Source organism: Deinococcus rubellus (genome assembly GCF_025244745.1).
In the GTDB taxonomy this organism is placed as follows: Bacteria; Deinococcota; Deinococci; order Deinococcales; family Deinococcaceae; genus Deinococcus; species Deinococcus rubellus.
In genome coordinates this window covers 1,091,123-1,147,795 of sequence record NZ_CP104213.1, presented here as the reverse complement: position 1 = coordinate 1,147,795, position 56,673 = coordinate 1,091,123, and the positions used below count along the sequence as shown (strand labels likewise).

The window sequence follows — 56,673 nt, the reverse complement described above, 5'->3', positions numbered from 1 at the left end:
CGGGGATTTCCTCGCGCGCGCCGCCGATTTCACGCAGCGCCTCACAGTAGTTGGTCAAATCGGTCAGGATCACCAGCACGTGGTAGCCGTGCTCAAAGGCCAGGTACTCGGCGGTGGTCAGCGCCATGCGCGGCGTCAGAATGCGCTCGACGGTGGGATCGTCGGCCTTGTTGAGGAACAGCACGGCGCGGGCCAGAGCGCCGGTGCGCTCGAATTCCTGAGTGAAGAACGACACCTCGCGCTGGGTCAGTCCCATCGCCGCGAAGACCACCGCGAACGGTTCGTCCGAGCCGGGTACCTTGGCCTGACGGGCAATCTGGGCAGCCAGCTCGTTATGGGGCAGACCGCTTCCACTGAAGATCGGCAGCTTCTGGCCGCGAATGAGCGAGGTGTTGATGTCGATGGTGCTGATGCCAGTCTGAATGAACTCTTCCGGCTTGGCACGGCTGGCCGGGTTCATGGCCTGGCCGTTGATGCTGCGGCGCTCGTCGGCGATCACGTTGGGCAGCCCGTCGATGGGGCGGCCCAGGCCGTCGAAGCGCCGTCCGATCATGTCCTTGGAGACGCCCAAACGGGCCACATCTTCCACCAGACTTACCGAGGCGGTGGCGAGGTCTAGGCCGCGCGTGTCCTCGAAAATCTGGATGACGGCGTGCTCGTCGCTGACCTCAATGACCTGCCCGCCGCGAATGCGCCCGTTGCCGTCCTTGATGTTGACGATGGCGTTGTAGGCCAGGTCCGAGGCCGCGTTGACGAACAGGAGCGGCCCGGAAATATAGGCGACGTCGTTGTATTCCTTCTGGAGCAGGGTCACGCTTTCACTCCTTGGGCGGATTTGGTCTTGAAGGTGGTGTCCAGCTCGTCCATCACTCCCTCGGCGTAGGCCATGAAGTCGGCCTCGGCGACGTAGCGGGCGCGGCTGAGCTTCTCGATCACCGGGTTCTGAATGATCTCGTCAATGGTGGCCCCGTTCTTGAGGCTGGCGTCGGCCTCGTCGTAGAACTTGAGCATCATCTTCATCAGGCCGTAGTTCTTGGGCATGGAGGCCGAGGCGTCCACCGGGTCGAAGCCGTTTTGCTGAAGGAAGTCCTGTCTCAACATCCGGCCCGCCTCGATGACCAGCCGCTCGCTGTCTTGCAGAGCATCGGGACCGACGAGCTGCACGACTTCCTGAAGGCTGGCTTCCTGCTGGAGCAGGTTCTGGATACGCTGGCGCAGTTCGGGGAAGTCCTCGCCGACGTTCGCGCGGTACCAGCTATCGAGAATCGGCGTGAACAGCGAGTACGAGCCGTTCCAGTTGATGGCCGGGAAGTGGCGGCGGCGGGCCAGGCCCGCGTCCAAGCGCCAGAACGCGCCGGTGATACGGAGAGTCGCCTGGGTCACGGGCTCGGACATGTCGCCGCCCGCAGGTGAAACTGCGCCGATCACGCTGACCGCGCCGTCCTCGCCCGCCAGGGTTTTGACCGCTCCGGCACGCTCGTAGAAAGCAGCCAAACGCGCCGAGAGGTAAGGCGGGTAGCCTTCTTCGGCGGGCATTTCTTCCAGGCGGGAGCTGATCTCGCGCAGCGCTTCAGCCCAGCGGGAGGTGCTGTCGGCCATCAGCGACACCGAATAGCCCTGGTCGCGGAAGTACTCGGCCAGCGTGATGCCGGTGTAGACCGAGGCTTCACGCGCCGCCACCGGCATGTTGGAGGTGTTTGCGATCAGGATGGTGCGGTGCATCAAGGGCCCGCCAGTCTTGGGATCTTCCAGTTCGGGGAATTCCACCAGCACGTCGGTCATCTCGTTGCCGCGCTCGCCGCAGCCCACGTACACCACGATGTCGGCGTTGCCGTACTTGGCCACCGACTGCTGGGTCACGGTCTTGCCCGAGCCGAAGGGGCCGGGAATCGCCGCCGCGCCGCCCATCACCAGCGGAAACAGCACGTCCAGAATCCGCATGCCGGTCAAAAACGGCAAACTGGGGTCTTTCTTGAGGGCCACCGGACGCGCCGCCCGCACCGGCCAGTAGTGGGCCAGCCGAAGCTTGGTGCCGTCTTCGAGTTCGGCGATGGTGTCGTCGATGGTGTAGTCGCCCGCCGCCACGATGCTCTTGATGCGGCCCTTCTTGTCAGGCGGCGTCAGGATTTTGTGGGTAAAGGAGAACTCCGGCACGGTGCCGAGAATGGCGCTGCCCGTGACCTCGTCACCGACCTGCACGCTGGGCGTGAAGGGCCACTTCCTGTCGCGGTCGAGCGAACTGACTTCGATGCCGCGTGCGATGAAGTCGCCGGACTGCTCACGGATCTTGTCGAGCGGGCGCTGGATGCCGTCGTAGATGCCGTTGAGCATCCCCGGCCCGAGCTCGACCGAGAGCGGCAGGCCGGTGCTGACAATCGGCTCGCCGACGGTCAGGCCCGAGGTGTCCTCGTAGACCTGCACGAAGGCGGTGTCGCCGTCCAGCCGGATGATCTCGCCCACCAAGCGCTCGTCGCCGACGCGAACGATGTCAAACATCTTCGCGCCGTACATGTTCCGGCCAATCACGGCCGGTCCGGCGATGCGCTCGATGACGCCTTGCTTGTGTTGCGTCATGGTTACTCCTTAAAAGAACGTTGAGAGGTCTGAAAGTCTAGGGGAAAAGCGCCGTGCCTTCAGTAACCGGGCACTGCCGCCGCCCCCTGGACCTCAGAACCCTCAGACTCGCTTACAGTTTGATGTCGAAGCCGATCGTCTCGCGCACCAGTTTGCCCATGTAGGCTTTGGCGTCCACCTGTTCGGTGGAAAAAGCGTCGCTGAGACTGGGAATCGGCAAGATGATCGGCAGATCGCGCCCACGCATGATCCGGGCGGTGCTGGTCGCCGGGTCGGCAATCAGGCCGGTGTCCACCGCCACCAGACCGTAGCCGCCCCCAACGATCAGCTCTTCGAGCTTGGCCTGGGCGTCGGCAGGGGTGGCCTCCACGACATGCGCCCCGGCCAGACGGTAGCCGGTGGCGGTCTCGTTGTCGGCCAGCACGACCACCCTCTGCGCCGTTGCCGCGTTCTTGCTCGGCTGGCTCATGCTTGGGTCACCTCCTGACGGATCTGCTCGCTGGGCACGTTGTAGAACTTACCGCGCCCGATTAAGCGGAGTTTGGCGATCTCCTGTTCCTTACGGCGCAGGTAATCGATCGCCACGCCCACGCCCAGCGGATCGCCAGCGGCGGCGTTGCGGGCCGCATTATCGAGAATGTCGCGGGCGGCCCGCTCGGCCTCGGCAGGACCCACCGCTTCCAGAATCGGGGCCATCTCGCCCGCACCGCTGGGGTCACCCTCGGTGAGGCGAGCAAACGTTCCGGCGTCGATATTGCGCCCACCTTCCACGAACAGCGCCGGGTTGGTGCCGCCCTGGGCTGCGCGCAGGGAGCGCGAGGTCAGCGCATTGGTCACGTCCACTTCCTGCGAGAGGTAGCGGCGCAGAGAGGTGTTGCGCGAGACCCGCAAAGCGTAGCGGTAATACGCCTGGTCGAGCGCGATTTCCAGGTCGAGCAGCTTACTGCTGGCGCTGTAGGCGGAGACGCCCTCACGGAAGGCTGGGGCCAGCGGATGACCGGTGAGGGTCAGCGCGGTGGCCGCCGCCGAGAGATCGCCGCCCTGCAAGGCCGTCTGCAAGGTGGTCATCGGAATGGTGCCGCCAGGAATCAGACTCGCGGAGAGTTGCTCACCGCTGCGCCCGCTGGTCAGGCCACGGGCAATCGACTTGAGGTTGACCAGGTCCCACTTTTGCAGCAGCACGCCGATTTCGGTCTTGGCGTCGCCGTCCGCGAGGCGGTAGACCTTATCCACGTTTTCGAAGAAATTCTTGGAGAGGCCCTGGTCGAGTTCCGGCAGGCCCGCGCCCTGGGCCGTGGCCCCGGCGAGGTCGCCCGACAGCTCGGACTCGCTCAGCAGCCGCAGAAATTCAGGATAGCTCTGCGCGCCGAGCGCGGCCTCGAGCGCGCGCTCACCGAAGAGCTGGGTCCGCATCATTTTAATGCGGGCATTGATGTAGCCGTAATCGTCGGCCATAGCGTCCTCCCTTACCCTTCCGAGAGGATACGGCTCACCTGCGGAGCAAGCGAGTCGCGTAGCCGCTCTAGACGGCCCTGCAAGGTGTTGGTGACGCCGCTCTTGCCGCCGTTGGCGACCACCCGCACGCCGCCCTGAACCGCGTAGTTCTCGCGGATTTCCAGATCGGTGACGATCTCGCGGGCCACGTGTGCCTCATTGGGATGCACTTCGATCACCTCGGCATTGGGCACCACAGCGCGGGCCTCATAAATTAGGCGCGAGAGGATGTCCTTGTATTCGGGCGCGCGGGTCACGGCCAGCAGTTCGTGCTGGGCCGTCTGAAAAGCCCGGCTCATGCCGTTCTCGCCTGCGTTGAGCCGCGAAGCGCTGCGCTCCAGATCAGCAGAGGAGCGGGCGCGGGTCAAAGACGCCTGCATCTGGGTTTCCAGCAACCGCGTACGGCTCTCGATTAGGCTCTGGGCTTTTTCCTGCGCGTCACGGACGATGGCTCCAGCGCGGTCACGCGCCTCAGCGCGGATGCGCTCGATCTCCGACTGCGCCTCGTTTTCGAGCAGTTTATCGAGCGCCATCGCTTAGATCTTGCCTGAGAGAATGAAAAATCCCACCAGACCGAAGATCACCAGGGTTTCGGGGATGGCGAACCACAGCAGCATCAGGCCCAGTCGGCCCGGATTCTCGGCGGTGACGCCAGCGGCAGCCGCACCGATGCGGCCCTGGGCCAGACCGGTGCCGATAGCGCCGAGGCCCAGCGCCAGGCCTGCACCGACGGCAATCAGGCCGCCGTTGGAGTTGACGGCGGTGGTGGCCGGGACCACAGCGGTCTGGGCAAAGCCGGTGCTGATCAGGGCGAGGGCGAGGGCGGCGAGGGCGATCTTGTTGGTCTTGGTCATGCGGTTACTCCTTTGAATGGGGGTCGTCGGGGACTGAAGAGGAAGGTGAGAAATCATTTCTTGAGACTGACCGGACTGAGGCGGCGCAGCGGGCTGTACGGCACGCCGGACTCGTTGTGGTAGCCGGTGGGCGTCAGGAATTCGACAAAATGCAAACGGATCGGCTGCAAGACGTGACCGATGATGGTGATGGCCAGCATGAAGGCGTGCACCACCAGCGCCAGAATCACCCCGACGATGATGCCGAGAACGCCGATGCGCTCATACAGGCCCCAACCCAGATCAGTGGCGAGGTTGGCGAGAATGGCTCCGGCCACCCCGACGGCGAACAGACGGGCGAAGCTGATGATGTTGCCGCCCTGCGCGAGAATCTCAATGATCATCAGGAAGACGCGCGACATGATCATGCCGAGAATAAAGACGGCGAAGCCGATGTACATGACGATCAGCAGCGGGCTGCTGAAATCCTTGTAGATGGCGGCGTTAACGAGCTGGTTGCCGCCCTGCGACAGAAAGCCCAGGCTGATCAGCCCAGTCAGACCGCCGAGCATGCCGACAGCTTCCCAGAGGTGGGTTTTGTCGCCGTGGCGGGTGGCCAGTTGCACACGGATCAGCCAGGCCCACAGCACCATCCCAATACCGACCACCAGCGTGGTGATCAGGGCAGTGTTGGTAAATCCGGCGTCCAGGCGCGGGAAGACAATCGGGAGCAGGCCACCCTCATCAGGACTGACCAGCTTCACACCCCAGATGCTCTGAACAAGCGCGTGGTTGAAGTGAAAGACGTGCAGGTGCTCGCCAAGGTTGCCGAAAAATTCACCCGCGAGAAATCCCCAGAAAATTGCCCAGGTGCTCATGGTGCGGATGATCACGCCGAGCTTGCCCATCACCTCGGGCGAGAGATAGGATCCCATCGCCGATAAATCAAAACCCTCACCGCGCCTGGCTTTGGTGGCAAACCAGGTGCCGACAATAAAGAACAGCAGCCCGTAGCCGATATCGGAAATGATGAAGCCGAAAAACAGCGGGAAGAAAAACGAGATGATGCCCGTGGAATCGAAATTGCCGTAGCGGGGCAGCGGCAACATTCCCATGACCAGCTCGAAGTTCTTGCTGTAGGGGGTGTTCTTGAGTTCGACGGGAACGTGGGCGGCGTGGTGCGAGTCGAGCGGGTGCAGCTCATAGCTCACAGCGTCGCCAAAGCGGTCCAGCGCCGACTTGAGGCCAGAAACCCGGTCGTCGGGCACGAAGCCCTGCATCACCAGGCTGTACTTGCCGCGAGCGCTCATGCCCTGCACGTCGTGAATGGCAACCTGATCGCTCAGGGCGTCACGCACGGCGAAGAGTGCCGGGCCGAAGCGCTCGGCCAGACTGACCCGCTCACGTTCCAGGGCGTCACGCTGTGACGCGCCCTCACGCTGAATACGGCTCAGTTCGAGGTCAACTTCGCTGATCGGCTGGCCGTCGAACCGGCCCGGCAACCTCAGCTCGCCCAGTCGGGCCTTCCCGAGGGCGGCGCGGGCCGCGTCACGGTCAATGCTGAGGGTCGCCACCGCGCCCACCAGACCGCTGGCGGAAAGTGGGCGGGTCGCCACCTCGAAACGTCCGTCGAGACTGCCCTGCAAGGCGGCCTGCAACACCCCGAGGTCTTCAGGCTTCTGGTAGAGAAACGGCACCAGTGAAACCCGGCGGCTGCGGTCCAGACCGCCCGACAGTTCGCTGAGCGCCTTGACGGCGGGGCCGTAAGTGCGCGCCACGTCCAGGTCGCCGTCAAGAACCTGCCGCCGCCGGGCCAGTTCGGCAGCCGGGCCAGCCACCTCTTCGAGGAGAGCAGGCCACTCCTCCTCGGCGGGAAGCACGCCTGCCGCGCGGCGCACCGCGCCGAGTTCAGTCAGGGTGGTCTCGGCACGGGCCAGCATGCGCTCGCTCTCACGCCGGAACTCGGCGTCCTCGCCGGTCAGGGGGCCAGCGCTCAAGACGCCGCCCCCCTGCACCGGCACCAGATGCAGCACGCCCACATCCTGAAGCGCCTCGATCACGTCGCGGCTGCCGCGCTTGCGCGTGGCAATGACGATCTGCTGCATGGGGTTGATCACGGCAGCACCGCCCGCAGGATAGTTTCCACCGCCTGCCCCATCTTGGCGTCTGCACGGGTATGGGCCGTCAGCACCTCCTCCTTGGCCTGCGCCTGGGCCTCAGCGTGAATGCGCTGCGACTCGGCGTCCATCTCCTGCTCGCGCTGGGCGGTGAGCATTTTGATCTGCTCCCCAGCTTCCCTGAGAATGCGCGCAGCTTGGGCCTCGGCGGCCTCAATCTCACGCGCAGCGTCCTGGCGGGCCGACTCGATTTGTGCATCGAGCGCCTGCTCACGACTGGCAAGTTCACTTAAAACCCGACTTGAGGCGTCCAAATCTTCCCTCCTTCTTCGTTGCAGTTCGTGGCACATGACCTCCCGCCCCCGAAGGTGGCTGCGGTGAGGTCAGACATGCATTGATCTGGCCCGACTCTTAGACTGTCAAGCTCAGCGAAAATCTTATCACAGCGTCCCCAGGCACTTTTAAGGACATCAATCCCGATTCGGCCCCCCGGCCAGACTTGGCCTCAGTCCAAAAAGATAACAGCAACATGAAGGCCCCGGCAAGCCGCGCCGGGGTCCAGAGGTCGAGAAGTTCATTTCGGCAGGGTCAATTCAGAGAACGTCAGTCGCCGCCGATCATCACCGGAGCGCTCAGGCCCGACTCGGACTCGGCGTAGCCCTGCTCGCTGTGCGAGGAAATGTCGATGCCGCTGATTTCCTGGCCCGGTGTCACGCGCAGCGGCATGACCAGCCCCACCAGCTTGAGCAGGATGAAGCTGCCCAGGCCGCAGAAAACCAGGGTAAACAGCACCGCCTCAGTCTGAATCAGCATCTGCTCGCCCAGCGGCTTGCCCTGCCCGGTGGTCCAGGCCAGTGCGCCGGTCAGTAAGGCCCCCACGATACCCGCGATGCCGTGACAGGCAAACACGTCGAGGGCGTCGTCGGCACGGAAGGACTGCTTGAACTGCACGGCCCAGAAGCTGGCGGTGGCTCCCGCGATACCGACGACCAGCGAAGCCCAGGGCGAGACGAAGCCGCAAGCGGGGGTGATGGCGACCAGGCCGACGACCAGCCCGGTGGCCGCGCCGACGGCGGTGGGCTTGCCGCCGCGCACACTTTCCCAGGCCAGCCAGGTCAGCATGGCGGCGGCGGTGGCGACGCAGGTGGTCATGAAAGCCAGGGCTGCAGACTGGTTGGCCCCCAGGGCGCTGCCCGCGTTGAAGCCAATCCAGCCGAACCACAGAATCGCCGCACCCAGCAGCACGAACGGCACGTTGTGCGGCACGTGGGCGGTGCGGCCATGCCCGATGCGCGGCCCCAGCACGAAGGCGGCGACCAGGGCACTAACACCCGCCGCAATGTGAATGACGGTGCCGCCCGCGAAGTCCAGCGCGCCGCGCACGCCCAGCCAGCCGCCGCCCCAGACCATGTGGGCCAGCGGCGAATAAATGAGCAGGCTCCACAGCCCGCCGAACAGCAAAAAGGCCCCGAAGCGCATCCGCTCGACCACCGCGCCGGAGATCAGCGCCAGGGCGATGACCGCGAACATCGCCTGGAAGGCCGCGAAGACGTAGGAGGGGATGGTGCCGTTGACCGCGTTGTCGAGGCCGTTGAAGCCTGCCGCGCTGAGATTGCCGAAGAAGGCGTTGCCCGGCGCGAAGGCGATGCTGTAGCCGCCCAGCATCCACAGCACCAGCACGATGGCGATGGAGACGAAGCTCATCATCATGGTGTTGAGGACACTCTGCGAGCGGGTCAGGCCACCGTAGAAGAAGGCCAGGCCCGGCGTCATGAACAGCACCAGGGCGGCGGCCACTATCATCCAGGCGGTGTCACCGGTGTTGAAGGCGGGGGCCTTGGCGGCCTGGGCCAGCGCCGCGCCCGCAGAGAGCAGGGTCAGCATCGGCAGCGAGCGCTTGAGCAAATGGGGGGAAATCAGCAGCATGACTCTCCTTACTTGAACGGTGAATTTGCAATGAGGGGCCGGGCCGTGAGGCTGGAACCGTTCAGACGACCGGCGCGAGCTTCTTCTCATTGACCGGCGTCAGGGCACTGTTGTCTTCCTCGCCGGTACGGATGCGGACCACCCGTTCGAGCGGCTGAACGAAAATCTTGCCGTCGCCGACCTCACCGGTGCGCGCGCTCTTGCAGATGGCCTCGATGGCGACGTCCACGAACGGCTCACTGACGGCCATCTTGAATTCCACCTTGTCCCGGAATTCCACCATCACGCGGGTGCCCCGGTAGTGCTCGATGATCTCCTGCTCGCCGCCGTGCCCGCTGACCCGGCTGAGGGTCAGGCCGCTGATGCCTGCCTGAAACAGCGCTTCCTTGACCTGCTGCACCCGTTCGGGCCGTATCACTGCGGTGATCAGTTTCATGCCGCTCCTTTTTTCCACTGCTCTGCGGGATTGGTGAGGAGGCCCGGAAGCGCTCTTGACCACCCAACTTAAAAGCAGGTTAAGGCCAGATATGCAGACTGTCAACGCCAAACTTGCCAGATGTCCAGACTGATGTCAACAAAGTGTATTATTTAGTCTGCTAAATAGCGGTTTGATAGAACAGAATTGCAATTCGTCAGAATTTCTTGGCACGGTCCGAAAATCGGTGGCTCCAGATGGCCGCCCAGCTTCTTCCCACGGCACGACAAAGCCGGAAGGTGTTCAGCACCCACCGGCTCAGAGGTTTTTGCAAGAAATGTCAGCCCAATGGGTCAGGCTCTGGCCCGGCCTCGGCACTATTTGGCTCGGTACTGGTCGGCTCGGGAGCGGGCGGCCTGGGCCGCAGATCAGTACTGTTGTAGGCGGCCTGGGCTTCCTTGGAGCCAGCCGTGACCCACTTGAGGACCGCCAGCACGCCGAGGCGCACCAGTTCGTCAAGGGTGGGCCGCTCGGCCTCAGCCCACTTGCTCAGAACCCAGTCGGCGGGATCGCGGCCAGCGGGCGGGCGGGAAATACCCAGCTTGAGACGGGTGAACTGCTCGGTGCCCAGCACCCGGATGATGTCGCGCACCCCGTTCTGGCCGCCGTGCCGCCCGCCGACCCGCAGCCGCAGCAGTCCGAAGGGACTGTCGAGGTCGTCCTGAATGACCAGCAGGGCCTCAGGGCCGAGCTTGTAGAACTGTATCGGCGGCAGCACGGCCTTGCCCGAGGCGTTCATGAAGGTCTGCGGCTTGATGATGACGACCTTCTCCCCCACCACCCGGAACTCGGCCCGCTCGGCGTGGTCGCCAGAGAGCCAGCCCACGCCCTGCTGGCGCACCAGCTCGTCGGCCACCCGCCAGCCGATGTTGTGGCGGGTCTGGGCGTACTGGAGACCGGGATTGCCCAGGGCGACGATCAGTTTCATCTCCGGCTGACCCACATTTGACTGACCCCAATTTGACTGGCCCAGATAGGTAAGCCCGGCTCAGGCGGCATGCGCGTCCAGCACCTGGCGTACCTGCGCCTCGGCAGCCTGCACCTGGGGGTCGTGCCTGGACCGCTGGTAGCCGCTGCGAAACTCCGCAAACCGGGTGTCGGTACTGCCGAACAGCAGGCCGTAAGCCTGGCGCACATCACCAAGGTGGCGCTCGGTCAGCACGGTATTCTTCTGGTCTACGACCTCGTCCAGGGTGGACATCAGGCCCGAGAGCGGGCGCAGCCACTGAAAAGCCGGGTCGCCGGTCACGAGATTGAAGAAGGTGTACGGCGAATTGATCGGGCCGTGCATGAATTCGTACTCACTCTTGGCGACATCGAGCAGGGCCGAGTGAAAGTGGCGCAGGGCAGCGGCCAGGTCATCCAAGCGGGCACGGATAGGGTCAGCAGTCATGTCAGGCAGTTTGCCATAAGCCACCAATGCGCGGCCAGTCAGGCGCTAGCCTGGGCGCATGTTGCGCTACCGGATCTTTTCAGCCGACGACTTCGCGGCCCTTGAGGCGCTCGACCTGGACGTGCAGCGCCGACGCGACCCCACCTTCGATACGCTGGAGGAACGCGAGCGCGAGGGGCGGCTGCGAACGTCGCTGCCCGCGCTGAAATTCTTCGAGCGCAGTGAGCACAGCTTTCTGGCCGAGGAGGAGGGCCGGGTGCTGGGGCTGCTGCTGGCCCAGCCGGTGTGGCAGGGTGACCGGCCGGTGGTGCTGGTGGTGGAAGTGCTGCTGGCCGGGGGTGCTCCGCCCGAGACGGCCAGCGGGCTGCTGCACGCCTGTGTCAAGAGTGCTTACGACACCGCCGTCTACGAGGTGCATTTTCCGCTGACGCCAGAACTCGAAGCCGCCGCCCACGCCGAGGAAGCGCATCTGCTGGGCCGCTACGCGGTGCGCCACCTCGGCAGCCGCCACGCCAGCGCGCCCGGCGAGCGCCTCGCCTCCCCCCCGACGTCTCCCCTCTCCGCAGACCCTGGAAAGGCGAAAAACGGATAGGCAGCCGCGCCCGTCAGCCTTCACAATGAAGAGATGTCCACGGAGAAGAGCAAATGACACAGACGACAAACAAGGCCCGCGTGCTGATCGGCGTGCGCGGCATGGACAAGGAAGCGGGCGAGCGCATCTCCAAGGTGCTGCTCGGCATGCCCGGCGTGACCCAGGCCCAGCCGGACCAGGGACAGATCGCGGTGCAGTACGACCCCACCGCCCTCACCGTGATGGATTTGCTGCGCACCATTCGCAAGCAGGGCTTCCTGGCCGGGATGCTCTGACACCCCGAGCCTTCACGCCCATGCACTCGCCCCCGCAAGGCCCCGCCCGATGAGTCTCGGCTACATCGGCAGCCTGACGCTGCGCCTGGAAATGCCCTGGGTCACCAATCTCAAAGAAAAGAGGGCACTGGTGCGGCCCGTCGTCGAGCGGCTCAAGGCCCGCTTTCCGGTGACGGTGGCCCGCCTCGATGGCCTCGACGCCCACGACTGGGAAATCGTCGGGGTGGTGACGGTCAGTAACGATTACCAGTGGGTCGAGGAAACCCTGCAACTCGCCGCCGACTTCGTGGCTGCCCAGGGCGAGTACCGGGTCACACAGGAAGAGCGCGGCATCGTGCCGATTGAAGACGTGATGGACTGAAAGGCAGCATGTGGGCACTGCGCCGGGGAAAGGGGTCGGAAAGTCCAGGCCCCTGAGGCTTCGGCAAACAGCAGTGCGCTGAACTCCGCCCACACCTCGACATTGCCCAGGCGACGCCTTCTGCCCTCCTGCACCCACGCGGCGCGGGAGGGCATTTTTTTGGAGCACTGTTTCCTTAAGGCCCGTTGTCCTGAGCCGTGTCTTTGCGCTCGCCGCCGCCTTGCTACAATCCCGGCTATCAATGGAAAGGGTTCCAATGCCGCCGCGACACGCGCTCTCCAGGCAGCCAGGAGCGGCAGCACCCCTTCCGGTCAAGGAGACAGCATGAGTATTTCCCGTTCCAGTGGCGTTCTTCTTCACCCCACCAGCTTGCCCGGTCCCTACGGCATCGGCGAACTCGGCGAGGACGCTCGGCACTTCGTCGACTGGCTTGCGGCAGGCGGGCAGCGCTACTGGCAGGTCATGCCGCTCGGCCCCACCGGCTACGGCGACAGCCCCTATCAGGCGTTCTCGGCCTTTGCAGGCAACCCGTACCTGGTGTGTCTGGAGACCCTGCGTGAACAGAAACTGCTGCTGGACGTGGACTTCGACGCCGTGCCAGACTTCAGCCCCGACCGGGTGGACTTCGGCTTGCAGTACATCTGGCGCAACCAGATGCTCAGCCGCGCCTTCTCGCACTTCGACGCGGCGCGCGCCGAGGGCCAGATGGGCAAGCTCGACACCGAGTTTCAGGCGTTCAGAACCACCGAGCATCACTGGCTGGAAGACTACGCCCTGTTCATGGCGCTGAAAAACGAGCAGGGCGGCCTGCCCTGGAACACCTGGCCGCTGCCGATTCGCAGGCGTGAGGCCGACGTCATGACCGAGGCCCGAACCCGGCTGATTCGTGAGATCGAGCGCTACTCCTTCCAGCAGTTCCTGTTTTTCCAGCAGTGGACGGCCATTCGCACCTACGCCGCCGGACAGGGCGTGCAGGTGATCGGCGACATTCCCATCTTCGTGGCGATGGATTCCTCGGACGCCTGGGCCAACCCCGAGCAATTTTTCTTCGACGACGAGGGCCAGCCGACGGTGGTGGCGGGCGTGCCGCCGGACTATTTCAGCGACACCGGCCAGCTCTGGGGCAATCCTCTCTACGACTGGGACGCTATGAAGCAAAACGGCTTTCAATGGTGGATTCGCCGCTTTCAGGCCAGCCTGAAGCTCTACGACCTGATCCGGGTCGATCACTTCAGGGGCTTTGCCGGGTACTGGGAAATCCCCTACCCTGCCGAGACGGCCATGATCGGCGAGTGGAAACCCGCGCTGGGCCACCAGATGTTCGAAGCGGTCAGAAAAGCGCTGGGCGATTTGCCGATCATCGCCGAGGACCTGGGCGTCATCACGCCGGATGTGGAAGCGCTGCGCGACGACTATGGCCTGCCGGGCATGGCGGTGCTGCAATTCGCCTTCGGCGGCGGCGACTTTGCCGTGAACGCCTTTCTGCCGCACAACCTCAAGGAAAACCAGGTGGTGTATACCGGCACCCATGACAATGACACCACGAGGGGCTGGTGGCGCAATGCCGACGAACACGAACACCACACCTTCCGGATCTACACCCACAGCGACCCCAGCGAGGAGAGTTTCGCCTGGATGCTGACCGAGATCGCCTTCGAGTCAAAAGCCAACCTGGCCGTGGTACCGCTGCAAGACCTGCTCAATCTGAGCACCGAGGACCGCATGAACCTGCCGGGCAGCACCGGCCCGGAGAACTGGACCTGGCGCTACCGGGACGGCACGGTGACCTACGAGCTGGCCGGGCGGCTGCGTGACCTGACCGAGCGGACCGGGCGCAAGGTCTAGAAAAAGAAAGCCGTGGGCGTTCATTCAGAGTCAGCTGCGCCGTTTGCTCTACCTTGAGGTCATGAAACTCTACACCCGCACCGGCGACGGCGGTCAGACCGGACTCTACGGTGCAGACCGCGTGAGTAAGGCCCACCCCCGAGTCGAGGCTTACGGCACGGTGGACGAACTCAACAGCGTGCTGGGCCTTGCCCGCGCCCACAACGCCCGCTCGCACACGCCGCAGGATGATGTGGAAACGGACCTGGAGTATCTGCAAAACGCCCTGTTTGATTTGGGCGCAGATCTCGCCACCCGCCAAGACAGCCCCTACGCCAAAAATATCGCCCGTATGGACGAGGAAGACGCGGCGTTCCTGGAGGCGATGATTGACCGCTACCAGGACGGCGTGGCCCCGCTGACCCACTTCATTCATCCCAGTGGCACACCTGTTGGAGCCAGCCTGCATGTGGCCCGCAGTGTGGCGAGGCGGGCCGAGCGCGACATGCTGCGGCTGATGGACGTGGAGGACGCCAATCTCCAGGCGCAGATCTACCTCAACCGCGTCTCGGATTTGCTGTTCGTGATGGCCCGCGCCGTGAATGCCCGCGCCGGGCTGAGCGAGGAAGCCTGGCAGGTCAAGCCGAGGCGCAAGGCAGCGAAACCGGACAGCTAAAGCGGTGGGGCCTCGTCCACGACCACAATCGTCAGTCGCCTCGGCCCATGAACGCCCTCCACCCGGCTGAGTTCGATGTCGCTGGTGGCGCTCGGCCCGCTGATCCAGGTCAGGGGACGGCCCGCCGCGACTGCCGCTTGTAAGGCTGCCACCGCCTGCGGCACGCTCTCCACCACCTGAGCGGCCCGCACCACGCAGACGTGCCAGTCGGGAATCAGCGTCAGCGCCCGCCGTCCCTGACCGGGACCGTGATCGAGTACGACGGTTCCGGTTTCGGCGATGGCGACGGCGCAGCCTGTCAGTACAGCATCGAAGTGGCTGAGTTCGGCGTGTGACTGCTGGGTGTCGGGAGTGCCGCCGATCTGGACGGCGAATGGGAACCCGGCTGGCTGTAAGGTGGCGGCTCCGGCCAGCAGTTCGGAAAGCAGAGCGGACAACTCGGCTTCCAGAACGCGGTGGACCTCGGCGCGGTACTCGGCGGCGTACTCGGCAAACTGGGCCACGATCCCGGCCTGCGGGCGGCTGGACGCGGGGATAGCGGGGCGCTCCAGCTCCGGCTTCTGCCCAGCGGTGGCCCGGTTGATGCGGGTCAGGATGTCCAGGCGGGCCTCACTCGTCATTTCGTCCCTCCTCACGCCACAGCTCACGAAACGATCTGGCCGGAAAGGCAGGCAGATTGCGCGAACTCGTCCAGCCACCCAGCAGACCGGGCAGGGCGTGAATCGCGCCGTGCTGCACCAATGGTCCCTGACCGACGCGGGCGAGTTTGAGTGCGCCCTCGAAGCGGAACGGCTCGTTGAAAATCCAGGCCGCCGTTTTCATGGCGATACTTTCAACGCTCGGCGCTTTGTGCGTCGTGATCTGCCCGCGCAAATAAATCAGAATCTCGGGAATGTTGATCTTGACCGGGCAGGCGTCGTAACAGGCCCCGCACAAACTGCTGGCCCAGGGCAAAGAATTGGCGTTCTCGTCTTCCAGATGCAGCAGTTGCGGCGTCAGGATCGCGCCGATGGGGCCGGGATACACGCTGCCGTAAGCATGTCCACCCGCCCGCTCGTACACTGGACAGACATTGAGGCACGCCGAGCAGCGGATGCAGCGCAGGGTTTCGCGGCCCACCTGATCGGCCAGCACGTCGGTGCGCCCGTTGTCCAGCAGCACCAGATGGAATTCCTGCGGGCCGTCACCGGGCGTGACCCCGCTCCAGAAACTCGTGTACGGGTTCATCCGCTCGGCGGTAGAGCTGCGCGGCAGCAGCTGCATGAACGGCGCGATGTCGGCCCAGCGGGGCAGCACCTTCTCGATGCCCATCACAGTGATCAGCACGTCCGGCAGGGTCAGGCACATCCGCCCGTTGCCTTCCGATTCCACGATGCACACCGTTCCCGTATCGGCCAGCGCGAAGTTGCCGCCCGACACCGCCACTTTGGTGCTCAGGAATTTCTCGCGCAGGTACAGGCGGGCAGCCTCGGCCAGCTCTTTCGGCTCGTCGGTTTGCAAGTCCGCGCCCAGCTCGCGCCGGAACAGATCACGAATCTCGGCGCGGTTCTTGTGAATGGCGGGCACCAGAATATGGCTCGGCGTGTCGCCCGCCAGTTGCACGATCAGCTCGGCCAAATCGGTCTCGATGGCCCGGATGCCGCGCGCTTCCAGGGCCGCGTTCAGCTCGATCTCGTCGGTGCTGATACTTTTAACTTTGATGATTTCCTGCGCCCCGTGCGCGGCGGCGAGGTCGGCCACGATACGGCGGGCCTCTTCAGCATCCCGCGCCCAGTGAACCTGACCACCCCGGCGCTTGACTGCTGCCTCCAGCGTCAGCAGATGCTCGGCCAGGTCGGCGAGCGCGGCGTCCTTGAGGGCTGCGCCGTGCGTGCGGATGGCTTCCCAGTCAGGCAACTCCGCGACCGCCCGCAGCCGCTTCTCACGGATGGTGGTGGTTGCGTGCCGGAGGTTGCGCCGCATCTGGGCGTCTTGCAGGGTGTCCCTGGCCGCGTCGGGGAAAGGCCGGGACGGGCGAATGCCTCCGGCGCTCACAGCAATGCCTCGGCACTGACCTGCACCGCGCCAATTGTTTCCGAGTTGCCAGCCCTATTGGACCCAGTGCTGCTCGACTCGGTACTCGCCAGAATCTCCGCCAGATGCACCACCCCCACTCCGCTTTGCAGACGGCTGAGGCCGCCGCCGATGTGCATCAGGCAACTGTTGTCGCCCGCCGTGCAGGATTCGGCTCCGGTCCCCATCACACTCTGCACTTTGTCGGCCAGCATCGCCGTACTGGTTTCGGGATTCTTGACGCTAAAAGTGCCGCCGAAGCCGCAGCACTGATCACTGGCGGGCAGCTCCACCAGGGTCAGGCCGCGCACCTTTCGCAGCAGTTGCAGCGGAGCGTCGCCCACCCGCAGCAGCCGGGCGGCGTGGCAGGTCGGATGATAGGTGACGCGGTGCGGATAGTACGCGCCGACGTCCTCTACGCCCAGCACCTTGACCAGAAACTCGCTGAGTTCGTAGGTACGCTTGCCCAACTCGGTGACTTCTTGTAAAAGCTCGTCGTCCCCAGCCCACTCTGCCGCTCTCGGATACAGATCGCGCACGAAGGCCACGCAGGAACCGCTGGGGGCCACGATCACTTCGGCATCTTTGAAGTCGCGGACGAATTTGCGGATCAGTGGCAGCGCCTCAGCCTGATAGCCAGTGTTGAAGTGCATCTGACCGCAGCAGGTCTGGGCCTCGTTAAAGCGGACGGTATGGCCCAGCCGCCGCAGCAGCCGCGCTGTCGCCAGCCCGGTCTGGGGAAACAGGGCGTCGTTGAGGCAGGTGATAAACAGGTCTATCTGCATGACTGAACGGTAGCTGTCTTTGGCGAGAAGGTCTGCAATTCGCACGAGTCTCGCACGGTGCGGCGCAGTTCGGTGAGAGGCAACCCCGCCTGAATCAGCAGGTTGCCCATCAGGGTGGCCTCCACCGGACCCGCGACCACGGTTTTGCCGCTGGCGTCGGCGATCAGTTGGTTGAGCAGGGCAATCTGCGAGCCGCCGCCGACCACATGCATGGTGTCGATGCGCTGGCCACCCACCTCTTCCAGCGTGTTCAGAATCTGCGCCGTCCTGAGCGCCAGGCTGTCCAGCACGCAGCGGGTGATCTCGGCAGGGGTCTGGGGCGATCTCTGTCCGCTCTGGACGCAGGAAGTCTGGACACGCAGGGGCATGTCCGCACCGGGGGGAAGAAAGCGGACGTCATCAGGGTCAATGGTGGGACCGCTCGCCACCCCGGCAGCCTGGGCGTAGAGGTCGGCGTAGTCCAGCTTCCAGACCTCGTTGCACTGCTGGATAATCCACAGGCCCATGACGTTCTTGAGCAGGCGGGTGGTGCCGCCCACGCCCGCCTCGTTGGTCAGGTTCTCGGCCAAACTGCGGGCGCTGATGATCGGCTGCGACGTTTCGATGCCGACCAGGCTCCAGGTGCCGCTGGAGACATACGCCCAGCCCTGGCCCTCGGCGGGCACGGCGGCCACCGCCGAGGCGGTGTCGTGGGTGGCGGGCAGAACGACGCGGGTTCCGGTGAGCTGCGTCTCGCGCACGACTTCGGGGCTGAGTGCGCCCAGATCGGCACCGGCTTCGGCGATAGGCGGCAGAAGCGAAAGCGGAATGTCGAGCGCGTCCAGCAGGTCGGCAGCCCACCCTCCAGTTTGCGGATTGTAAAACTGGGTGGTGCTGGCGTTGGTGCGCTCGGTGACGGCCACGCCGCACAGCCAGAAGTGCAGCAGATCGGGAATCATCAGCAATTTGTCGGCCCGCTTCAGTGTTTCCGGCGATTCGGCGGCGAGCTGATAGAGCGTGTTGAACGGCAGAAACTGGATACCAGTGGCGCTGTAGATGGCCTCATCGGTGAGCTGCGCCCGGACCTGCTCCATGACGCCGCCGAGGCACGGGCTGCGGTAATGGTGGACCTGACCGAGCAGGTCGCCACTTTTACCGACCAGCCCGTAGTCCACTGCCCAGGAATTGACGCCGATGCTGGCAATCTGGCCGTAACTTGAGGCCAGCTTGAGCCCGTGAAGTACCTCGCGCCACAGGCCCAGGATGTCCCAGTAGAGTTGCCCGCGCACGGGGACGCCGCCATTGGGAAAGCGGTGAAGGATCTCCACCTTGAGTTTGCCGCCTTCCACCGTGCCGAGGGCGACCCGGCCACTGGAGGCTCCGAGGTCAATAGCAATATGGCGAGACGTCACCATGACTGCTCACCGCACATATGCCGTCGGCACCCCGCCGTCCACCGTGATCACGCCGCCGGTCGTCTTGGCGGAAGCGGGCGAGGTCAGCCAGTAGGTCGCCTCGGCAATGTCTTCGGGCAGCACGTTTACTTTCAAGGTCGTGCGGTTGCGGTAGAACTCCTCCAGTTTGTCGGGTTCGATGCCGTAGGTCGCCGCCCGCTCGGCCCGCCACTTGCCGTCCCAGATGCTGCTTCCGGCCAGGATGCCGTCGGGCAGCACCGAGTTGACCCGGATACCCGCCGCGCCGCCCTCCTCGGCCAGACAGCGGGCCAGGTGCAACTCCGCCGCCTTGGCCGCACTGTAGGCTGCCGCGTTCTTGCCCGCCGCCACGCTGTTCTTACTGCCGATGAAGACCAGATTGCCACCGGTGCCCTGCGCCTTCATCAGCCGGAACGCCTGGCGGGCCACCAGAAAGTACCCGGTGGAGAGGATGCTCTGGTTGCGGTTCCACATCTCCAGCGAGGTGTCCTCAATCGGGGCGCTGGAGGCGATACCCGCATTGTTGACGGCGATGTCCACGCCGCCGTAGGTCAGGACAGCATGCTGATACGCGCCGATGACCTGGCTCTCCTCGGTCACGTTCATGCTGACGCTGGTGGCCCGGCGGTGGCCGCGCTGCCTGGTCACTTCCCCGGCCACCACTGCTCCGCCGTCCGCGTTCAGGTCAGCGACGACGATGTGCGCGCCGTCCGCCGCCAGCCTATGGGCAATCGCCCGCCCGATGCCGCTGGCCGCACCCGTGATGAGCGCCACGTGGCCTTCCAGCGCTTTGGGCGCGGGCTTGAGACTGAGTTTGTAGAGTTCCATCGGCCAGTATTCGATGGCGTAGCTCTCGGCCGCCGACAGGCTCACGAAGCCGCTCAGACTGCTGGCGCTTTTCATCACCTGAATGGCGCGGGTATACAGCTGGCGCGACACGTCGGCTCCCTGCGCGTCGGGGCCACTCGTCACCATCCCCAGGCCCGGAATCAGCACCACGCGCGGCGAGGGGGTGAACATCACGTCGCCCTCGGCTTTGTTGGCGTCAAAATATTCGGCGTATTCGGCTTTGAAGCGCTTTACCCCGTCCTGCGCGGCGGCTATGAGGGCATCCTGACCCTGCTCCGGCGTCCAGTCGAGGTACAGCGGCACCCGCTTGGTATGCACGAGGTGATCGGGGCAGGCCGCACCCACCTGTGAGAGTTCGGCGGCGGCGTTGGAGTTGACGAATTCTAAGACGCTCGGCGAGGTGTCCACTTCCAGAATCACCGGACGCGCTCCCTTCATCGCGCCGCGCAAGATCGGTAGCACCGCCGCCAGCAGGGCGTCACGCTCCCCCTCCGGCACGCTCTGCACTTTCGCGCCGCCGAACGGCTGGGCCTCAGCGTGGGCATCGAGGTAGGCCTGCGCCTCACCGATGATCTGCAAGGTCTTCTCGTAACTCTCTTTGGAGGTGTCGCCCCAGGTGACCAGGCCGTGCTTGCCCATCACCACCGCTTCCAGCTTGGGATTGCCTCGCACCGCTGCGCCGATCTGCTGCGACAGGGTAAAGCCGGGCCGAATGTAGTCCACCCAGGCTGCCCGGTCCCCGTAGATCTCGCGCATCACGTCCGGGCCGCCCAGCGTACAGGCAATGCCGATGATGGCGTCGGGGTGGGTGTGGTCCACGTGCTTGGCGGGAACGAAGGCGTGCAGCAACGTCTCGATGCTCTGGCGCGGGCGGCCCACCTCGAAGGCAGTGCGGTCCAGGTAGGCCGTCATCTCCTCGTCGGTCATCTCGGCGCGGTCAAACAGCGGCAGCACCTCGTCGAGCTTCAGCCCCGCGAAGCCTTTCTCGGTAATGGTGGCGATGTCCGACCCCGACCCCTTGACCCACAGCACCGTCACGTCGCGGCCCAGATGATCTTTCTCCACACTCTTGGTGCTGGTGTTGCCGCCGTAGATATTCACAAGGGTGCGGTCTGAGCCGAGCAGGTTGGAGCGGTAGGAAAGAGAAGCGAGGCCGTCAGATTTGGGCGCGTCGGCATCGTTCCAGCGGTCTTTGGGGACGGTGGTGCGGGGCTGGGTCTCGGTCATAAGGCTCCTTGCAGATTGGGGGGCGGGACGTGTGTTATGGCAAAAACAAGCGGGTTAGCTTCTGACTTTTTCCTTGACCGGGTAGCCACCGCCGCCCGTCTGGGTGCCGCGATCGCGGGTGACTTTGGCCTGGTAGCCGCCCGCCCGGTAGGCCTGAATCGGCTCGGGGTTGAGGTCCATTTCAACGCGGAGTTCCATCAGCAACGGGCGCACGTCAGTTTTGAAGGCGTCCATCATCACGCGGTGGGCAGCCAGCACGTCGCCCTGACCCTGGGCTTCTTTCAGCAGGTCGCGGTCGATCAGCAGCGCCTTGGCGTAGGCTTCCTGGCAATTGAGCACGCTTTGCAGCATGGCCTCCACCTTCGGCTCGATGTTGTGGCTCTGGTCGATCATGTAAGCAACGTTCTGGGCCGTCCGGCGGGTCAAGTCGTCCACCGAGTTCGCGCCGAAGACCAGTTCAGCATAAATACAGAACAGTTCGAACGGGTTGGACGTGCCCACGATCAGGTCGTCGTCGCCGTAGCGGCGGGCATTGAAGTGAAAGCCGCCCAGCCGACCTTCATCCAAGAGGAAGGCCACGATCTGCTCGATGTTGACACCCTGCGCGTGGTGGCCGAGATCGACCAGCACCTGAGCCTTCTCGCCGATGGCAAGGCAGTGCGAATACGCCGCGCCCCAGTCGAACAGGTCGGTGGCGTAGAAGGCCGGTTCAAACAGCTTGTACTCCACCAGCATCCGCGTGCCGTCGGGCATGGCGTCGTGAACTCGCTTCAGGCCCGCCCGCATCCGGTGCTTGCGTGAGCGCAAGTCGTCCTGTCCGGCGTAATTGGTGCCGTCGGCAAACCACAGCGAGAGGTCACGGCTCCCCGTCTTCTTCATAACCTCCACGCAGTCCAGCAGGTGCGCGATGGCCCGCTCGCGCACCGCCTCATCCGGATTGGTGACGCTGCCGAGCTTGTACTCCTCATCCTGAAAGACGTTGGGATTGATCGCGCCGATGGTGAGTCCGCGCTGGGCCGCGTACTTGCCCAGTTCGCCGTAGTCTTCGACCTCGTCCCAGGGAATGTGCAGGGCCACGCCGGGCGCGATGCCGGTCAGGCGCTGAACCTCGGCGGCGTCGTCCAGCTTCTCCCAGATGTCGCGGGCCGCGCCGGGAGCAGCAAAGGTCTTGAAGCGGGTGCCGGAGTTGCCGTAGCCCCAGGAGGGGGTCTCTATTCGTTGTGCGCTGAGGGCTTGCAGCAGATCGGCGTTCATAGGATTCCTCCGGACTTGGGGTTGCGCTGGATTTGGGGTTGCGCTGGATTTGGGGTTGCCCTGAACTCAAGGTTGCTCTGGAAGCTGAATTCAGGGGGCCACAATCACCTGAATGTCGGCCTCGTCGAGCTGGCTGAGCAGTTCGGCAGGCAGGTCGGCGTCGGTGATCAGGGTGTTGATATCGGCGTGGCCAGCAATCGTCGCCAGCGCCCGGCGGCCCACCTTGCTGCTGTCGAGCAAGGCCACCACGCTGCTGCCGCTGGCGATCAGCGCCCGCTTGGCCCCCACTTCCGGCAGGTGCGGGTCGGTGAAGCCGGTCTCGAAGGTGTAGGCCTTGGCTGAAAAGAACACCAGGTCCGGATGCAGCCGCGAGATGGTATCGGTGAAAAACGCCCCGACGAACGAGCGGGCGGGCGCGTGAAAGTTGCCGCCCACCATCAGAAACGGCACCCCGGCGGCAGAGAGCACGTTGGCGGCGTCGAGGCTGCAAGCGATGACCTGCACCTTGCGGGCCGGAAGGAGCCTCGCGAGGGCCAGCGAGGTGGTGCTGGCGTCCAGGGCCACCGTGTCGCCGTCCTGAATCAGCAGCAGGGCCGCCCGCGCGATACGCTCTTTGGCGTCCACGTTCTGCGCGGCCCGCATGGACTGCGACAACTCCTCGCTGGTCTTGTCCAGCAGTTGCGCTCCGCCGTGAACGCGCAGCAGCTTGCCCTGCTCGCACAGCGCGTCCAGATCACGCCGCACAGTCATCTCGTGCACACCAAACTCGGCGGCCAGATCCTTGATCCGCACCACCTTCTCGCTCAGGGCGCGGCGCAAAATGTCCTGCTGCCTCCCTGGCAAGGGAGCCACATTGTCGATTGACATGTTGACATCCTAACATCAAAGTCACAAAAAATTACAAGCTCTTGCAATCTTTTGTGAAGTGGTGTTGAATGAGGTCAGTTACACAGTTGACCCACCCGGTTGTCACCTCGCGTCTCTTTACGTTCTGGGAGCTTATGCCTACACCGCATCACCGAGTCTGCTTTCTGCTTCAGGTGCGCCCGGAGCGCCTGGACGAGTACAAGACCCGCCACAAAGCCGTCTGGCCCGACATGCTCGCGGCCCTCTCGAAAACAGGTTGGCATAATTACTCGCTCTTTTTGAAGAATGACGGTCTGCTCGTCGGCTATTTTGAAACGCCCGATCTGGACGCGGCGCAATCCGGCATGGCGAATACGGAGGTCAGCGCCCGCTGGCAGGCGGACATGGCCCCCTTTTTCGTGGACCTTGAAGGCACGCCCGATCAGGGGTTTTTGCGGCTGGAAGAGGTGTTTCACCTTGACTAATCCCGCGACTGGCCCGTCGCCGCTTCTCACCTTGACCCACGCCAGCAAAGCCTTTGGCCCCGTACAGGCGCTCTCAGACGTGAGCATTGATCTCTTTCCCGGCGAGGCCCACGCCCTGCTGGGCGAAAACGGTGCGGGCAAGAGTACCTTCGTCAAGATTCTGGCGGGCGTCCACCGGCGCGACAGCGGCACGCTGCAAGTCGGCCGCCAGGACGTGCAATTTCACACGCCCGCCGAGGCGCAGGCGGCGGGCATCGCCATCATTTACCAGGAACCCACCCTCTTTCCTGACCTGTCGGTGGCCGAGAATGTGCTGATGGGACGGCAGCCGCTGGCGGGTCTGGGCCGGATTGACCGGGCGGGAATGCGCCAGCAGGTGGCGAAAATTCTGACGGAACTGGGCGTCAATCTCGATCCGGCCCGGCGGGTGCGCGGCCTGAGCATCGCCGATCAGCAACTCGTCGAGATTGCCAAGGCGCTGTCCTTGAACGCCAACATCCTGATCATGGACGAGCCGACGGCGGCGCTGACCCTCTCCGAGACCGAACGGCTGTTCAAGGTGGTGCGCTCTCTGCGGGCACGCGGCGCGGCGGTGCTGTTCATCACCCACCGGCTGGAGGAAGTCTTCGCCGAGTGCCAGCGCGTCACCATCATGCGCGACGGAACCTGGGTCAGCAGCGGTCCGATTGAGGACTACGACACCGATAAAGTGGTGCGGCAGATGGTGGGGCGCGATCTGGGCGAGCTGTATCCGCACGGCGAGGCAGTGCTGGGCGAGGTGGCCCTTTCGGTGCGCGGACTCACCCAGCCAGGCGTCTTCCGTGACATCAATTTTGAAGTACGGCGCGGCGAGATCGTCGGGCTGGCGGGGCTGGTGGGGGCCGGGCGCAGCGAGGTGGCGCGGGCCATTTTCGGCATCGATCCGCGTGAGGCGGGCGAGGTGAAGGTGAACGGTCATGTCCTCGCGCCGCTCAGCCCGCAGACCACGATGGCCGCTGGCCTGGGCCTGGTGCCGGAAGACCGCCGCCAGCAGGGGCTGGTGATGGAGATGAGCATCGAGAGAAACGCCAACCTCGCCATCCTCAACCGGCTTCGCAAGGGCTGGCTGATGGACCGGGAAGCCGAGGCCGACAACGCCCGCAAGTGGACCGAGAAGCTGCGGCTCAAGGCGCACAGCCTGTCTGACCCGGCCAGCAGCTTATCGGGCGGCAACCAGCAGAAGGTGGTGCTGGCCAAGTGGCTGGCGACCAATCCCAGCGTGCTGATCGTGGATGAGCCGACGCGCGGCATCGACGTGGGCGCGAAGGCCGAGGTTCACCGCACCTTATCGGAACTGGCGGCGTCGGGGCTGGCCGTGCTGATGATTTCTTCCGATCTGCCGGAAGTGCTGGGCATGGCGGGCCGCATTCTGGTGATGCGCGAGGGTGAACTGGTGGGTGAACTCAGCCGCAAAGAAGCCAGCGAGGAGGCCGTGATGTACCTGGCCACCGGGCAGCATAAGCGCCAGGAGGGAGCGGCATGACCGGACGCGCGGTGAGCACGCCTGGCACCTCACAGAACTGGTTCTCCCGGCTCTTGCGGGTGCGGGAAGTCAGTCTGGTGGCGCTGCTGCTGATCGTCACGCTCGGCACGGCGGCCATCAATCCGCTGTTCCTGAGTTTCGGCAGCCTGAGGGACCTGTTGCTCAACGTCGCCATCATCGCTTTGGTGGTCGTCGGCGAGACCATCATCCTGCTGATGAAGCACGTCGATTTGAGCGTGAGCAGCGTGGTGGGCCTGAGCGCCTTTCTCTCCGGCTCACTGTTCGTGGCCTTTCCGGGCCTGCCACTGCCGCTGGCCTTCGTGTTCGGCCTGCTGCTGGGCGCACTTCTGGGCAGCGTCAACGGTCTGCTGGTCGCCTACGGCAAGGTTCCGGCACTGGTGGCGACCCTGGGCACGCTGTACGTCTTTCGGGGCATCACCTACGCGGTGGTTCACGGCGGACAGATCAACGCCTCCAACCTGCCGCCCGCCTTCCTGGGTTTTGCCACCGGCAGCGTGCTGGGCATTCCCAATCTGGTGCTGCTGGTACTGATGGTGATGGCCCTCTTCGGCATCTATCTGGGCAGCTACCGGGGGGGTCGCGAGTACTACGCGCTGGGGTCCAACGCGGAGGCGGCGGTGCTGGCCGGAATCAACGTCAAGCGCCGCACCATGATCGGTTTTGCCCTCAGCGGCGCGATTGCCGGGCTGGCCGGGGTGCTGTATCTGGCCCGCTTCGGCACCGTGGACGCCAACGCCGGGACGGGGCTGGAGTTGCAGGTCATCGCAGCGGCAGTGGTGGGCGGCGTCAGCATCAACGGCGGCGTGGGCACCCTGTTCGGCGCGGGAATCGGGGCGCTCCTGCTGGGTGTCATGGGCAGCGCCCTGGTCACGCTGCGGGCACCGGGATTTTATCAGCAGGCCATTCAGGGCGCACTCCTCTTGGCGGCCATCAGCTTTGACATGCTGGCGGCCCGAAGTGCGGCGCGGCGGGCGGCCAAAGGCAGGCAGTCATGAAGCGGCGCGGACTGCTCGGCTGGGAACTGAGCCTGATCGTGCTGGTCTTCGTGGCCCTCTTCGGCGGCGCACTCCTCTCGCCCAATTTCCTGACCGCCTCGAATCTGTCGTTTTTGACCGCCAATTTCAGCGAGGTCGCCCTGATGTCGCTGACCATGACCCTGATCATCCTGGTGGCCGAGATTGACCTGTCGGTGGCGTCCATGCTGGGGCTGTGCAGCGCGGTGCTGGGCGCACTGTTCGCGGCGGGCTGGCCGATGCCGCTGGCGATTCTGGCGGCTTTCGGGGTGGGCGGACTGGCTGGGCTGTTCAACGGGCTGCTGGTCACGCGGCTGGGGCTGCCCTCGCTGGCGGTCACCATCGGCACGCTGGCGCTCTACCGGGGGCTGGCCTACGTGGTGCTGGGCGACAAGGCCATCGCAGATTTTCCAGCCTTTTACACCAACCTGGGCTTCGGCAGTATTCCCGGCACCCAGATTCCCATTCCGATGGCGCTGTTCGCGGTGCTGGCGGTCATCACCACCGTGGTACTGCACGGCACGGCGTTCGGACGCAGCCTCTACGCCATCGGGGCCAACGAGATCGCCGCACGCTTTGCCGGGTTGCAGGTCACGCGGGTTAAGCTGAGCCTGTTCGTCCTCTCGGGGCTGATGTCCGCGCTGGCCGGGGTGGTTTATACCTTCCGCTTTGCCAGTGCGCGGGCCGACAACGCCTCGGGCTTCGAACTCAGCGTCATCGCGGCGGTGCTGCTCGGCGGCGTGAGCATTTTCGGCGGCAAGGGCAGCGTCGTGGGCACGGTGGCCGCCGTGTTTCTGATCGGCACCATCAACGGAGCACTGACCATCGTGGACGTGTCCAACGAGATTCTGACCATCGTGACGGGCCTGCTGCTGATCTTCTCGGTGCTGCTGCCCAACTTGCTCGCCCGCCTGCGGGCCGCCCGCGAACGCCGCGCCCGGGAGCAAGCCATGAGCTAGCTTCCCTGAGCGAGTCACCGTCGCCGAGCGGCGAGACCACACCCTTTTCCCCTTTATCCGGCCCACTACACTCCCTGGAGGAATTATGAACAAACGTCTTATCGTGTCCGCCCTGACTGTCACCCTCGGTCTCACCGCTGCGGTGGGCCTCGCGCAGACCAGCGGGATCAAGAAGGGCCTCAAGATCACCATGCTGCCCAAGTTCATCAATAATCCCTATTTCACCACCACCGACAACGGCGGCCTGGAGGCCATCAAGGAGTTCGGCGGCGTTGGCAAGGCGGTGGGGCCGTCGGACGGCGGAGCCAGCTCGCAGGTCAGCTATATCAACACCCTGATCGCCCAGCGCCAGGACGCCATCGTGCTGGCCGCCAACGACGCCAACGCGCTGGTGCCCTCACTCAAGCGGGCCATGGCCCAGGGCATCAAGGTCGTGACGTTTGATTCGGATGTCGCGCCGGAAGGGCGGCAGATCTTCATCAACCAGGCCAAGAGCGACGGCATCGCCAAGGGGCAGATCGAACTGATGTCCAAGCTGATGGGCGGCAAGGGCGAATTTGCCATCCTGAGCGCCACGCCCAACGCCACCAACCAGAACGCCTGGATCGCCATCATGCAAGAAGAGCTCAAGAAGCCCGCCTACAAGGACATGAAGCTGGTCAAGATCGCCTACGGCAACGACGATGATCAGAAATCGTTTACCGAGATGCAGGGTCTCTTGCAGGCGTACCCCAATCTCAAGGGCGTCATCTCGCCGACGACGGTCGGCATCTCGGCGGCGGCGCGCTACCTCTCGACCAGCCCCAAGAAGGGCAAAGTGATGCTGACGGGCCTCGGCACGCCCAACCAGATGCGCTCGTTTATCAAGGACGGCACGGTGACGGCCTTCCAGCTCTGGAACCCCAGCGATCTGGGATACCTGGCCGCCTACACCGCCGGGTCGCTCGCCAGCGGAATGATCACCGGCAAGGAGGGCGACACCTTCACGGCAGGCAAGCTGGGCAAGTACACCGTCGGCAAGAACGGTGAGGTCGTACTAGGGCCGCCCACCACCTTCGACAAGGCGAACATCGACAAGTTCAATTTCTGAACTGGTGGTGTGCGGTGGATGGCCAATAGAGAACCGCACCGCACGCCCTTGACCTCACGCCTGACCCGCACCGCCGACGCCCCCACGGGCGAAGGCGGTTTTGCTGTTTCCCCGATTTGGCGGTTCGTGAGGAAGGCTGACCCTCACTCCTGCGGGCCACTCCCGGCGCACTCCCCGCTTCCCTCACACGGCAGACACCACTGCGCTGCCGGGCCGGCCCCACCTGCGCGTCTTTGGCCCAGCGTGTTAGATTTCGGCCATGACCTCCAAGTTGAAAAGTGCGCTGATCACCGGCGGCAGCAAGGGCATCGGCTACGCCACCGCCCAGAGACTCGTTCAGGAAGGCTACCGCGTCACCATCACCAGCCGCGACCAGGCCGAGATCGAGGCGGCGGCCAGTACCCTCGGCGAGGGCACGCGCGGCGTGGTCTGCGATGTGCGTGACCTTCAAAGCGTCGAGCAGGTGACCAAAGCGCACGCCGAGGCGTTCGGCGGACTGGACGTGCTGTTCGTCAACGCCGGGGTGGGTCACTTCGCGCCGATTCAGGATCTGAGCGCCGAGGACTGGCAGGCCGTCATCGACACCAACCTGACCGGAGCCTTCTTCACGGTCAAGGCGGCGGTGCCCTACCTCAAGGAGTCGCACGGCTACGTGATCACCTTATCGAGCCTGGCCGGGAAAAACCCCTTTGCGGGCGGCGCGGCCTACAACGCTTCCAAATTCGGCCTCAACGGGCTGTCGGAAGTGATGATGCTCGACCTACGCCCCCTGAACATTAAGGTCACCCAGATCATGCCAGGATCGGTGGCCACCCACTTCGGCGGCCACACCCCCTCCGAGCAGGACGCCTGGAAAATTCAGCCCGAAGACATCGCCGAACTGGTGGTGGACCTGCTGAATATGCCCGCTCGCACGCTGCCCAGCCGCGTCGAGGTGCGTCCCGCCCAGCCACCGCGCAAGTAAAAACCTCACTTTCTCGTCTTCTGGCCGCGCTGTGGCATTTCTAACTGCCACCAGCGCGGTTTTTGTGCGCTCACACAGCTTCAGCAGCCCCAGTGCAGCTGTCAGAAAATTGAAAGCGCCACCATGATCTGATGACCTCGTCGCGCCCCCTTCCCGCTCTTTTCCCCCCCTAGACGCAGGAGTGGCCCTTTCTTAATGATGTTCGTGAGGAAATGGTAAAGTCAACGCAACTCCTGGAGGCAGCATGTCGAGTTTCTTACAACGGCTCATCAATCCAAAACCGGTGGCCATCGGGGTCGAGATCGGAACGAGTTCCATCAAAGTGGTGGTGCTCAAACCCGGCTCGCCCCCGGTGTTGCAACACGCGGTCATGACTCCGACCCCGATTGGCAGCATGCGCGATGGGCTGGTGATCGAGCCGCAGGCGGTGGCCAGCGAACTCAAGCGCCTGCTCGCGCAGCACCGCATCACCACCAAGCACGTCGTCACGGCGGTGCCCAACCAGCAGGCCGTGACCCGCAACATCATGGTGCCGCGCATGGACCCCAAAGAACTCAAGGAAGCCATCAAATGGGAGGCCGAGCGCTACATCCCCTACCCGATTGACGAGGTGAGCCTGGACTTCGACGTGCTCGACGACATTCCTGGTGCCAGCGACGACGGCCAGATGGAAGTGGTGATCGCGGCGGCCCCCACCGAGGCGATTGCCCGGCAGGTCGAGGTGCTGCGGCTGGCGGGCCTGGAACCCACCGTCATCGACCTCAAGTCGTTTAGTACCCTGCGCGCCCTGCGCGGCAACCTGCTGGGCGAGCACCTCACCAAGAGCACCCTCACCGGCACCAACTACACCGAGAGCGGCGAGGTGGCGCTGGTGATGGAAATCGGCGCGAGCAGCAGCGTCATCAGTCTGGTGCGCGGTGACCGGATGCTGATGGCCCGCAACATCAACGTGGCTGCCGACGATTTCACCACGGCCCTGCAAAAAGCCTTCGACCTCGATTTCGCTTCTGCCGAGGAGGTCAAGATCGGCTACGCCACCGCCACCACCCCCACCGAGGACGAGGAAGACCTGCTCAACTTCGACATGGCCAGGGAGCAGTACAGTCCGGCGCGCGTCTTCGAGGTGGTGCGCCCAGTGCTGGGTGAACTGATCACCGAGGTCCGGCGCTCGATGGAGTTCTACCGGGTGCAGTCGGGCGATATCGTCGTTGACCGCACCTTCCTGGCCGGGGGCGGAGCCAAGCTGCGCGGTCTGGCCGCCGCCATCAGCGACGCGCTGGGCTTCCGGGTGGAAGTGGCCAGCCCCTGGCTGACGGTGCAGACCGATCAGGCCAGCGTGGACACCGGCTACCTCCAGACCAACGCGCCGGAATTCACCGTGCCGCTGGGCCTGGCCCTCAGGGGGGTGAATTCGCGTGGTTGAGATCAACCTCCTGCCGCCGCAGTACCGCCGCCGCACCGAACCCAACGTCTGGATGTATGCGGGCGTCGCCGCCGTGGCCGTGACCCTGCTGGCTATTGCCATTCCCGAGATCGTGGTGGCCACCCAGGTCGGCAACCTGCAAAACAAGCTCGACGACCAGAACGGCCAGATCAGCGCCCTCCAGTCGTCGGTGACGCCAGAATACCGCAGCCTGACCACCGACAAGGAGCGGCTGACTGCCATCAGCCAGACGGCCCAGAGCCTGAGCACCGGCAAGACCTACTGGTCCACCGACCTGGCGCGCTTCGTGGGTCAGTTGCCCCAGAGCGGCGGCGTGGCGCTGACCAGCCTCAACATGCATCAGGCAGCCACCGGCACCACCAGTCTCTACAACGGCAAGCCCGCCGACAAGGAATACGACCTGAGCGGCACCGCACTGAGCACCAGCGCCCTGGTCAACTTCCTGAACGCCTACGACCAGGACAACTACGGCGTGAATTTCAAGAACACCCAGCGCAATGCTGACACCAGCGACTTCACCTTCTCGGCCACCGTGGGGCAACTCGCCGGAACGCCCGTGAGCGCGGCAACCACCACGCCTGCGGCGGCTGGGGTTCCCGGTGCATCCGCTGCACCTGCCGCTCCTGCCGCGCCCAGCGCCACTCCGGCAGCCGGAGTCAAACAATGAACGCGCAACTGCCCAAACTCAAGCCCCGCGACCTGTTCTTCATTGCTCTGGGGGTGTGCCTCATCGTGCTGGTGGCCTGGTATTTCACCCGCTTTCAGGCCCGCCAGCAGCACATCCAGAAACTGCAAAGCAGCCTCGACACCAGCAGCAGCGAACTCGGCGTCCTGCAATCTCAGCAAAACCAGTTACCGGGCCTGCGCGCCGACGTGCGGGCGCTGGTAGACAAGCAGGACGTCTTCGTGCGGGCGCTGCCCAGCACCGTGCGGATGGGGCAGGTCATCCGCGACATTCAGGACAGCGTGGGCGCGGCGGGCGGCAAGCTCGACGGCGTGACGGTGCAGGGCGGCACCGAAACCAACCTGCCAGCGGGCGTGCAGGCGGTCAATCTCAACGTCAGCTTGCAGGGCCAGTTCGCACCGGTCTTCCGGACCCTGCGCTCGGTGGAAACGATGGGCCGCTTCTCCAAGGTCACCAGCGTCAACATGACCCTGCCCGCGCCCAACGACACCGACCCCAGCCTCAACGGCGTCATCAACATGACGGTCTACACCTTTGATCCCTCGGCGGCCCAGCCGGTAAGCCCGGCCACCCCGGCTCCCGGCACGGCCCCGGCTGCACCTGCCGCACCTGCCGCACCCGCCGCGCCGACTCCCGGAGGCAAATCGTGAAGGCTCCCCTCAAGCTCTCGCCGGAAATGCGGATTCTGCTGACGGTGCTGGTGCTGGTGGCCCTGGTGGGCGGCTGGTACACCTGGAATACCGGGCGCGAGGCGGACGTGCAGGCCCAGGCGATTCCAGCCCAGTCGACTGCGGCCCAGTCCGACCCGGCCCAGCCCACGGCGGCTCCGGTCAAGTCGCCCCAGGCCAGTAAGACGCCGCCCAGCAAGACCCCGGCCGGCAACTCGCCCAGCAGCCCTTCGAAGACGCCCGGCTCGGCCAGCAATGCAGGAACACCCACGGCCAGCGGCCCCCTGGCAGTCACACCCGCTGCCCGCGCCCCGCTCTCCGGCAGTGCCAACCCAGCCCCGACAGGCAGCGCCGCACCCACCCAGACCAGTCCCAAGCCCGGCATCAATGGCTCCAGCAATAGCCCCATCAGCGTGACGCCCGCCCGCACCAACGCCGTGCTGGTCATTCCGCCGTTGAGCAGCGCGGCCACCAGTCCGTCCAGCAGCGGCGCGGGCACGTCCGGCACCGAGACTCCCGGGACTGAGACCACTGCCGAAGTGCAGCAGCCCCCGGCGGGCATCAATCCGAACGAGCCGCTGGCCGCCGTGCCACTGGTCAACCCGTTCAGCCCGCTGAAGGTGGTGCCCGACGCCAACTCGGCTTCTGCGCCCAGCGCCGCACCCGTCGCCGCCACACGAGCCGCCCCCCCCACGCCCACCGCCGCCATTGAGCCGCCGGTCCGCACCGCTGGCGTGCTCCCCATCGCCCCCATCGTGGTGGCCGACAGCGCGTCCCGGCCCAGCGGCACCGCGTCCAGCCGTTCGCCTTCGGGCAATGCCCCAAGCGGCCCGCGCATCGGCGGAATTCTGCCGCCGCCCAATATCCAGAGCGGCGCGGCCCAGACTCAGGCAGCTCAAGCGGCCCAAACTCAGGCGGCCCAGCGGCAGGCCGACCAGCAAGCGCAGCAAGACGCGGTACAGCAGGCCAAACAGCAAGCAGCCCAGCAACAGGCCGCCGCCGAGCAAGCCGCCGCTCAGGCCAAACGCGACGCCGCGCAGCAGGCCGCTGCCCAGCAACAGGCTCAGAAGCAGGCCAAGCTCGAAGCCCAGCAGGCCCAGGCTGCTCAGCTCAAGGCCCAGCAAGCCCAAGCCAAGGCGCTGCGCGATCAGCAGGCCGCTGCCGCCAAACTGGCCGCTGCCCAGAAGTCCGAGGCCGATAAGGCCGCCAAAGCCCAGGCCATCGCCGACGCCAGGGCCAAACTCGCTGCCTCCCAGCAGGCCAAGCGTGAGGCCGATCTGCAGGCCGCCCAGGCGCGGGCGCAGGCCCAGGCCAGCGTCAGCGTGCCGGGGGTGAGCGGGCTGCCTAACCTGCCCAGCACCGGCCTCGCCGCGCCTTCCCCGGTTAGCAGCGCCAGCCCGGCGGCTCCCAGCGTGATCACCCAACTGGGCAACGCTGCGCCCACCGCCGCCACAACCGGCACACCCGCGTCCACCGCCCTGACTCCCCTGGACCGCTACATCCAGGAGCGCGACCTGAGCTTCAGCTCGGCAGTGCTGGGGCCGCTCAACACCGCCGTCTTCAAGACCGACCGGGGCTTCGTGGTCGTCTCAGTGGGCCAGAACATTCCCGATACCAACATCATTGTGCGCGAAGTGAGCGCTTCAAGCGCCACGCTGGCCCTCGACAACACCACCAAAATCCTCCCACTCGACAAAAGGTGAGCCATGAAGAACCGTAGCCTGATCCTGCTTTTGACCCTCGCGCTCAGCGCGGCCAGCGCCCAGAGTACCCAGACCGGAGACGCCGTCAGCACCGACGCCCGCCTGTCGAAGTCCAACGTGACCTTCACGATCAAGCGTGACGGCACCGGCCTGATGGCGCTGCTCACGGCCATTGCTAAATCGGCGGGCTACGAACTGATTCTCGATCCGGCGCTCGACAGCCTGATCACGCCCAGTGTGGGCAGCGGCTCCGGCGTCATCAGCGGCGACGCTGCCCAGACCCCCACCACGCCGCCGACCACCAGCTCGACCCTGCTGACCTATGACTTTGTTGGCAAGCCGTTCAATCAGGTCTGGCCCTTCTTGATGGACGTGTACGGCCTGAACTACGAAGTGGTGCGGCTCGGCAGCCAGGACGTGCTGCGCGTCAGCAAGAACCCGATTCAGCGCATCGTGCTACTCCCCAAATCGCTGGACGCCATTTTGGTCGAGCAGCGCGTGAAACTGGCGTTCGGAACGCGCCAGGCGGCAGCGCCTGTGGCAGCCACGCCGGGCAGTCCAGCCCCTCAGATGGCCAGCGGCGACATCGTCCTCGACTCGCCCACCCTCAAAATCGTCGGTGAACCCACGTCCAACAGCCTGATTATCCGGGGTAACAACCAGGAAGTGGCGCAGGTGGAAGCGTTGGTCAACCAGATTATCGCCTCGCAGCCGCCGGAACTGGCGAAAGTGGTGATACCGGTCAGCCCGGTCATTCAGTACATCTATAACGTGAAGGGCGCGCAGGCCGACGCCGCCGCTGTCGTTACCGCCCAGTATCCGGCCATCACAGTCACGTCAGTCGGGCAGACCGGACAACTGGTACTGAGCGGCCAGAAGAATCAGATTGACGCTGCGCTGGCCCTGCTGGCACAGGTAGATAAGCCGGTGCAGGCACAGGTTGGCCCGGACGTGCAGCAGATCTATACTGTCAAGGGTGTGCAGGCTGATGTCTCTACGCTGCTCAAGGATCAATTTTCAACCCTCAAGGTCACGCCTGTCGGGCAAACCGGGCAATTGGTACTGAGCGGTCAGAAAAGCCAGCTCGACGCCGCGCTGACGCTGCTGGGCCAGGTGGACAGAGCGCCCTCGGTGCAGGCCAACCCCGACGTGCGCCAGCAGGTCTACGCCGTTAAGGGCGACCAGAAAGATATCGCCGCGCTGCTGGCCGTCCAGTTCCCGGCCCTCAAGATCACGCCTGTCGGCACCACCGGCCAACTGGTGCTCAACGGCACCCAGGATCAGATCGACGCCGCCACCGCCCTACTCGGCAGCGTGGATAAGGCCGTCGCCAGCGGCCCGGACGTGCAGCAGAAGGTCTTCCAGTTGGTCAACGCCAGCGCGGAAGAACTGAAGGCTGTCCTGGACAACACCCTACAAACCGCATTGACAGCGCCTACCAACGATGTCAGCGCCCTGCCCAATGTGCCGGTCAACGCTGTAGACGCCAACGGCAATTCAACGGTCGTTTCGGTGCCCAATGCGGCAGCCAACACTCAGCCCACAGCCACCAAACCCGCAACCACTCCCCAAAACCCCAACGCCGCCACCATCATCGCCGATAAGCGGACCAACACCCTGATCGTGCGCGGTACGGCAGCGCAGGTCGAACAGGTTGCGGCTCTGATCCCGAGCCTTGATCAAGTGGTGCCGCAGATCAACGTGCAGGTCCGCATTCAGGAGATCACCGAGGACGCCGCCCGCACCCTGGGTCTCAACTGGAAGGTGGGTTTTGGCGGCTTCAATATCAGCTCCGGCGCAACGGGCCTGGCCGCCTCGTTTGATCCGACCCGCGCATTAGTCGGCGGCTTCAACCTGCTCCCGACACTGAATGCCCTGGAAACCCAGACCCAGACCAAGCGCATCTACGACGGCTCTATCACCATGCAAAGCGGTCAGCGCTCGCTGGGCACGACGGGGGCCAGCGGCACTACCAACGCTTCAAGCAGTGCGGCGGCCAGCATCAAGAGCGGCGGGCGGCTGGAACTCAACATCCCCTCGGCCAGCGGCAACATCACCAAGCAGATCGACTACGGCATCAACCTCGACTTCTTCGATCCGCAGGTCGCCCCTGACGGCACCATCACCCTGCGGGTGCGCGGCCAGATCAACCAGCCCAAGACCGCCATCACCGGCACTTCGCTGCCCAACATCATCGACTTTTCCAACAGCGAGGCGCAGAGCATCGTGACCTTCAAATCGGGCCAGACGCTGCTGCTCAGCGGCCTGCTCGGCACCAACGAAACCTCGACCAATCGGGGCATCCCCTTCCTGTCGAGTCTGCCGGTGGTCGGCGCGGCGTTCGGGCAAAAAGACACCACCAAGACCCAGAGCCAACTGATGGTCGTTATCACCGGCACCATCGTCAAGTAACCCTCCCTCCTCTGCCAGCAGACCCGCCGCCTCAGTGTGCCGGGTCTGCTTTTTGCGGCCCGCCTCGTCTACCCCGTCCTCGTCTGCTCAGCGCCCGCGAACCTCTCCCCGGCCCCTGCTACAGTCGGGGCATGAGGTTTCTGACCGCTGGTGAATCGCATGGGCCGCAACTGACGGCCATCATCGAGGGACTTCCCTCTCAACTGCCCCTGACCAAGGCCGACATCGACCCGATGCTCAGAAAGCGTCAGGGCGGCTACGGACGCGGGCGGCGGATGGTCATCGAGACCGACGAGGCCCAGATCATGAGCGGTGTGCGGGCCGGGCGCACCACCGGGGCACCCGTGGCGCTGATCATCGAGAACAAGGACCACCGCAACTGGACCGAGATCATGTCGCCGGAAGAGGGCAATGAACCGCGCAAGAAAGCGCTGACCGAGGCCCGGCCCGGCCACGCTGACCTGACCGGCGGCATCAAGTACCGCCACAAGGATCTGCGCGACGTGCTGGAACGCGCCTCGGCCCGTGAGACGACGGCGCGGGTGGCAGTGGGGGCGGTGGCCCTGAAACTCCTCTCAGAACTCGGCATCGAGGGCGTGAGCTACGTGACCCACCTCGGCGGCCTCGACGCGGGTGGCGCGTTCGGCTGGGACCGCCTGGAGGAGATCGAAGCCTCAGATTTGCGGGTGCTCGATAAGGACGCCGAGCAGCAGATGCGCGACCGGATTGATCAGGCCAAGAAGGACGGCGACACCCTCGGCGGCATCGTGGAAATCCGCTTCCGGGGACTCCCGCCGGGGCTGGGCAGTTATGTTCACTGGGACCGCAAGCTCGACGGACGTATCGCCGCCGCCGTGATGGGCACCCAGGCCATCAAGGGTGTGGAGATCGGCACCGGCTTCGACAACGCCCGCGTGCCGGGGTCGAAGGTTCACGACGCGGTGTATCTGGGCGAGGGCGGACGGGGCTACCGCCGCGAGACCAACGGCGCGGGCGGCCTGGAAGCGGGCATGACCAACGGCGAAGATTTGATCGTGCGGGCGGCCATGAAGCCGATTGCCACTTTGATGAAATCGCTGCCCACCGTGGACGTGGTGAGTCACCAGCCCGCCGACGCCGCCAAGGAACGCAGCGACACCTCCGCCGTACCCGCCGCCGGGATCGTGCTTCACGCGGTCATCGGCTGGGTACTGGCCGACGCGGTGCTGGAGAAGTTCGGCGGCGACACCCTGCCGGAAGTGCAGGAACGTCTCGCAGCAGCGCGGGCCTACGCGCAGCAGTACTGAGTCCAGCGTCTGGTCACTGACGGTATGAACAGAGCTGCGCCGCACCGCTCCCAGCATCAGTCCCGCGTCCTGCGTTCCGCAAACAATTTGCTCGCGGGACTGATGTCCACGCGGCCAGTTTTGCTGCCGATGCCTTCGCAGACGTGCTGGCAGGAGGCCGGGCGGTGAGCCTGTGGTCCGATGAGGCGCTGGAGGCAGGACTGCTCGCCCACCTTCAGGAAGCAGCCCAGGCTGGGCCCGACGCGGCTTCGGAAGTCAGCGGCCTGCCGCCCCTGCCCCGGCCAGCGGGCCTAACCCCGCGCCCAGACGGTGAGGAGGCTCTTGGTCTGGGCGGGGCGCAATCGTCTAGACTGCAAAGCATGAATCCGCTCAGCCTGATTGATCGCCCTGTGAGCTGGCTGGCGCTCGCAGGCTTTATGGGCACGGGCAAGAGCCGCATCGGCTGGGAACTCTCACGAGAACTCTCGCTGCATTTCGTGGACACCGACAAGCTGATCTCGAAAGTGGTCGGCAAGACCATTCCCGAGGTGTTCGCCGAGCGCGGCGAGGGCTTTTTCCGCGCCTGCGAATCGGAGGTGGTGCGCCGCGTGACCCGTCTGGAACACGCTGTGGTCAGCCTGGGCGGCGGCACCTTCATTCATGAGAGCAACCGCCGCGAGTTGCTGCGCCGAGGCCCGGTGGTGGTCCTGACCGCCTCGCCCGAAACTGTCTACGCCCGCACCAAGAACAGTGACCGCCCCCTGCTGCATGTGCCTGATCCGCTGACCCGCATCACGGAACTGATGCACGAGCGTGAGGGCGCGTACCAGCAGGGCACCATTCACGTCCACAGTGATGGGCGGCCCTCCGAGGAGATCGTGGCCGAGATCGTGGAGCACCTGTGGGAGTGGCAGGAGGCCCAGCAAGTCGCCCGCCAGGACGCCGAGGACGAACGCGTGGCCCTGGAATTGATGGAGGTGGAGCGTGCCTGCGACTGAACAGGTGCTGAAAATAGAGGTCGGCGGCGCGCCATCCTATATCGTGGAGGTCGGGAGCGGTCTGCTCACCCGCCTCAGCGTGCCGCATAAGCAGGTGGCACTCGTTTATCCGGCTGACTTGCCCCCGTCCTTTGTGGCGCAGGTTCAGGCCGCCCTCTCCCCTGCCGTGACGGTGGAGGTGCCCGCCCGCGACGGGTGCAAAACGCTGAGCGTGCTCGAAGGCGTGCTGTCCAAACTGGCCCAGGTCAATCTGACCCGTGACAGCGCGGTGGTGGGCCTGGGCGGCGGGGCCGTCACCGATCTGGCGGGCTTCGCGGCGGCGAGTTACCTGCGCGGCGTGGCTTACTACCCGGTGCCGACCACGCTGCTGGGGATGGTGGACGCGGCAGTGGGCGGCAAGACCGGCGTGAATTTACCGGAAGGCAAGAATCTGGTCGGCGCATTCTGGCCGCCCCGACATGTCTGGGTGGACGTGGACACACTCGCCACGCTGCCGCCCGCCACCTTCCGCGAGGGCGCTGCCGAAGCGTATAAGCACGGCCTGATCGCCAATCCCAGCTTGCTGGCGCGGGTGCTCTCGCCCGACTTCGTGCCGGGCCACCCCAGCTTGCCGCAAACCGTCGCCGACGCGATTGCCGTCAAGGCTGGGGTCGTCACCCGCGATCTGACCGAGCAGAATGAAAGGGCTTACCTCAACTTCGGGCATACGCTGGCGCACGCGCTGGAAGCCGTGACCCATCAGGCGGTGCCGCACGGCGAGGCGGTGGGCTACGGAATGCACTACGCCGCCCTGCTATCACGCGAGTTGGGCGGGCAGGATTTGACCGACCACACGCGGGCCTTTTTGAAATATCAGCAGCCCAAAGCTTTGCCGCCGCTGACTTTTGAAGACGTCCAGCCCTACATGGCCCGCGACAAGAAGGCCGACGCCGAAGGTGTGCGCTTTGTGCTGCTGCATGATCTGGCACGGCCTTACCTGGCAAGAGTGCCAGAAGAAGTGCTGCGCAGAGCGTTTGAGATGTGGAGAAAAGAAGTGGGGCCAATCACTTCGCCCATTCACCCGACTTAGGACATTACTCCTCATCCTCTCTCCTTCGGAGCTGTACCCGTCCCAGCCTCCCCACTCAAGAGTGAGCACGCCACAGCGAGGTTTCCACCATGCTCCTGATCCTCAACGGCCCCAACCTCAACCGCCTGGGCAAGCGCGAGCCGGGCGTCTACGGCACCCTCACCCTGGAAGAACTGGAACGGCAGTGCGAGCTATGGGGCAGCGAACTGAGCACCACCGTCACCTGCCGCCAGAGCAACTTCGAGGGTCAGCTTCTGGAGTGGATTCACGACGCCGAGGAGCACGGCTTTTCCGGCATCGTCATTAACCCCGGCGCACTGACCCACTACAGTTATGCCCTGCGCGACGCCATTGCCGGGCAGAATGTGCCGGTGGTGGAAGTGCATATCAGCAACGTGGACGCCCGCGAAGAGTTTCGCCACAAGTCCGTGACGGCGGCAGTCTGCAAGGGCAAGATCAGCGGCCTGGGTTTCGCAGGCTACCGCTTTGCGATGGAGTATTTGATTGAGGAGGTGGGACAGTGAGCTGGGAACCGTATGCCGCTTTGCCAGACAGCACCGTGACAGGCACTTTGCTTCAGTGGGAGGGCGTGGGTGACGCCAACCACGCGCCGCGCACCATCCTGGCCTGGCTGCCGCCATCGTATGCAGCGCAGCCGGACAGGCGTTACCCGGTGGTTTACCTTCATGACGGCCAGAACGTCTTTGACGCCGCCACCAGCTACAACATCAGCGAGTGGGGGGCCGACGAGACATTGACCGAACTGGCGGCGGAAGGCCTGGAAGCCATCGCCATCGCCATTCCCAACGCCAACGAGCAGCGCTACCACGAGTACAGTCCGGTGCGTCATCCCGGATTTCCGCCAGAAGTCGCGGGCGGCGGGGGCGGCGACGATTACCTCGCCTTCCTGATCGATACCGTCAAGCCGCTGGCCGACGAACATCTGCGGACCCTGCCGGACGCGGCCCACACCACCTTGCTCGGCTCCAGCATGGGCGGTCTGATCAGCCTTCACGCCCTGTTGACGCGTCCGAAGGTATTCGGCAGCGCGGGCGTGATGAGTCCGGCATTCTGGGCCTGCGCGGGCGAAGCGTTTGAACGGGTGCGGAACAGTCCGGGGGTTGCGGGCAAGATCTGGTTGGACATCGGCGGCAAGGAAGGCACCGATCACCCGGAGCAGGAGCAGGCTTACTGGGACGACGCCCACGCCATGCGCGACCTGCTGCTGGAAAAGGGCATGGGCGAACGCCTACGCTTTCAGGCCGACCCTGAAGGCATTCACCGCGAGACGGCCTGGAAGGTGCGGCTGCCGGGGGCACTCAGGTTCTTGCTAAGCGGTGGGTAAATTGGCAAGCGGCCTGAGCAACAAGCTGACTGGACAGATCGGGGAGTTTCTGGTCTGTGCCGAAATGGGGCGGCAATTGGATCTGGTGGCAGCTCCCTTCGCCGGAAATGTCCCAGCCTTTGATCTGCTGGTGGCAGACGAACAGTGCCGCTCTGTTGCCATCCAGGTTAAGGCGGCGTGTGGGACGCAGTGGCCTTCCCGAGCAGACGCATGGATCAAGCTGACTGTTTTCGACGGTGAGCAGAAGGACGGCGGCGATCAAGAGATTGATCATCCCAACCTGATCTACGTTTTTGTCGCCATTGCCCCAAAAGCTGTTGATCCGCAGATTAACAACCTCAAAGATCGGTTCTTTATTCTGACCAAACGTGCCGTGCAGGGCATTGTGGCTCCTGCCTACCGGAAATATATGGAGGAGCGCAAAATTCGCTGGCGGCGTCCACGCAATCCTGCTTCGTTCGATGCACGCATTGACGCCTCTCAGATGGCAGAGTTCGAGAATAACTCGGAACTGATCAGGCAGCAGCCCGCAGCACAAGCTTCTGGTTGATATCCTGCCTAAATTCCCCACAGCACCCGTGACAGGTTGCTGGCCTCCTGCTGACGTTGGATAGAACAAATGAGCACAAAGCCACACAACGTCGGGAACGCGGTGGGCCGTGAGCACTGCTCTGCACGAGGAAGTGCAGAAAGGCTGCCGCTTCTTCGGGATCAATTTCGGTAAGACCAGGAATCGTATCCCGTACCCGAAACGCAGCTTCTGATGCGACTGTTCCTCACCGCCCTACACTGCGGGCATGTCACCTGATGCCCTGTCCTCCAGCGAACTGTTTGGCGTCTTCATGGTGCTGATCTCGGCGCTCTCGTATCTCAACAGCCGCTTCTGGAAGCTCTCACCCACCATCGCCATGCTGATCGGCGGCCTGGTGATCGCGGGCGCGGTGGCGCTTTCTGACTCGCTCGGCTGGCCCGCTGGGGGCCGTATCCGTGAGCTGGTCCAGTCCATTCCGTTCGGCACGCTGGTCTTCGACTGGCTGCTGAGTTTCCTGCTGTTTTCCAGCGCCGTACAAATTGACGTCAAGCTGCTGTTTCGCAAGCGGCTGGCCGTTATCTCCATGACGCTGATCACGACCCTGATCACCATGCTGCTGCTCGGAGCGGGCTTTTACGGGCTGCTGCACTGGGCCGGGCTGCCGATCACCTGGCCGCTGGCGCTGCTGTTCGGGGCCATCATTGCGCCCACCGACCCGGTGGCGGTGCTGCCGATCTTGCAGGCGGCCCACGTGCCCAAAACCACTGAAACCCTGATCGCCGGGGAGAGCCTGTTCAACGACGGGGTGGGCGTGGTGGCCTTCACGGTGCTGGTGGCCGCCGCCCTGCCCGCCGCCGGGGAAGTGGCCCAGAACGTCACGGCGCTCAGCACCACCATTCTCTTCTTGCGCGAGATGCTCGGCGGGCTGCTGGCGGGAGCGCTGCTGGGGTTTGTGGCTATTTTGCTGATCCGGAACGTGCCGCGCGACGAGAACACCCGCCTGACCATCTCGCTGGCGATGGTGGTGGGCGGCAACGCGCTGGCGCAGTGGCTGGGCATCAGCGCCCCGGTGACGGTGGCGGCCAGCGGGCTGATGCTCTCGGCACTGCTGCAACTGTGGCGGCGGCGAGCCAAACAGAGCGGCTGGCTGGGCAATTTGTCCGGCGATGAGCGCCGCCAGCTGGAAGATAGCCAGACGCGGCTTTCCGGCTTTTGGCAGTTCATTGATTACCTGCTCAACGCAGCTCTTTTTACCGTGATGGCCTTCGAGGTGCTGAGCCTCAAGCTCAATACGATGCTGCTGCTGCTGGCCCCGGTGGTGATCGGGCTGAACCTGCTGGCGCGGGCGCTGGGCGTATGGATTCCGGTCACGCTGCTCAAGCGGCGCGAGCACTTCCCCCCCTACACCCGGCGGGTGATGATCTGGGCGGGCCTGCGCGGCGGCGTCACCCTGGCGCTGGCCTTTAACCTGCCGGACAACCCGCTGCGCGGCACCTTTCTGGTCATGAGCTACGCGGTGGTGGTCTTCAGCATGCTGGTGCAGGGCCTGACGCTGCCGGGGCTGGCCCGCAAGCTCAACACGGCGGCCCGGATTGCCGATGAGCCGGGGGCCGGGCCACATCTGACATAAGCTGGGGTCACAGTACAGGTCATTGGAGATTTATCTGTAACCCTCCACGCTGCAAGGCCCGCATTTCAGAAACTGCTGTGGGCGCGGGGTGCTCTTTTTGCTGTCCCTGCTTTTGCTGATCCAGCTGGCCCCCAACGCCATCGACGGCTTGACCACCTGCGACGGTGGTGGTGAAGTCGGGCTGGCGCTCCGTCAGTGTCTGGGTGGCCGCACTGGGCCTGCGGGTGGCCTTTGCCGAACGCACAACCCATAACCTCACCGTACAAGCCTGGGTGGTCCACTGATGACTGAATGCTGGACGCAGTGACCGCCCCGCGTGATCTCCTCTGCTAGACTGAACCCATGCGGCCTCTCCCCCATCACGCCAAACCGATGCGCGGCGCGGGCCTGTCAAATCAGTACCACCGAATCACACGAACTATCCGCGCCTGAGAGTGTGCCCGGCTCTCAGGCGTTGCCCTGTCTCGTGCCCAAATCCAGATTCAACCCTGTCCATGAGGAGTGCCCATGCACGTTTTTTTGCCCGACGGTAAGCAATTAGACCTTCCCGAACACGCCACCGCTCTCGACGCCGCCAAAGCCATTGGCCCGCGCCTGGCACAGGACGCCCTGGCCGCCACCGCCAACGGCGTGTTGACCGACCTGGTCACGCCGCTGCCCGAAGGTGCGGAGATCAGCCTGATTACCAAGAAAAATCCTGGGCAGGCCCAGAGTGTGTTCCGGCACTCACTGGCCCACGCCATGAGTCAGGCAGTGGGCGAATACTACGAGCGCAAGGGCCATCCTAAAGAGGCCGTCAAGCGCGGGGTGGGGCCGAGCATCGAGAACGGCTTCTATCAGGACTTTGATTTGCCTGAACCTCTCAAGGAAGAAGACCTGCCGGAAATTGAAGCCATCATGCGCGAGATCATCGGACGCAATCTGGAGATCACGCGGGCCGATGTGGGCAAGGCGGCGGCACTGGAGCAGTTCAGCTACGACCCCTATAAAGTGGAACTGATCTCGGAATTGCCCGAGGGCGAGCCAATCACCTTCTACACTCAGGGCGACTACGTTGATTTGTGCCGAGGGCCGCACTTCCCCAACACCGGCAAACTGCCCGCCGCCTTCAAGCTGACCAGCACTTCGGGCGCTTACTGGCGCGGCAGCGAGAAGAACCCGATCTTGCAGCGCGTCTACGGCGTGGCCTTCGCAACGCAAAAAGAGCTGGACGAGTATCTGGAGCGCCTGGAGGAAGCCAAGAAGCGTGACCATCGCAAACTGGGCCGCGAGTTGGAGCTGTTCACCATCGATCCACTGGTGGGCAAGGGCCTCCCGCTGTGGCTGCCCAACGGCACGGTGCTGCGCGAGGAGCTGACCCGCTTTCTGCGCGAACAGCAGTTTCAGCGTGGGTATCAAGGCGTCATTACCCCGAACATCGGCAATCTGGAACTGTACAAAACGTCCGGTCACTACCAGAACTACAGCGACTCCAACTTTTCGCCGATCACGGTGGACGACGAGCAGTACATGCTCAAGCCGATGAACTGCCCGCACCACGTCCGCATCTACGCCGCCAAACCGCGCAGCTACCGCGACCTTCCGGTGCGACTGGCCGAGTTCGGCACGGTGTACCGCTACGAGCAGTCCGGCGAACTCAACGGCCTGACGCGGGTGCGCGGCTTTACCCAGGACGACGCCCATATCTTTTGCCGCCCCGACCAGCTCAAGAAAGAGTTTCTGGACGTGCTGGACCTGACGGTGCTGGTGCTGCGGACCTTCGGCATGAACGACGTGCGCTTCCGGGTGGGCACCCGCGACCCCGAGGGCGACAAGTACGTGGGCAGCGACGAGAACTGGAATGCCGCCGAGGACCAGATCATTCAGGCGGTGGGCGAGGTGGGTCTGCCCTACAGCATCGAGCCGGGAGACGCCGCCTTCTACGGCCCCAAGCTCGACTTCGTGGTCCGTGACGTGATCGGGCGCGAGTGGCAGCTCGGCACCATTCAGGTGGACTACAACCTGCCGGAGAGATTCGACATCAATTACACCGGTGAGGACGGTCAGGAACACCGCCCGGTGATGATTCACCGCGCTCCCTTCGGCTCGCTGGAACGCTTCGTGGGCATCTTGATCGAGCATTACGGCGGCGACTTTCCGCTGTGGCTGGCCCCGCGCCAGATCGCCATCATTCCGATTGCGGATCGGCACAACACCTACGCCGAAGAACTCCGCGCCGAGTTGCACGCGGCGGGCTTGCGGGCCGAGGTGGACGACTCCAGCAACCGGATGAACGCCAAAGTGCGGCAGGCCGAACTCAGCAAGATTCCGGTGATGCTGATCGTGGGCGACAAGGAGCAGGAAGAGCGGGCCGTCAGCGTGCGTGAGCGCACCCCCGAGGGCCACAAGGAGCGCAAGGGCGTGGGCTTCGGCGACCTCAAGGCTGAGCTGCTGGAGCGTTACCAGACGCGAGCGTAAGCCAAGGGGAGAACCCGCCGCCCACCTCTTAAAGGTCGGCGGCGGGTTCTCCCCTAACACACCCCCAACGCAAGGTTTGACAAGCTCCCAAGGCACTGCTATCATTCCTCTCGCTTCGATCTGGGCCTTTAGCTCAACGGTCAGAGCAGTCGGCTCATAACCGATTGGTTGCCGGTTCAAATCCGGCAAGGCCCACCAAGAACCGCAAGGGCAAAGGAATATGGGCGGTTAGCTCAGTGGTAGAGCATTCGCTTCACACGCGAGAGGTCGTAGGTTCAAGTCCTATACCGCCCACCAACAAAAGACCCGCCTAGCGCGGGTTTTCGCATTTCAGTCTGCAACGCCTCTGCTTCCCTCTACACCTGCCTTTGTCACCGTTGACCGCCTGGCATATGGGCGACGCTCCGCCGCACACAAGTGACCCGCCGCCCCGGCTCAGGCGGTGGGTCAGGTCGTGGTGGATGGTTCGGGGCCAGCGCTCAAAGGCAGTGAGGCGCTCTGGTTTACTTCAGGTCGCTGGCGTTCACTGCGGCAATCTTGGTCATCTTCGTTTGCAACATGTCGTCGTACTTCATCACCAGCACCGTCGATTTCTGCCGCTCACCGGTGCCGCTAAACGAGATCGCCCCACTGATGGTTTTACAAGCGCTCTTTTCCACATCAAAGCAGGCCGGGAGACTGACGTTCCGCACGGCGCTGCTCACCTGTACACGGCTCGGGACGCCCTTGGCGCTGATGACTGCCGCCCTCAGCCCCCCAAGCAGTGCTTCGGTAGCATCGTAGGCATAAGCGGCCACGCCGCTCGCTGGGGTCTTGTAGCGCTCCTGGTAGCGGGCGCTGAAGTCTCCGCTGTTGGAAAACAGTGACAGCGGTCCGAAGACCGTGGTATAGGAGATGTTGGCGGCCCGACCTGAGACCTGCCGGATGAAGTTGGGCGAATCGATGCCGTCACTGCCCATCACGCCAATTTTGAGCTTGGCCGCGCTGAAGGCGTTCACCAGCCGCCCACCCACATCATCGGTGCCGCCAAAGTAGACAGTGCCCACGCCACTGACCTTGGCCCGCTGGACGACCCTGGCAATCTCGCTGTCGCTGCTGACGCCGCCGTACCAAGCCACCTTGACGCTGCTGCCGCTGAGCCGCTGCACCAGACTCTTGGTCAGGCCGTTGCCATAGGTGGTGTTGTCGGAGATGACGTAGATGGACCCTGGTTGCCGCTCGATCAGGGCGCTGGCTGCCGCGACGCTCTGCGCGCCGTCAGGAGCCACCACCCGGTTGAAGTTCAGCCAGCCGTTTTTGGTCAATTTGTCGTTGGTGCTGATGGTGACGATGGCCAGTTTGCTGGGCGCGAAAGCCTCGCCCAGGACATTGGAGACGCTGGAGTTGTAAGCACCGACCACACCGAGGATGCTGGAATCGCTGGCGATGGTCTGGGCCAACGGTTTGGCGGCGACAGGCGAACCCTGGTCATCGAACGAGACGAGGCTCAGCTCGTAGCCGAGGGCCTTGAACTCCTGGAGATGGCTTTCCACCGAGAGTTCCACACCGCGCTTGAGTTCGGTGCCGCTGCCAATCAGGCCGCCGCTGAGAGGACTGACTGAGGCGATCTTGAGCGGCGCGGCGCTGGCAAAGGTGCCCAACAGACTCAGGGTGAGGACAGCCAGCGGCAGTGCAGCGCGGGACAGGGCAAGGCGGGGCCTGGACATGGGGTTCTCCGTAAAACCGAGTGCGGACAGGGCGAAGCCAGCGGAGCGGCACAGTTCGGAGCGACGCCACGAAGTCGCCCTCTACTCTGAGCCACAGTGTCGGGGTCGCGGTGTCACACTGCGCTTACGCGAGAGCCAAGCCGTTCAAATGGGAACCCCAGATGGGCACGGCCACTGTCGCCTGTTTGATGACCGCCGCCTGGTCAAACCTGGGCACCAACGCGGATGCACACCCGAATACAGGCCCAAGCTCAGGCCATCTGGGTGCGAAGAAGAGTCCGGCAGATCGTTCACGCAATAAATATGAGTCATGGTTCCGAGGGACGCCGAACGAACCGTGACGCTCTGGATACCGCCACGTTTGAGATACAGGGCAGCGACATCATCAATCAGCTTGTTTCTCTGGCCGTTGCCGAGAAAGTCACCGCACTGATGACCGAGGATGATTTGAAAGTCAGAGCTGCCCGCGCCAGCCGCAAAAAGTTTGACGCGGCAATGGCGCGCACACTGAAGACTGTTCTAACCCCCGCCCCGCGCCTACCACTGAGCAAAAGCGGAAGCTATGGCAGGGTAGAATGCACCATGTCGCTGCGAAACACCCGCATGAACCGCACCGCCTTAGAAGTTGCCACCTTCGAAACGCAAAGCAGCGATCTTGAATATTGGTTGGCCCGACCACCTGTTGAGCGATTGGAAGCCCTGGAACTGTTGAGGCAAATTCACTATGGCTACGATCCAGCTACCGCCCGACTTCAGCGAGTTCTTGCAGTTATTGAATCAGCATCAGGTTGAATACCTGCTGATCGGCGGGTACGCCGTCAACTTGTACGGTTTCGTTCGTGCCACAGGCGATATGGATGTATTCGTGGCCTTGACACCCGACAACGTAACGCGGTTGGTGGCGGCGCTTCACGAGTTCGGCTTTGACAGTGTGACTCCAGAACTGATGCAGCCAGGAAAGATTCTGAGAATGGGCGTGCCGCCGCTGCGTTTAGAAGTCCTGAATCAAATTAGCGGCGTAGAGTTTGCGGAAGCTTACGCCGCCCGCGAAATGATAACGCTCGGTGAGCTGAGCATTCCGGTCATTAGCTTGCGTCATTTGAGGGCCAACAAAGCCGCCAGTGGCAGGCCAAAAGATTTGGGTGACTTGAGCGAACTGCCCACCGAAGACCGCCTCTAGCCCCCCGCCCCGCGCCCACCACCAAGCCAAAGCGAAGGCAGGAGCAGGTCAGAAAGTGGATACACCTGTGATACCATATTCGCATGCGCGTCGTCCTAGATACCAACGTCATCTACTCGGCGCTCAGATCGGAGTTGGGGGCGTCCAACAGGCTCCTTCAGCAGGTGGGAACCGGACTATTTGAAATGATGCTCTCAGTTCCTTTGGTACTGGAATACGAGAGTGTCCTCAAGCGCGAGGCATTGCAGATTGGCTATACCGTAGAAGATGTAGACACCCTGCTCAATTACCTCTGCGCCGCCGCAACTCCTCAGCGCATTCATTTTCTATGGCGGCCCCAGGTGCGTGACCCAAAAGATGACATGGTGCTTGAACTCGCCGCAAATGCCGCCTGTAAGTACATCATCACCTTCAATCTCCGCGATTTTCGTGGCAGCGAGCGCTTCGGCGTTCAGGTGATGACGCCCGCCCAATTTCTTGCTTTGCTTGGAGGTTCACCATGACGGCTCTCAGTGTCCGGCTTCCCGATTCGCTCCACCTTCAGCTCAAGCTCTTGGCCCAGCAAGAAGGCGTGAGCATCAATCAACTGGTAACGCTGGCAGTGGCCGAGAAAGTCACGGCACTCAAGACTGAGGACTATTTGCTAGAGCGGGCCGCGAAGGGCAACCGTGAAGCCTTTCTTGCCGTTCTCGCCAAAGCCCCCAAAGTAGAACCCGCCCCCGAAGACCGCCTTCCCTAGCCCCCCGCCCCACGCCCACCACTGAGCAAAAGCGGAGGCTGGGGCTAGAAAGCTTCTATCTTTATCCCTAGGGAAGGACAAATCCCATGAGCGATTGGCTTGGGTGCTACGAATGCTGAATTGTAAACGTCAATGACATGTACAAAAGATGGCTCGTAGACTGTATGGGCTATTACATGAGTATTGATGGGACTATCTGTACAGTCGATTAAAATGTCCATCAGTACGTTTTTCCCGTCACCTATCCTCACAACCGCAACATGGAGACCCATGAGATCAGGAAGATTAAAAAGCTCGTTTCTTATTTTTGACAACTTGGTGGGACCACCCGATAGTAGGCGCTCTAATTCGCCACCAATATAATCGAAACACTTCATTATCTTCATTGATACTGAAAACCCAAACACTGCATTTATGTTAGCTATAGTGTCTGATGCACTCAATCCTTGGACGCACCTGATCATAAAACTTATTATATCCGTTAGAGAGAATCGCATTTCTTTGTGAACGGCAGCGATTATTGCGTAAGGGACAAAGTCGGGATAATTCACGTGAGAGGCGTTTGGTGGAGCATAGGAAGATGCCCTACGAAGCGCTACGCATTGGGAGTTTGGATCGGAAGATGGAACTTCAATGATATTAAATTTGGCGCTCGGCCCTATATTATCATCATGTATGTATACAAATTCTATATTGCTGTCCTCTATAAACATATCTCCAGCAGCAATTGGTGCAGGCCCAGCTTCCTTAAATCCGACTGCACATGTAGCGTGAAGACTATCTCCCAGTTGACCTATAAAAAGAAGTGGATATCCAGAGCGAATAAGTGGAGCGACATGGGCCCCAAATACTTGCCTAGAGAAACCCGATCCGATAGTGTGTTTAACCGTTCCTTCTATGGAATGAGGGGTCAGATTTAATTCTTTTATCGCTTCTTTTATCTGAAACTTTGTCAGGCCGTCCGATGGAAATACCCTATCCCCTAATGAAGCTGTTCTATGCGCTGCTATTGTTACTTCTGTTGTAGTAGGTACTGCATAATATTCTAAGAATGCAGATGACTGCATCATAGTCCATATTGCGACAGTTGCGCACCTACTGACACCCATATCCTGTTGCTGCCAAGCTATTCCGTGGACCTTTAGCTTCGCATTGACTAAATGGATAGTATAGTCTCGTGATGGAGTGGTCACTCTTACTTCTGGATTTCCGCTCTCCGGATACCATTTGAGTACCATCTTTCCTATAGGCGTAAACTCAAGTGGTTTCAATGTTGTGAATCCAAGGTAATATTTTTGTAGTTTGGCAATCGCTGTTTCATTTCCTTGAAGGAGCAGTTCAATTATAGATCGACCTAGAGATAGCGAGAAGAAATGCAGTCTCTTGCAAGTATTTTTCCTCTGTTTGGCTGACACACTGTAAAAAGCGGAGTACTCAGATAGATAGTCTCTATCGAAATACTCCGCCTCTTCAATTACAAAATTAACATTTAGACCATTCAAATACGAAGTAAGATACTCAGCCTGAGTACTAAAAATTGATTGTATTGGGTGAGCGCATCTGTGTAAGCATAAAAGAACAGCCGCTTGGTAGGCACGCTACAATTTTACACGATCCATCCACTGATGTGTTTCTTTTGGTTGCTCAAAAGGACGCATTTCACTTTGATGCTTAGCTTTATCTGTTGCCATACGTGAGGATACATCAGCGGACATTGTCACAAGCGCGTCAGGCGATATGCGAGCAATCGTTGCAGAGGTAGGAGTGACCACCTTAGCCGACCATAGCGACACATAGCCTAAATCTGACACGTTTTTACTCATAAGCATACCTCCTGTTTACGTTATGTGCGTAAACTACAATTCTGTACATATGTTATAGCGTGTAGGATATCAATATACTGACAGACTGACCTAGACCACCTTATTGATCTCAGCTGAAGTTGGAGATAGTAGGTTGGAGAGATGACCGACCGTTGGCTACCCTCGCACCTGACCCGAACTCAACTCGAAGAACGTCGGCTGCACTTCCTCGAACTCCTCGAGACTCAAGCGCACAGTACCCAGGAACTCGCTGAGTTCTTGGGCGTCAAGGCGAGTCCCATCAGCACGTGGAAACATCGCCTGCGGCACCAGGGTTCAGACGCGCTGCAGGCCACGGTGACCACGGGAAGAGCGCCAGCGCTCTGCGGGGAACAGCGGGAGACACTCAAGCGTCTCCTGTGCGAAGGCGCGCAGGTCCACGGCTTTCCTGACGCCAGTTGGAGCACCTTGCGGGTCAGAGACGTCATTGGTCGTCACTTCGATATCTGGCATCACCGCGATCACGTCCGCAGAATCCTGCACCAGTTGGGCTTTTCCCGCCAGAAGCCAGACAAACGCGCCCTGGAACAGAACCCGGAAGCTGTGGCGACCTGGATTCAGACCACCCTTCCCGAGATCAAAAAAAAGTAGCTGCCGGTGCGACCCTGGTGTTCCTGGATGAAGTGGGCTTCAGTCTCAAAGGCACGGTGAAGCAGACCTGGGCGCTGCGCGGCCAGACCCCCGTGGTCCTCGGGAAAGCGAGCTGGGATAAGGTCTCAACCATCGGTGCGGTGACCACTGCTGGCCAGTTTTTCCAACAAACTCAGCACGGGGCCTTCAAAGGCCCCGATGTTATTTGCTTCCTCCAGCACATCTTGACCCACGTCCCAGGAGAGATCGTGGTGGTGCTGGACAACGCTGGCATCCATAAGTCGAAGGCCGTCACGGCCTTCGTCACAGGTGAATCTCGGTTGTCCCTGCAGTACCTCCCACCGTATGCTCCGGAACTCAATCCCATCGAGCTGGTGTGGGCGTACATGAAGCGGAACATCCTGGGGAACTTCTGTGCCCGCACCTTGCAGGAACTGAAGGCACGCCTCCGGGTTGGGTGGCAGCGCGTTCGGTATGTCCGACTCCCTGCTCGCCTCCTGCACAGCTATCTCCCATCTTGAACTTCAGCCGGGATCAATAAGACCTATTGATAACGGCTTAAATCGGGGTTTGAGCCATCAGGCGCTGCGGGAGTCGGATGTAGCGAATTCGTTGCCACCCTGATCGAAGCCGGGTTTTGAGTTCTTTGGTGGTCTTGGCGCAGAAGTTTCCCAGGATATTGCGCTTGATGTAGGCCCAGACTTTCTCAATTGGATTGAGTTCTGGCGAGTAGGGCGGAAGATAGACCAGTGACAGGCGCGGGTGGGTTTCCACGAAGGCTGAAACAGCCTTCGCCCGATGAATCGCAGCATTGTCGAGCACCAGAACCAGGTCACCGGAAATGTGATGCAACAGATGGTCGAGGAACCTCAGCACGTCAGGTGTTTTGATGGATCCCGATTGAGTGTGCTGCAGAAACTGACCTTTGGACGTGATCGCACCAATGGTCGATAATTTGTGCCAACTAGCGGGGAGACGCACGACGGGTGTCTTCCCACGCACGGCCCAGGTTCGCCGTACGACTCCCTTCAGGCTGAAGCCAACTTCATCCAGATAAATCAACGTTGCGCCGTCCTCGACCTTTTTTTTCGACCTCTGGGCGCGTGATCTGCACCCAGGTTCTCACGGCCTGCTCGTTCTGTTCCAAAGCGCCTTTCTGAGGTCGTTGGAGAGAGAAGCCCAGTTGATGGAGCAGCTTGCGAACGTGGTCAACGTGGTACCACACCCCGAGCTGACGACCAATGAGGTCACGGACACGGGGCGTCGTCCAGGTCTCATCCGGGAAGTGGTGAGCACGCGCACCCTCCTGCAGGAGGGTGCAGAGCTGTTGGCGTTGTTCACTGGTTAGCCGGGACGGACGACCGGTAGTAGGGGTCGCTTCTAGTCCGCCCTGGTAGCGAAGCCGTTCTTTCCAGCTGTAAATGGTATTGATCGAGACACCGAAGGTATCGGCAATCTGCTGGTTGGGTGTGTCACCTGCCTGGATTATGGGGAGCGCTGCGAGACGCCGCTCCTCAAGCTGAGCACGCGTGTATTTCGAAGGTTGCCAGGCTGCCATATCCTGCCCAGTTTAGCAACCTGAATTTATGCCCGTATCAATAAGCCCCCACCCACTCTTCCATCGGCGGGCAGCTACACACGAAATTCCTGTCTCCGTACACGTTGTCCACGCGGTTCACGCTCGGCCAGTATTTCCAGTGCTTCTGCGCGGGCGCGGGAAAGGCCGCCACCTCGCGGCTGTAGGCCCGGTTCCACTCGGCGGCCACCAGATCGTCCTGCGTGTGCGGCGCGTGCCTCAGCGGGCTGTCCTCGGCGGCAATCAGGCCGTCTTCCACTTCCTGAATCTCACGGCGAATGCCCAGCATGGCCTCCACAAAGCGGTCAAGCTCGGCTTTCGGCTCGCTCTCGGTGGGTTCGATCATCAGCGTGCCCGCCACCGGAAAACTCATGGTGGGCGCGTGAAAGCCGTAGTCCATCAGCCGCTTGGCGATGTCTTCCTCGGTGATGCCGCTCTCCTGCTTGAGGGGCCGGATGTCGATGATGCACTCGTGCGCCACCCGCCCGCCTGCTCCGGCGTACAGCACCGGATACGCCCCGCGCAGCTTGTGGGCAATGTAGTTGGCGTTCAAAATAGCGACCTCGCTGGAGCGCTTGAGGCCCGCCGCCCCCAGCAGCCGGATGTACAGGTACGAAATCGGCAGAATGCTGGCGCTGCCATACGGCGCGGCGCTGACGGCTCCGGTGTGGCTGTCCGACGTGGGGCGAATGCTGTGGTTCGGCAAGAACGGCGTCAGGTGCGCCTTGACCCCGATCGGCCCCATACCAGGCCCGCCGCCGCCGTGCGGAATGGCAAAGGTCTTATGCAGGTTCAGGTGCGACACGTCTGAGCCGATAAAGCCGGGGCTGGTCAGCCCGACCTGCGCGTTCATGTTGGCTCCGTCGAGGTAAACCTGCCCGCCGTGCGCGTGAATCAGCTCGCAGACCTCGCGCACATTTTCCTCGAACACCCCGTGCGTGCTGGGGTAGGTGATCATCAGTGCGCCCAGGTTGTCGCTGTGCTGCTCGGCCTTCTCGGTCAAATCGGCAAAGTCGATGTTGCCGTCCGCGTCGGTCTTAACCACCACCACCGTCATGCCCATCATGGCGGCGCTGGCGGGGTTGGTGCCGTGGGCACTGGCGGGAATCAGGCAGATGGTGCGGTGCGAGTCGCCCCGGCTCTGGTGGTACTTGCGAATGGTCAGCAGGCCCGCGTACTCGCCCTGCGCCCCGCTATTGGGCTGCAAACTCACGGCGTCGTACCCGGTAATGTCGGCCAGCCAGCTCTCCAACTCGGCCAGCAGCTCGGCGTACCCCTCGGTCTGGTCGGTGGGCGCGAACGGGTGAATGGCCCCCAGTTCCGGCCAGGTCACCGGCAGCATCTCGGTGGTGGCGTTCAGCTTCATGGTGCAGCTTCCCAGCGGAATCATGCCGTGCGTCAGGCTGTAATCCTTGTTCTCCAACAGCTTCAGGTAACGCAGCATGCCGTGCTCGGAGTGGTGGGCGCTGAAGGTGGGGTGCGTCAGGAACGGCGTGGAGCGCTGAAGGCTGGACGGAATGCCCTCGGTTGCGCCTGCTTCCAGCGCGGCCATATCTGCCGCCCCGCCCGTGATGACTTCAATGATGTCCGCGAGGTCTTGAACCGTGACGGTTTCATCCAAATTGACACCGATCTTGCCGCCGCTGTAGCGGAAGTTGATTTCTTTGGCCTCTGCCCGCGCCTGAATGGCGGCCTGATCGCCCTCAAAGCTCAGCGTGTCGAAGAAGCTCTCGCTCGGCTTCAATCCGGCATTGGTCAAGGCCTTCGCCAGAATGCCCGTCATCAAGTGAACGCGCTCGGCAATTGTCTTCACGCCTTCCGGCCCGTGCCACACCGCGTAGGCGGCGGCCATGTTCGCCAGCAGCGCCTGCGCCGTGCAGATGTTGCTGGTCGCCTTCTCGCGCCGGATGTGCTGCTCGCGGGTCTGCATCGCCATTCGCAATGCAGTTTTGCCCTTGCTGTCCTTGCTGACGCCAATCACGCGCCCCGGCATGGAGCGCTGATAGCTGCTGCGGCAGGCCAGAAACGCCGCGTGCGGCCCACCGAATCCCATCGGCACGCCGAAGCGCTGCGAGTTGCCAATGACAATATCTGCGCCCTGCTCGCCCGGCGGGGTCACCAGAGCGCAGGCCAGCAGATCGGTGGCGACGATCAGGGCCGCCTGCGAGGCGTGCAACTTCTCGGCAATCGGGGTCAGGTCGTGCAAGTCGCCGTAAGTGCCGGGCGTTTGAACCAGCGCAGCGAATGTGCCTTCCGGCATCTCGGCGTCCGCCGCACCCACCACCACGTCATACCCGAAATACTCGGCCCGCGTGCGAATCACGTCCAGCGTCTGCGGATGCACGTCGTCGGCCACAAAAAACACGTTGCCTTTCGCTTTGGCGGTGCGCTTGGCGAGCGTCATGGCTTCGGCGGCTGCGGTGGCCTCGTCGAGCAAACTGGCGTTGGCGACTTCCATGCCGGTCATGTCCATCACCATCTGCTGAAAGTTGAGCAGCATTTCCAGCCGCCCCTGCGAAATCTCGGCCTGATACGGCGTGTAAGCGGTGTACCAGCCCGGATTCTCCAGGATGTTGCGCAGCACCACCGGCGGCGTGTGCGTGCCGCTGTACCCCATCCCGATGTAGCTCCTGAACACCCTATTCTTGCTCGCCACTTTCTTCAAATCCGCAATCGCCTGCGCCTCAGTGACGGGGCCGCCGACCTGCATCTCGTTCTCGCGCACGATGGCAGCGGGCACGACCGAAGCAATGAAGGCTTCCAGAGTGTCAGCGCCAAGCTCACGCAGCATCTCGGTTTGCTCGGCGGGGCTGGGGGCAATGTGGCGGCGGGTAAAGTCGTCGGTTTGCAAGAGTTCAGAGAGGGGACGCATGGGCAGGACTCCTTTTGAAGTTGTGGGCGGCGGGGCAAAGGCGGTGAGCTAGAAGATGAATAGCCCAAAACGCCACTCAGGATTGAAGCCGGGGCCGTGATTGGGCATGACGAACCGCCCGCCTGTGCGGGAGAGTCGTCAAGAACAGGATTTCAGCAGTGGGCAAGAGCGGGAAGCTGCCCGGCCCAGAGCGGTTGGCTTCAGTTATTCGCCGCCTCATACGCTGCCGCGTCCATCAGCTCGCCGCCTTCCTCCGTCACGTCCAGCTTGAACAACCAGCCGTCCTCATAGGGGCCGCTGTTGACCAGTTCCGGCGCATTGCCCAGCGCGTCGTTGACGGCGGTAATCGTGCCGCTGGCAGGCGCGTAAATGTCCGAGGCGGTCTTCACGCTCTCCACCACCGCGATGGTTTCTCCGGCCTTGACCTCACGGCCCACTTCCGGCAATTCCACGTACACCACGTCGCCGAGCTGGTCCTGCGCGAAGTCGGAAATGCCCACCGTGCCGTCGGGGGAAAGCCACTCGTGGCTGGCGGCGTACTTGAGGTCTGTTGGAGTGTTCATGGGTGTATTCTCCCTGATTTGAAGTGCAGATGTGTAGGGAAAGGCGACTTGTAGAGGGCAGCCTGGGCCTGATCGTCAGACGTTACAGGCCGCCCCTTTTATAGAACGGCAAGCCCATTCGCCGCGCCGGGTACCGCTTGCCGCGCACTTCCACTTCAAAGTCGTCTGCGTCAGCGCTCCCGGCATTCACCAGCGCCATCGCAATCGGGTGGCCCAGCGTGGGGCTGCTGCTGCCACTCGTCACCGTGCCGACCTGCTGAGCACCTGCGAAGACCGGATAGCCCTCGCGCACCGGCACTTTGTCCAGGCTCAACCCGATCAGCTTTTGCACCGGCGCAGCGCTGATATGCGCCCGGC

Annotated in this window: 55 protein-coding genes and 2 tRNA genes (2 of these 57 only partly in view); 31 read left to right on the top strand and 26 right to left on the bottom strand. The window is 63.2% G+C overall.

Annotation, left to right across the window (positions count from 1 at the left end; all coding sequences use genetic code 11):
• The 12 genes from N0D28_RS06035 to N0D28_RS05980 all read right to left on the bottom strand — a co-directional run.
• Nucleotides 1-814, bottom strand: the 5' portion of a protein-coding gene (locus tag N0D28_RS06035; protein ID WP_260561468.1) for a V-type ATP synthase subunit B. 596 nt of this gene lie to the left of the window's left edge; the window shows 814 of its 1,410 coding nt (coding positions 1-814); it begins with the start codon at nt 812-814; its stop codon lies beyond the left edge, outside the window.
• Entirely contained in the window at nt 811-2,574 is a 1,764-nt protein-coding gene (locus N0D28_RS06030; RefSeq protein WP_260561467.1) for a V-type ATP synthase subunit A, read from the bottom strand. The genes N0D28_RS06035 and N0D28_RS06030 overlap by 4 nt, the downstream gene beginning before the upstream one ends.
• 112 nt (nt 2,575-2,686) lie before the next feature.
• Complete coding sequence (locus tag N0D28_RS06025; protein ID WP_312846435.1) at nt 2,687-3,043, bottom strand: V-type ATP synthase subunit F; 357 nt, start codon at nt 3,041-3,043, stop codon at nt 2,687-2,689.
• Complete coding sequence (locus N0D28_RS06020; protein WP_260561466.1) at nt 3,040-4,029, bottom strand: V-type ATPase subunit; 990 nt, start codon at nt 4,027-4,029, stop codon at nt 3,040-3,042. Before N0D28_RS06020 ends, N0D28_RS06025 begins: the two co-directional genes overlap by 4 nt.
• Before the next feature lie 11 nt (nt 4,030-4,040).
• Nucleotides 4,041-4,601, bottom strand: a complete 561-nt coding sequence (locus N0D28_RS06015) for a V-type ATP synthase subunit E (RefSeq protein ID WP_260561465.1) — start codon at nt 4,599-4,601, stop codon at nt 4,041-4,043.
• Nucleotides 4,602-4,604: 3 nt separating this feature from the next.
• Nucleotides 4,605-4,922, bottom strand: a complete 318-nt coding sequence (locus N0D28_RS06010) for a V/A-type ATP synthase subunit (RefSeq protein WP_260561464.1) — start codon at nt 4,920-4,922, stop codon at nt 4,605-4,607.
• 53 nt (nt 4,923-4,975) lie between these two features.
• Complete coding sequence (locus N0D28_RS06005; protein WP_260561463.1) at nt 4,976-7,018, bottom strand: V-type ATP synthase subunit I; 2,043 nt, start codon at nt 7,016-7,018, stop codon at nt 4,976-4,978.
• The gene (locus tag N0D28_RS06000; RefSeq protein WP_260561462.1) at nt 7,015-7,332 is read right to left on the bottom strand and encodes a V-type ATPase subunit subunit G family protein; all 318 of its coding nucleotides are present in this window, start codon (nt 7,330-7,332) and stop codon (nt 7,015-7,017) included. The genes N0D28_RS06005 and N0D28_RS06000 overlap by 4 nt, the downstream gene beginning before the upstream one ends.
• 289 nt (nt 7,333-7,621) lie before the next feature.
• Nucleotides 7,622-8,944: an ammonium transporter gene (locus N0D28_RS05995; protein WP_376777658.1), complete on the bottom strand. Its 1,323-nt coding sequence runs from the start codon at nt 8,942-8,944 to the stop codon at nt 7,622-7,624.
• A 61-nt stretch (nt 8,945-9,005) separates the two neighbouring features.
• On the bottom strand, nt 9,006-9,380 hold the full coding sequence (locus tag N0D28_RS05990; protein WP_260561461.1) for a P-II family nitrogen regulator: 375 nt from the start codon (nt 9,378-9,380) through the stop codon (nt 9,006-9,008).
• Nucleotides 9,381-9,699: 319 nt separating this feature from the next.
• Nucleotides 9,700-10,347: an aminoacyl-tRNA hydrolase gene (gene pth, locus N0D28_RS05985; RefSeq protein ID WP_260561460.1), complete on the bottom strand. Its 648-nt coding sequence runs from the start codon at nt 10,345-10,347 to the stop codon at nt 9,700-9,702.
• Between the two features lie 60 nt (nt 10,348-10,407).
• Nucleotides 10,408-10,812, bottom strand: coding sequence for a hypothetical protein (locus tag N0D28_RS05980; RefSeq protein ID WP_260561459.1), 405 nt, complete (start codon nt 10,810-10,812; stop codon nt 10,408-10,410).
• A gap of 58 nt (nt 10,813-10,870) precedes the next feature.
• Between N0D28_RS05980 and N0D28_RS05975 the strand changes: the two genes are divergently transcribed.
• From N0D28_RS05975 to N0D28_RS05955, 5 genes are all read left to right on the top strand, one after another.
• A complete protein-coding gene (locus N0D28_RS05975; protein ID WP_260561458.1) occupies nt 10,871-11,404 on the top strand; it encodes a DUF1999 domain-containing protein in 534 nt (177 codons plus the stop codon).
• Nucleotides 11,405-11,457: 53 nt separating this feature from the next.
• Nucleotides 11,458-11,679 carry a heavy-metal-associated domain-containing protein gene (locus N0D28_RS05970; protein WP_260561457.1) on the top strand — a complete coding sequence of 74 codons (222 nt, stop codon included), beginning with the start codon at nt 11,458-11,460 and terminating at the stop codon, nt 11,677-11,679.
• 49 nt (nt 11,680-11,728) lie between these two features.
• Nucleotides 11,729-12,040, top strand: a complete 312-nt coding sequence (locus N0D28_RS05965) for a DUF503 domain-containing protein (protein WP_260561456.1) — start codon at nt 11,729-11,731, stop codon at nt 12,038-12,040.
• 324 nt (nt 12,041-12,364) lie between these two features.
• The gene (malQ, locus tag N0D28_RS05960) at nt 12,365-13,885 is read left to right on the top strand and encodes a 4-alpha-glucanotransferase (RefSeq protein WP_260561455.1); all 1,521 of its coding nucleotides are present in this window, start codon (nt 12,365-12,367) and stop codon (nt 13,883-13,885) included.
• A gap of 61 nt (nt 13,886-13,946) precedes the next feature.
• Nucleotides 13,947-14,540, top strand: coding sequence for a cob(I)yrinic acid a,c-diamide adenosyltransferase (locus tag N0D28_RS05955; protein ID WP_260561454.1), 594 nt, complete (start codon nt 13,947-13,949; stop codon nt 14,538-14,540).
• Here N0D28_RS05955 and N0D28_RS05950 read toward each other — a convergent pair.
• The 7 genes from N0D28_RS05950 to N0D28_RS05920 form a co-directional block, all read right to left on the bottom strand.
• Nucleotides 14,537-15,160, bottom strand: coding sequence for a LutC/YkgG family protein (locus N0D28_RS05950; RefSeq protein WP_260561453.1), 624 nt, complete (start codon nt 15,158-15,160; stop codon nt 14,537-14,539). The two genes, N0D28_RS05955 and N0D28_RS05950, sit on opposite strands and share 4 nt — an antisense overlap.
• On the bottom strand, nt 15,150-16,574 hold the full coding sequence (locus N0D28_RS05945) for a lactate utilization protein B (RefSeq protein ID WP_260561452.1): 1,425 nt from the start codon (nt 16,572-16,574) through the stop codon (nt 15,150-15,152). The genes N0D28_RS05950 and N0D28_RS05945 overlap by 11 nt, the downstream gene beginning before the upstream one ends.
• On the bottom strand, nt 16,571-17,377 hold the full coding sequence (locus tag N0D28_RS05940; protein ID WP_260561451.1) for a (Fe-S)-binding protein: 807 nt from the start codon (nt 17,375-17,377) through the stop codon (nt 16,571-16,573). Before N0D28_RS05940 ends, N0D28_RS05945 begins: the two co-directional genes overlap by 4 nt.
• A complete protein-coding gene (locus N0D28_RS05935; protein ID WP_260561450.1) occupies nt 17,368-18,771 on the bottom strand; it encodes a rhamnulokinase in 1,404 nt (467 codons plus the stop codon). The genes N0D28_RS05940 and N0D28_RS05935 overlap by 10 nt, the downstream gene beginning before the upstream one ends.
• A gap of 6 nt (nt 18,772-18,777) precedes the next feature.
• Nucleotides 18,778-20,865: a bifunctional aldolase/short-chain dehydrogenase gene (locus N0D28_RS05930; RefSeq protein WP_260561449.1), complete on the bottom strand. Its 2,088-nt coding sequence runs from the start codon at nt 20,863-20,865 to the stop codon at nt 18,778-18,780.
• A gap of 54 nt (nt 20,866-20,919) precedes the next feature.
• Complete coding sequence (rhaI, locus tag N0D28_RS05925) at nt 20,920-22,119, bottom strand: L-rhamnose isomerase (protein WP_260561448.1); 1,200 nt, start codon at nt 22,117-22,119, stop codon at nt 20,920-20,922.
• Nucleotides 22,120-22,209: 90 nt separating this feature from the next.
• Nucleotides 22,210-22,986, bottom strand: coding sequence for a DeoR/GlpR family DNA-binding transcription regulator (locus N0D28_RS05920; RefSeq protein WP_260561447.1), 777 nt, complete (start codon nt 22,984-22,986; stop codon nt 22,210-22,212).
• A 134-nt stretch (nt 22,987-23,120) separates the two neighbouring features.
• On the opposite strand from N0D28_RS05920, the gene N0D28_RS05915 reads away from it, so the two are divergent.
• The 21 genes from N0D28_RS05915 (at nt 23,121) to N0D28_RS05815 (ending at nt 45,524) form a co-directional block, all read left to right on the top strand.
• A complete protein-coding gene (locus tag N0D28_RS05915; protein WP_260561446.1) occupies nt 23,121-23,450 on the top strand; it encodes an L-rhamnose mutarotase in 330 nt (109 codons plus the stop codon).
• Complete coding sequence (locus N0D28_RS05910) at nt 23,443-24,972, top strand: sugar ABC transporter ATP-binding protein (RefSeq protein WP_260561445.1); 1,530 nt, start codon at nt 23,443-23,445, stop codon at nt 24,970-24,972. The genes N0D28_RS05915 and N0D28_RS05910 overlap by 8 nt, the downstream gene beginning before the upstream one ends.
• Nucleotides 24,969-25,988: an ABC transporter permease gene (locus tag N0D28_RS05905; protein ID WP_260561444.1), complete on the top strand. Its 1,020-nt coding sequence runs from the start codon at nt 24,969-24,971 to the stop codon at nt 25,986-25,988. Before N0D28_RS05910 ends, N0D28_RS05905 begins: the two co-directional genes overlap by 4 nt.
• The gene (locus N0D28_RS05900; RefSeq protein ID WP_260561443.1) at nt 25,985-26,965 is read left to right on the top strand and encodes an ABC transporter permease; all 981 of its coding nucleotides are present in this window, start codon (nt 25,985-25,987) and stop codon (nt 26,963-26,965) included. The genes N0D28_RS05905 and N0D28_RS05900 overlap by 4 nt, the downstream gene beginning before the upstream one ends.
• Before the next feature lie 85 nt (nt 26,966-27,050).
• On the top strand, nt 27,051-28,055 hold the full coding sequence (gene rhaS, locus N0D28_RS05895) for a rhamnose ABC transporter substrate-binding protein (RefSeq protein WP_260561442.1): 1,005 nt from the start codon (nt 27,051-27,053) through the stop codon (nt 28,053-28,055).
• A 259-nt stretch (nt 28,056-28,314) separates the two neighbouring features.
• Nucleotides 28,315-29,019, top strand: coding sequence for an SDR family oxidoreductase (locus N0D28_RS05890; RefSeq protein WP_260561441.1), 705 nt, complete (start codon nt 28,315-28,317; stop codon nt 29,017-29,019).
• 244 nt (nt 29,020-29,263) lie between these two features.
• Entirely contained in the window at nt 29,264-30,442 is a 1,179-nt protein-coding gene (gene pilM, locus N0D28_RS05885; RefSeq protein WP_260561440.1) for a type IV pilus assembly protein PilM, read from the top strand.
• Complete coding sequence (locus N0D28_RS05880) at nt 30,435-31,130, top strand: fimbrial assembly protein (RefSeq protein ID WP_260561439.1); 696 nt, start codon at nt 30,435-30,437, stop codon at nt 31,128-31,130. The genes pilM and N0D28_RS05880 overlap by 8 nt, the downstream gene beginning before the upstream one ends.
• The gene (locus tag N0D28_RS05875; protein WP_260561438.1) at nt 31,127-31,798 is read left to right on the top strand and encodes a type IV pilus inner membrane component PilO; all 672 of its coding nucleotides are present in this window, start codon (nt 31,127-31,129) and stop codon (nt 31,796-31,798) included. The genes N0D28_RS05880 and N0D28_RS05875 overlap by 4 nt, the downstream gene beginning before the upstream one ends.
• The gene (locus N0D28_RS05870; RefSeq protein ID WP_260561437.1) at nt 31,795-33,519 is read left to right on the top strand and encodes a hypothetical protein; all 1,725 of its coding nucleotides are present in this window, start codon (nt 31,795-31,797) and stop codon (nt 33,517-33,519) included. Before N0D28_RS05875 ends, N0D28_RS05870 begins: the two co-directional genes overlap by 4 nt.
• A 3-nt stretch (nt 33,520-33,522) precedes the next feature.
• The gene (locus N0D28_RS05865) at nt 33,523-35,931 is read left to right on the top strand and encodes a type II secretion system protein GspD (protein ID WP_260561436.1); all 2,409 of its coding nucleotides are present in this window, start codon (nt 33,523-33,525) and stop codon (nt 35,929-35,931) included.
• A gap of 131 nt (nt 35,932-36,062) precedes the next feature.
• Complete coding sequence (gene aroC / locus N0D28_RS05860) at nt 36,063-37,217, top strand: chorismate synthase (RefSeq protein ID WP_260561435.1); 1,155 nt, start codon at nt 36,063-36,065, stop codon at nt 37,215-37,217.
• Nucleotides 37,218-37,576: 359 nt separating this feature from the next.
• Complete coding sequence (locus N0D28_RS05855) at nt 37,577-38,194, top strand: shikimate kinase (RefSeq protein WP_260561434.1); 618 nt, start codon at nt 37,577-37,579, stop codon at nt 38,192-38,194.
• Nucleotides 38,195-38,198: 4 nt separating this feature from the next.
• Nucleotides 38,199-39,263, top strand: a complete 1,065-nt coding sequence (gene aroB, locus N0D28_RS05850) for a 3-dehydroquinate synthase (protein WP_260561843.1) — start codon at nt 38,199-38,201, stop codon at nt 39,261-39,263.
• 89 nt (nt 39,264-39,352) lie between these two features.
• Nucleotides 39,353-39,787 carry a type II 3-dehydroquinate dehydratase gene (gene aroQ, locus N0D28_RS05845; protein WP_260561433.1) on the top strand — a complete coding sequence of 145 codons (435 nt, stop codon included), beginning with the start codon at nt 39,353-39,355 and terminating at the stop codon, nt 39,785-39,787.
• A complete protein-coding gene (locus N0D28_RS05840) occupies nt 39,784-40,608 on the top strand; it encodes an alpha/beta hydrolase (RefSeq protein WP_260561432.1) in 825 nt (274 codons plus the stop codon). The genes aroQ and N0D28_RS05840 overlap by 4 nt, the downstream gene beginning before the upstream one ends.
• A complete protein-coding gene (locus tag N0D28_RS05835) occupies nt 40,601-41,158 on the top strand; it encodes a hypothetical protein (RefSeq protein ID WP_260561431.1) in 558 nt (185 codons plus the stop codon). The genes N0D28_RS05840 and N0D28_RS05835 overlap by 8 nt, the downstream gene beginning before the upstream one ends.
• 247 nt (nt 41,159-41,405) lie before the next feature.
• A complete protein-coding gene (locus N0D28_RS05830) occupies nt 41,406-42,770 on the top strand; it encodes a cation:proton antiporter (RefSeq protein ID WP_260561430.1) in 1,365 nt (454 codons plus the stop codon).
• A gap of 507 nt (nt 42,771-43,277) precedes the next feature.
• A complete protein-coding gene (gene thrS, locus N0D28_RS05825; protein ID WP_260561429.1) occupies nt 43,278-45,227 on the top strand; it encodes a threonine--tRNA ligase in 1,950 nt (649 codons plus the stop codon).
• 122 nt (nt 45,228-45,349) lie between these two features.
• Nucleotides 45,350-45,425 (top strand) — tRNA-Ile (locus N0D28_RS05820).
• A gap of 24 nt (nt 45,426-45,449) precedes the next feature.
• Nucleotides 45,450-45,524 (top strand) — tRNA-Val (locus N0D28_RS05815).
• A gap of 206 nt (nt 45,525-45,730) precedes the next feature.
• Here the strand turns inward: N0D28_RS05815 and N0D28_RS05810 are convergent.
• The gene (locus tag N0D28_RS05810) at nt 45,731-46,933 is read right to left on the bottom strand and encodes a branched-chain amino acid ABC transporter substrate-binding protein (RefSeq protein WP_260561428.1); all 1,203 of its coding nucleotides are present in this window, start codon (nt 46,931-46,933) and stop codon (nt 45,731-45,733) included.
• A 303-nt stretch (nt 46,934-47,236) separates the two neighbouring features.
• On the opposite strand from N0D28_RS05810, the gene N0D28_RS05805 reads away from it, so the two are divergent.
• The 4 genes from N0D28_RS05805 to N0D28_RS05790 all read left to right on the top strand — a co-directional run bounded on the left by N0D28_RS05805 (nt 47,237) and on the right by N0D28_RS05790 (nt 48,852).
• Complete coding sequence (locus N0D28_RS05805) at nt 47,237-47,725, top strand: hypothetical protein (protein ID WP_260561427.1); 489 nt, start codon at nt 47,237-47,239, stop codon at nt 47,723-47,725.
• On the top strand, nt 47,706-48,113 hold the full coding sequence (locus tag N0D28_RS05800; RefSeq protein WP_260561426.1) for a nucleotidyltransferase: 408 nt from the start codon (nt 47,706-47,708) through the stop codon (nt 48,111-48,113). Before N0D28_RS05805 ends, N0D28_RS05800 begins: the two co-directional genes overlap by 20 nt.
• Nucleotides 48,114-48,196: 83 nt before the next feature.
• The gene (locus N0D28_RS05795; protein WP_260561425.1) at nt 48,197-48,616 is read left to right on the top strand and encodes a putative toxin-antitoxin system toxin component, PIN family; all 420 of its coding nucleotides are present in this window, start codon (nt 48,197-48,199) and stop codon (nt 48,614-48,616) included.
• Nucleotides 48,613-48,852 (top strand): toxin-antitoxin system HicB family antitoxin, encoded by a 240-nt coding sequence (locus N0D28_RS05790; RefSeq protein ID WP_260561424.1) that lies wholly within the window; start codon nt 48,613-48,615, stop codon nt 48,850-48,852. Before N0D28_RS05795 ends, N0D28_RS05790 begins: the two co-directional genes overlap by 4 nt.
• A 44-nt stretch (nt 48,853-48,896) precedes the next feature.
• Here N0D28_RS05790 and N0D28_RS05785 read toward each other — a convergent pair whose 3' ends face one another.
• Entirely contained in the window at nt 48,897-50,354 is a 1,458-nt protein-coding gene (locus N0D28_RS05785; protein ID WP_260561423.1) for a hypothetical protein, read from the bottom strand.
• A gap of 96 nt (nt 50,355-50,450) precedes the next feature.
• Nucleotides 50,451-50,675: a hypothetical protein gene (locus tag N0D28_RS05780; protein ID WP_260561422.1), complete on the bottom strand. Its 225-nt coding sequence runs from the start codon at nt 50,673-50,675 to the stop codon at nt 50,451-50,453.
• 141 nt (nt 50,676-50,816) lie between these two features.
• On the opposite strand from N0D28_RS05780, the gene N0D28_RS05775 reads away from it, so the two are divergent.
• Nucleotides 50,817-51,826, top strand: a protein-coding gene (locus N0D28_RS05775) for an IS630 family transposase (protein WP_376777657.1) whose coding sequence is annotated in 2 segments (ribosomal slippage) — nt 50,817-51,291 and nt 51,291-51,826 — 1,011 coding nt in all. Because the reading frame shifts where the segments join, the coding sequence is not laid out codon by codon here.
• Between the two features lie 37 nt (nt 51,827-51,863).
• Here N0D28_RS05775 and N0D28_RS05770 read toward each other — a convergent pair.
• From N0D28_RS05770 to gcvT, 4 genes are all read right to left on the bottom strand, one after another.
• Nucleotides 51,864-52,863, bottom strand: a protein-coding gene (locus N0D28_RS05770) for an IS630 family transposase (protein WP_260560920.1) whose coding sequence is annotated in 2 segments (ribosomal slippage) — nt 51,864-52,394 and nt 52,396-52,863 — 999 coding nt in all. Because the reading frame shifts where the segments join, the coding sequence is not laid out codon by codon here.
• 37 nt (nt 52,864-52,900) lie between these two features.
• Nucleotides 52,901-55,753: an aminomethyl-transferring glycine dehydrogenase gene (gene gcvP / locus N0D28_RS05765; RefSeq protein ID WP_260561420.1), complete on the bottom strand. Its 2,853-nt coding sequence runs from the start codon at nt 55,751-55,753 to the stop codon at nt 52,901-52,903.
• Nucleotides 55,754-55,953: 200 nt separating this feature from the next.
• On the bottom strand, nt 55,954-56,316 hold the full coding sequence (gene gcvH, locus N0D28_RS05760) for a glycine cleavage system protein GcvH (RefSeq protein WP_260561419.1): 363 nt from the start codon (nt 56,314-56,316) through the stop codon (nt 55,954-55,956).
• Between the two features lie 82 nt (nt 56,317-56,398).
• Nucleotides 56,399-56,673 carry the 3' portion of a glycine cleavage system aminomethyltransferase GcvT gene (gene gcvT / locus N0D28_RS05755; protein WP_260561418.1) on the bottom strand. Its footprint extends 814 nt past the window's final position, so 275 of the gene's 1,089 nt are visible here — the last part of the coding sequence; its start codon lies off the right edge, out of view — the gene reads right to left on this strand; the stop codon is at nt 56,399-56,401.

Excerpts from the sequence above, each read along its gene's own strand:
- N0D28_RS05990 (WP_260561461.1), bottom strand. The coding sequence starts at position 9,380 with ATGAAACTGATCACCGCAGTGATACGGCCCGAACGGGTGCAGCAGGTC.
- N0D28_RS05950 (WP_260561453.1), bottom strand. The coding sequence starts at position 15,160 with ATGACGAGTGAGGCCCGCCTGGACATCCTGACCCGCATCAACCGGGCC.
- N0D28_RS05790 (WP_260561424.1), top strand. The coding sequence starts at position 48,613 with ATGACGGCTCTCAGTGTCCGGCTTCCCGATTCGCTCCACCTTCAGCTC.
- N0D28_RS05930 (WP_260561449.1), bottom strand. The coding sequence starts at position 20,865 with ATGACCGAGACCCAGCCCCGCACCACCGTCCCCAAAGACCGCTGGAAC.
- N0D28_RS06020 (WP_260561466.1), bottom strand. The coding sequence starts at position 4,029 with ATGGCCGACGATTACGGCTACATCAATGCCCGCATTAAAATGATGCGG.
- N0D28_RS05905 (WP_260561444.1), top strand. The coding sequence starts at position 24,969 with ATGACCGGACGCGCGGTGAGCACGCCTGGCACCTCACAGAACTGGTTC.
- N0D28_RS06030 (WP_260561467.1), bottom strand. The coding sequence starts at position 2,574 with ATGACGCAACACAAGCAAGGCGTCATCGAGCGCATCGCCGGACCGGCC.
- N0D28_RS05805 (WP_260561427.1), top strand. The coding sequence starts at position 47,237 with ATGAGTCATGGTTCCGAGGGACGCCGAACGAACCGTGACGCTCTGGAT.
- N0D28_RS05780 (WP_260561422.1), bottom strand. The coding sequence starts at position 50,675 with ATGAGTAAAAACGTGTCAGATTTAGGCTATGTGTCGCTATGGTCGGCT.
- rhaI (WP_260561448.1), bottom strand. The coding sequence starts at position 22,119 with ATGAACGCCGATCTGCTGCAAGCCCTCAGCGCACAACGAATAGAGACC.
- aroC (WP_260561435.1), top strand. The coding sequence starts at position 36,063 with ATGAGGTTTCTGACCGCTGGTGAATCGCATGGGCCGCAACTGACGGCC.
- malQ (WP_260561455.1), top strand. The coding sequence starts at position 12,365 with ATGAGTATTTCCCGTTCCAGTGGCGTTCTTCTTCACCCCACCAGCTTG.
- gcvP (WP_260561420.1), bottom strand. The coding sequence starts at position 55,753 with ATGCGTCCCCTCTCTGAACTCTTGCAAACCGACGACTTTACCCGCCGC.
- N0D28_RS05955 (WP_260561454.1), top strand. The coding sequence starts at position 13,947 with ATGAAACTCTACACCCGCACCGGCGACGGCGGTCAGACCGGACTCTAC.
- N0D28_RS06015 (WP_260561465.1), bottom strand. The coding sequence starts at position 4,601 with ATGGCGCTCGATAAACTGCTCGAAAACGAGGCGCAGTCGGAGATCGAG.
- N0D28_RS05980 (WP_260561459.1), bottom strand. The coding sequence starts at position 10,812 with ATGACTGCTGACCCTATCCGTGCCCGCTTGGATGACCTGGCCGCTGCC.
- N0D28_RS05875 (WP_260561438.1), top strand. The coding sequence starts at position 31,127 with ATGAACGCGCAACTGCCCAAACTCAAGCCCCGCGACCTGTTCTTCATT.
- thrS (WP_260561429.1), top strand. The coding sequence starts at position 43,278 with ATGCACGTTTTTTTGCCCGACGGTAAGCAATTAGACCTTCCCGAACAC.
- N0D28_RS05830 (WP_260561430.1), top strand. The coding sequence starts at position 41,406 with ATGTCACCTGATGCCCTGTCCTCCAGCGAACTGTTTGGCGTCTTCATG.
- N0D28_RS05965 (WP_260561456.1), top strand. The coding sequence starts at position 11,729 with ATGAGTCTCGGCTACATCGGCAGCCTGACGCTGCGCCTGGAAATGCCC.
- pth (WP_260561460.1), bottom strand. The coding sequence starts at position 10,347 with ATGAAACTGATCGTCGCCCTGGGCAATCCCGGTCTCCAGTACGCCCAG.
- N0D28_RS05900 (WP_260561443.1), top strand. The coding sequence starts at position 25,985 with ATGAAGCGGCGCGGACTGCTCGGCTGGGAACTGAGCCTGATCGTGCTG.
- N0D28_RS05855 (WP_260561434.1), top strand. The coding sequence starts at position 37,577 with ATGAATCCGCTCAGCCTGATTGATCGCCCTGTGAGCTGGCTGGCGCTC.
- N0D28_RS05975 (WP_260561458.1), top strand. The coding sequence starts at position 10,871 with ATGTTGCGCTACCGGATCTTTTCAGCCGACGACTTCGCGGCCCTTGAG.
- N0D28_RS05795 (WP_260561425.1), top strand. The coding sequence starts at position 48,197 with ATGCGCGTCGTCCTAGATACCAACGTCATCTACTCGGCGCTCAGATCG.
- gcvH (WP_260561419.1), bottom strand. The coding sequence starts at position 56,316 with ATGAACACTCCAACAGACCTCAAGTACGCCGCCAGCCACGAGTGGCTT.
- N0D28_RS06010 (WP_260561464.1), bottom strand. The coding sequence starts at position 4,922 with ATGACCAAGACCAACAAGATCGCCCTCGCCGCCCTCGCCCTCGCCCTG.
- N0D28_RS05915 (WP_260561446.1), top strand. The coding sequence starts at position 23,121 with ATGCCTACACCGCATCACCGAGTCTGCTTTCTGCTTCAGGTGCGCCCG.
- N0D28_RS06025 (WP_312846435.1), bottom strand. The coding sequence starts at position 3,043 with ATGAGCCAGCCGAGCAAGAACGCGGCAACGGCGCAGAGGGTGGTCGTG.
- pilM (WP_260561440.1), top strand. The coding sequence starts at position 29,264 with ATGTCGAGTTTCTTACAACGGCTCATCAATCCAAAACCGGTGGCCATC.
- N0D28_RS05940 (WP_260561451.1), bottom strand. The coding sequence starts at position 17,377 with ATGCAGATAGACCTGTTTATCACCTGCCTCAACGACGCCCTGTTTCCC.
- rhaS (WP_260561442.1), top strand. The coding sequence starts at position 27,051 with ATGAACAAACGTCTTATCGTGTCCGCCCTGACTGTCACCCTCGGTCTC.
- N0D28_RS05865 (WP_260561436.1), top strand. The coding sequence starts at position 33,523 with ATGAAGAACCGTAGCCTGATCCTGCTTTTGACCCTCGCGCTCAGCGCG.
- N0D28_RS05810 (WP_260561428.1), bottom strand. The coding sequence starts at position 46,933 with ATGTCCAGGCCCCGCCTTGCCCTGTCCCGCGCTGCACTGCCGCTGGCT.
- N0D28_RS05935 (WP_260561450.1), bottom strand. The coding sequence starts at position 18,771 with ATGGTGACGTCTCGCCATATTGCTATTGACCTCGGAGCCTCCAGTGGC.
- N0D28_RS05995 (WP_376777658.1), bottom strand. The coding sequence starts at position 8,944 with ATGCTGCTGATTTCCCCCCATTTGCTCAAGCGCTCGCTGCCGATGCTG.
- aroQ (WP_260561433.1), top strand. The coding sequence starts at position 39,353 with ATGCTCCTGATCCTCAACGGCCCCAACCTCAACCGCCTGGGCAAGCGC.
- N0D28_RS05890 (WP_260561441.1), top strand. The coding sequence starts at position 28,315 with ATGACCTCCAAGTTGAAAAGTGCGCTGATCACCGGCGGCAGCAAGGGC.
- N0D28_RS05970 (WP_260561457.1), top strand. The coding sequence starts at position 11,458 with ATGACACAGACGACAAACAAGGCCCGCGTGCTGATCGGCGTGCGCGGC.
- N0D28_RS05920 (WP_260561447.1), bottom strand. The coding sequence starts at position 22,986 with ATGTCAATCGACAATGTGGCTCCCTTGCCAGGGAGGCAGCAGGACATT.